The 57,671-nt window shown below is 50.5% G+C and carries 41 protein-coding genes and 1 pseudogene (1 of these 42 cut by a window edge); 12 read left to right on the forward strand and 30 right to left on the reverse strand.

What is annotated here, in order from left to right; all coding sequences use genetic code 11:
* Nucleotides 1–18 precede the first annotated feature (18 nt).
* The 3 genes from KVT38_RS01455 to KVT38_RS01465 form a co-directional block, all read right to left on the reverse strand.
* Nucleotides 19–2,610 carry a GH39 family glycosyl hydrolase gene (locus tag KVT38_RS01455; RefSeq protein WP_217591901.1) on the reverse strand — a complete coding sequence of 864 codons (2,592 nt, stop codon included), beginning with the start codon at nt 2,608–2,610 and terminating at the stop codon, nt 19–21.
* Between the two features lie 358 nt (nt 2,611–2,968).
* A complete protein-coding gene (locus tag KVT38_RS01460) occupies nt 2,969–7,945 on the reverse strand; it encodes an S-layer homology domain-containing protein (protein ID WP_217591902.1) in 4,977 nt (1,658 codons plus the stop codon).
* A gap of 241 nt (nt 7,946–8,186) precedes the next feature.
* The gene (locus KVT38_RS01465; protein WP_217591903.1) at nt 8,187–10,040 is read right to left on the reverse strand and encodes a 3'-5' exonuclease; all 1,854 of its coding nucleotides are present in this window, start codon (nt 10,038–10,040) and stop codon (nt 8,187–8,189) included.
* A 473-nt stretch (nt 10,041–10,513) separates the two neighbouring features.
* Here KVT38_RS01465 and KVT38_RS01470 point away from each other — a divergent pair, with 473 nt between their 5' ends.
* The 3 genes from KVT38_RS01470 to KVT38_RS34605 are packed head-to-tail and all read left to right on the forward strand — an operon-like array spanning nt 10,514 to nt 11,687.
* Nucleotides 10,514–10,939, forward strand: coding sequence for a PH domain-containing protein (locus KVT38_RS01470; RefSeq protein ID WP_217591904.1), 426 nt, complete (start codon nt 10,514–10,516; stop codon nt 10,937–10,939).
* Nucleotides 10,940–10,945: 6 nt separating this feature from the next.
* Nucleotides 10,946–11,320, forward strand: coding sequence for a hypothetical protein (locus KVT38_RS34600; protein WP_254638887.1), 375 nt, complete (start codon nt 10,946–10,948; stop codon nt 11,318–11,320).
* Nucleotides 11,268–11,687: a hypothetical protein gene (locus tag KVT38_RS34605; RefSeq protein ID WP_254638888.1), complete on the forward strand. Its 420-nt coding sequence runs from the start codon at nt 11,268–11,270 to the stop codon at nt 11,685–11,687. Before KVT38_RS34600 ends, KVT38_RS34605 begins: the two co-directional genes overlap by 53 nt.
* A gap of 98 nt (nt 11,688–11,785) precedes the next feature.
* Here the strand turns inward: KVT38_RS34605 and KVT38_RS01480 are convergent, their stop codons facing one another.
* Nucleotides 11,786–20,839 (reverse strand): DUF4073 domain-containing protein, encoded by a 9,054-nt coding sequence (locus KVT38_RS01480; protein WP_217591905.1) that lies wholly within the window; start codon nt 20,837–20,839, stop codon nt 11,786–11,788.
* Nucleotides 20,840–21,008: 169 nt separating this feature from the next.
* On the opposite strand from KVT38_RS01480, the gene KVT38_RS01485 reads away from it, so the two are divergent.
* Nucleotides 21,009–21,992, forward strand: a complete 984-nt coding sequence (locus KVT38_RS01485; RefSeq protein WP_217591906.1) for an aldo/keto reductase — start codon at nt 21,009–21,011, stop codon at nt 21,990–21,992.
* A gap of 305 nt (nt 21,993–22,297) precedes the next feature.
* On the opposite strand, the gene KVT38_RS01490 is transcribed toward KVT38_RS01485, so the two are convergent.
* Nucleotides 22,298–23,311 carry an alpha/beta fold hydrolase gene (locus KVT38_RS01490; protein WP_217591907.1) on the reverse strand — a complete coding sequence of 338 codons (1,014 nt, stop codon included), beginning with the start codon at nt 23,309–23,311 and terminating at the stop codon, nt 22,298–22,300.
* Nucleotides 23,312–23,423: 112 nt separating this feature from the next.
* On the opposite strand from KVT38_RS01490, the gene KVT38_RS01495 reads away from it, so the two are divergent.
* Nucleotides 23,424–24,335: a LysR family transcriptional regulator gene (locus KVT38_RS01495; RefSeq protein ID WP_217591908.1), complete on the forward strand. Its 912-nt coding sequence runs from the start codon at nt 23,424–23,426 to the stop codon at nt 24,333–24,335.
* A gap of 22 nt (nt 24,336–24,357) precedes the next feature.
* Here KVT38_RS01495 and KVT38_RS01500 read toward each other — a convergent pair whose 3' ends face one another.
* Nucleotides 24,358–26,391: a peptidoglycan D,D-transpeptidase FtsI family protein gene (locus KVT38_RS01500; protein WP_254638889.1), complete on the reverse strand. Its 2,034-nt coding sequence runs from the start codon at nt 26,389–26,391 to the stop codon at nt 24,358–24,360.
* A 200-nt stretch (nt 26,392–26,591) separates the two neighbouring features.
* Between KVT38_RS01500 and KVT38_RS01505 the strand changes: the two genes are divergently transcribed.
* Entirely contained in the window at nt 26,592–27,008 is a 417-nt protein-coding gene (locus tag KVT38_RS01505) for a VOC family protein (protein ID WP_217591909.1), read from the forward strand.
* Nucleotides 27,009–27,124: 116 nt separating this feature from the next.
* Here the strand turns inward: KVT38_RS01505 and KVT38_RS01510 are convergent, their stop codons facing one another.
* Together KVT38_RS01510 and KVT38_RS01515 are read right to left on the reverse strand one after the other, a co-directional pair.
* Nucleotides 27,125–27,670, reverse strand: a complete 546-nt coding sequence (locus KVT38_RS01510) for a hypothetical protein (RefSeq protein ID WP_217591910.1) — start codon at nt 27,668–27,670, stop codon at nt 27,125–27,127.
* A gap of 207 nt (nt 27,671–27,877) precedes the next feature.
* Nucleotides 27,878–28,660 carry an SDR family NAD(P)-dependent oxidoreductase gene (locus tag KVT38_RS01515; protein ID WP_217591911.1) on the reverse strand — a complete coding sequence of 261 codons (783 nt, stop codon included), beginning with the start codon at nt 28,658–28,660 and terminating at the stop codon, nt 27,878–27,880.
* Between the two features lie 125 nt (nt 28,661–28,785).
* Between KVT38_RS01515 and KVT38_RS01520 the strand changes: the two genes are divergently transcribed.
* Entirely contained in the window at nt 28,786–29,139 is a 354-nt protein-coding gene (locus KVT38_RS01520; protein ID WP_217591912.1) for a winged helix-turn-helix transcriptional regulator, read from the forward strand.
* A gap of 75 nt (nt 29,140–29,214) precedes the next feature.
* On the opposite strand, the gene KVT38_RS01525 is transcribed toward KVT38_RS01520, so the two are convergent.
* From KVT38_RS01525 to KVT38_RS01555, 7 genes are all read right to left on the reverse strand, one after another.
* Nucleotides 29,215–29,640, reverse strand: coding sequence for an SRPBCC family protein (locus tag KVT38_RS01525; RefSeq protein WP_217591913.1), 426 nt, complete (start codon nt 29,638–29,640; stop codon nt 29,215–29,217).
* 75 nt (nt 29,641–29,715) lie between these two features.
* Nucleotides 29,716–30,741 (reverse strand): sigma-70 family RNA polymerase sigma factor, encoded by a 1,026-nt coding sequence (locus KVT38_RS01530; RefSeq protein WP_306795277.1) that lies wholly within the window; start codon nt 30,739–30,741, stop codon nt 29,716–29,718.
* 270 nt (nt 30,742–31,011) lie between these two features.
* Complete coding sequence (locus KVT38_RS01535; protein ID WP_217591915.1) at nt 31,012–31,968, reverse strand: S8 family serine peptidase; 957 nt, start codon at nt 31,966–31,968, stop codon at nt 31,012–31,014.
* On the reverse strand, nt 31,961–33,697 hold the full coding sequence (locus KVT38_RS01540) for a hypothetical protein (protein ID WP_217591916.1): 1,737 nt from the start codon (nt 33,695–33,697) through the stop codon (nt 31,961–31,963). Before KVT38_RS01540 ends, KVT38_RS01535 begins: the two co-directional genes overlap by 8 nt.
* Before the next feature lie 389 nt (nt 33,698–34,086).
* The gene (locus tag KVT38_RS01545; protein ID WP_217591917.1) at nt 34,087–34,869 is read right to left on the reverse strand and encodes a hypothetical protein; all 783 of its coding nucleotides are present in this window, start codon (nt 34,867–34,869) and stop codon (nt 34,087–34,089) included.
* Nucleotides 34,870–35,941: 1,072 nt separating this feature from the next.
* Nucleotides 35,942–36,295: a hypothetical protein gene (locus KVT38_RS01550; RefSeq protein ID WP_217591918.1), complete on the reverse strand. Its 354-nt coding sequence runs from the start codon at nt 36,293–36,295 to the stop codon at nt 35,942–35,944.
* A gap of 24 nt (nt 36,296–36,319) precedes the next feature.
* Nucleotides 36,320–36,508: an aspartyl-phosphate phosphatase Spo0E family protein gene (locus tag KVT38_RS01555; protein ID WP_217591919.1), complete on the reverse strand. Its 189-nt coding sequence runs from the start codon at nt 36,506–36,508 to the stop codon at nt 36,320–36,322.
* A gap of 92 nt (nt 36,509–36,600) precedes the next feature.
* On the opposite strand from KVT38_RS01555, the gene KVT38_RS01560 reads away from it, so the two are divergent.
* A complete protein-coding gene (locus tag KVT38_RS01560) occupies nt 36,601–36,846 on the forward strand; it encodes a helix-turn-helix transcriptional regulator (protein WP_254638890.1) in 246 nt (81 codons plus the stop codon).
* 30 nt (nt 36,847–36,876) lie between these two features.
* On the opposite strand, the gene KVT38_RS01565 is transcribed toward KVT38_RS01560, so the two are convergent.
* From KVT38_RS01565 to KVT38_RS01580, 4 genes are all read right to left on the reverse strand, one after another.
* Nucleotides 36,877–37,380 carry a hypothetical protein gene (locus KVT38_RS01565; protein ID WP_217591920.1) on the reverse strand — a complete coding sequence of 168 codons (504 nt, stop codon included), beginning with the start codon at nt 37,378–37,380 and terminating at the stop codon, nt 36,877–36,879.
* Nucleotides 37,381–37,452: 72 nt separating this feature from the next.
* Nucleotides 37,453–38,010, reverse strand: a complete 558-nt coding sequence (locus KVT38_RS01570) for a hypothetical protein (protein ID WP_217591921.1) — start codon at nt 38,008–38,010, stop codon at nt 37,453–37,455.
* Between the two features lie 39 nt (nt 38,011–38,049).
* Nucleotides 38,050–38,349 carry a hypothetical protein gene (locus KVT38_RS01575; RefSeq protein WP_217591976.1) on the reverse strand — a complete coding sequence of 100 codons (300 nt, stop codon included), beginning with the start codon at nt 38,347–38,349 and terminating at the stop codon, nt 38,050–38,052.
* Nucleotides 38,350–38,373: 24 nt separating this feature from the next.
* Nucleotides 38,374–38,562: an aspartyl-phosphate phosphatase Spo0E family protein gene (locus KVT38_RS01580; RefSeq protein WP_217591919.1), complete on the reverse strand. Its 189-nt coding sequence runs from the start codon at nt 38,560–38,562 to the stop codon at nt 38,374–38,376.
* A gap of 164 nt (nt 38,563–38,726) precedes the next feature.
* Between KVT38_RS01580 and KVT38_RS01585 the strand changes: the two genes are divergently transcribed.
* On the forward strand, nt 38,727–38,978 hold the full coding sequence (locus KVT38_RS01585; protein ID WP_217591922.1) for a helix-turn-helix domain-containing protein: 252 nt from the start codon (nt 38,727–38,729) through the stop codon (nt 38,976–38,978).
* A gap of 82 nt (nt 38,979–39,060) precedes the next feature.
* Here the strand turns inward: KVT38_RS01585 and KVT38_RS01590 are convergent, their stop codons facing one another.
* The 5 genes from KVT38_RS01590 to KVT38_RS01610 form a co-directional block, all read right to left on the reverse strand.
* Nucleotides 39,061–41,079 carry a hypothetical protein gene (locus tag KVT38_RS01590; RefSeq protein ID WP_217591923.1) on the reverse strand — a complete coding sequence of 673 codons (2,019 nt, stop codon included), beginning with the start codon at nt 41,077–41,079 and terminating at the stop codon, nt 39,061–39,063.
* Between the two features lie 408 nt (nt 41,080–41,487).
* Nucleotides 41,488–42,222 (reverse strand): NERD domain-containing protein, encoded by a 735-nt coding sequence (locus KVT38_RS01595; protein WP_217591924.1) that lies wholly within the window; start codon nt 42,220–42,222, stop codon nt 41,488–41,490.
* 101 nt (nt 42,223–42,323) lie between these two features.
* The gene (locus tag KVT38_RS01600; RefSeq protein ID WP_217591925.1) at nt 42,324–43,037 is read right to left on the reverse strand and encodes an NPCBM/NEW2 domain-containing protein; all 714 of its coding nucleotides are present in this window, start codon (nt 43,035–43,037) and stop codon (nt 42,324–42,326) included.
* 183 nt (nt 43,038–43,220) lie between these two features.
* Complete coding sequence (locus tag KVT38_RS01605; protein WP_217591926.1) at nt 43,221–45,668, reverse strand: DEAD/DEAH box helicase family protein; 2,448 nt, start codon at nt 45,666–45,668, stop codon at nt 43,221–43,223.
* A complete protein-coding gene (locus KVT38_RS01610) occupies nt 45,652–45,978 on the reverse strand; it encodes a nucleoside triphosphate pyrophosphohydrolase (protein ID WP_217591927.1) in 327 nt (108 codons plus the stop codon). Before KVT38_RS01610 ends, KVT38_RS01605 begins: the two co-directional genes overlap by 17 nt.
* Nucleotides 45,979–46,335: 357 nt before the next feature.
* On the opposite strand from KVT38_RS01610, the gene KVT38_RS01615 reads away from it, so the two are divergent.
* Nucleotides 46,336–46,779, forward strand: a complete 444-nt coding sequence (locus KVT38_RS01615) for a very short patch repair endonuclease (RefSeq protein WP_217591928.1) — start codon at nt 46,336–46,338, stop codon at nt 46,777–46,779.
* Between the two features lie 31 nt (nt 46,780–46,810).
* On the opposite strand, the gene KVT38_RS01620 is transcribed toward KVT38_RS01615, so the two are convergent.
* Nucleotides 46,811–47,821: a hypothetical protein gene (locus tag KVT38_RS01620; RefSeq protein ID WP_217591929.1), complete on the reverse strand. Its 1,011-nt coding sequence runs from the start codon at nt 47,819–47,821 to the stop codon at nt 46,811–46,813.
* The gene (locus tag KVT38_RS01625; protein ID WP_368859041.1) at nt 47,787–48,899 is read right to left on the reverse strand and encodes a DNA cytosine methyltransferase; all 1,113 of its coding nucleotides are present in this window, start codon (nt 48,897–48,899) and stop codon (nt 47,787–47,789) included. Before KVT38_RS01625 ends, KVT38_RS01620 begins: the two co-directional genes overlap by 35 nt.
* Nucleotides 48,900–49,799: 900 nt before the next feature.
* Between KVT38_RS01625 and KVT38_RS35850 the strand changes: the two are divergent.
* Nucleotides 49,800–49,920: pseudogene (locus tag KVT38_RS35850) on the forward strand (IS256 family transposase); the annotation flags it as partial.
* A 212-nt stretch (nt 49,921–50,132) separates the two neighbouring features.
* Here the strand turns inward: KVT38_RS35850 and KVT38_RS01635 are convergent.
* The 4 genes from KVT38_RS01635 to KVT38_RS01650 all read right to left on the reverse strand — a co-directional run bounded on the left by KVT38_RS01635 (nt 50,133) and on the right by KVT38_RS01650 (nt 54,072).
* On the reverse strand, nt 50,133–51,830 hold the full coding sequence (locus KVT38_RS01635) for an AAA family ATPase (RefSeq protein ID WP_217591930.1): 1,698 nt from the start codon (nt 51,828–51,830) through the stop codon (nt 50,133–50,135).
* 161 nt (nt 51,831–51,991) lie between these two features.
* Nucleotides 51,992–52,267, reverse strand: coding sequence for an RNA polymerase sigma factor (locus KVT38_RS01640; protein ID WP_254638892.1), 276 nt, complete (start codon nt 52,265–52,267; stop codon nt 51,992–51,994).
* Between the two features lie 120 nt (nt 52,268–52,387).
* Nucleotides 52,388–53,416, reverse strand: a complete 1,029-nt coding sequence (locus KVT38_RS01645) for a hypothetical protein (protein WP_217591931.1) — start codon at nt 53,414–53,416, stop codon at nt 52,388–52,390.
* 32 nt (nt 53,417–53,448) lie between these two features.
* Complete coding sequence (locus KVT38_RS01650) at nt 53,449–54,072, reverse strand: immunity protein Imm33 domain-containing protein (protein ID WP_217591932.1); 624 nt, start codon at nt 54,070–54,072, stop codon at nt 53,449–53,451.
* A 221-nt stretch (nt 54,073–54,293) separates the two neighbouring features.
* On the opposite strand from KVT38_RS01650, the gene KVT38_RS01655 reads away from it, so the two are divergent.
* On the forward strand, nt 54,294–57,671 hold the 5' portion of the coding sequence (locus tag KVT38_RS01655; RefSeq protein WP_217591933.1) for an S-layer homology domain-containing protein. The gene runs 597 nt beyond the window's last position; 3,378 of the gene's 3,975 nt are visible here — the first part of the coding sequence; its start codon is at nt 54,294–54,296; the stop codon falls past the right edge of the window.

Raw genomic sequence — 57,671 nt, forward strand, 5'->3', positions numbered from 1 at the left:
GGGGCCTTTCACCTTAAGCTACTGCGTAATCGTGACCTGGCTCAGCTGCGGATTCCAGCTCAGCGACCCGCCGACTGGGTATTCGACCTTGACGTAGTTCGTGCCGGACGGGATTCGCTCGGGCGGCAGCCGATACGTCCGTTTTGTCCATAGGCCGCCATTGATGGGCGCGTCGGCGTAGTCGGCTCGAACGGGCAGCCAGACCTGGCCGTCCCGCGATGCGTAGAAGCTGAAGTCGCGAATCGTTTCCTGGTCGGTGGCGAACAGGCCGACGGCCTGCACCTCGTTCACGTGGCTGCGGTGGTATGTGACGTATTCGGCCGGACCGGCGCTCGCGGAGGTCCGCATCGCCCGGCTGGCATCGCCAAGCGCTGTGGCATTGGACGTATCGAACGCGAGTCCCGCGCTGTGGGTGGCCGCTTTGCTCCAGTTGTTCAGATGGTCGGTGTCCGCCGTCGGCGTATACCTCACCGATACGCGGCTGAGCTGCGGATTCCAGTTCAACGTGCCGCCCGTCGGAAATTCAATCTTGATATAGTTGGTGCCCGCGGGCAGCGAAGCCCAATTGTAGTCCCGCTTCGTCCACAGATTACCGTTGATCGGCGTGTCGGCCGTCGTATATCCGCTTTGCAGCGTCCACGTTCCCGCGGCCCCGCTAGGCGACGAATACACCTTGAAGTTGCTGATCGGCTCCGATGACGTATCGAACAATCCCGTCAGCGCCACGCCCTTGGCATTGTCGTACCGATAGACGACATACTCCGGCGTCGTCCCCGTTCCCGTCCGCGCCAGCCGCCTCGTATCTCCAAGCGCGGAGACGTTTAAGCTGTCGAAAAACAGGCCCGCGCTATGGCTATCCATTTTCGTATAATCGTTGACTTCGTCCGTCGCCGTGACGATGTTGGAGAGACTCGTGACGTTCGTAATCTCATACATGACGACGCCATGCCGGTTCAGCGCAGGCGACAGCGAGATGGCATTGCCTGCGACGGTGACGGCCGAGGTCGAAGAAGCGGTCAATGCCGCCAGCGTCTGATAGGCGCCGAGCCTGCTGTTCCAGTACGTTCTCGCGGCCGCATTCGTCAGCGTCGCCGAAGCCTCGACCGTCTGCGGCGACCATCCGCCGTAGTCGGCAGACGACAGCGTCGAGCCTTTGTCGCTCCACCACTGCGGCCAATAGTTCGCATGCGTGTCGTCCACGGTCCAGCTCCGCACGTTGACGGTACTGCCCGCGACGGGCGCGATCTGGTTGATGCCCAGCGTGAACGTCTCTCCGCTCGTTGCCGCCGGATTTGGATTATAGTTGTGCAAAAAGATGCGCAGCGTCTTGGTCGCGTCGTTGTAGCCGGCATACCCGTCAATGTAGTTGCCGGCGTTCGTCGCGCTGCCGCCGATGGAGAGACCAGCTCTCCGGTCGCCGGCCAGCTTGTGGGCAAGCGAGATGACGTTGGTCGAAATGGTGGGTACGCTCGCTCCTCCCCATACGCCGTTCGCATTCAGCGCCCATACCGAAAACCAGTCGATGCCGTTGTCGACGGTCTCTTTGATTTTTTTGGCCAAATATGCGCCTTGATACCCCGTTCCCGTCGACCGCGAATACAGATCCTTGCCGCCGTTGTCCGTCAGAAACCAACCTTCGTCCACGCCGACCTGCAGATTCGTCAAGCCTTGCGTTATGGCGCGGTCGCGCAAGCTTGCGATGACGGCCGGCAGCGTGTTCGCGGTGTAATTGCCGGGCGACTGATCGTAATAGGATGCGGTAATAAAATTGATCTGAGTACCGGTGCCTCCGGTCTTGTAGTTGGTACCGGTGGCACAGTGATCGATCAGGTCCCGGGGATCCCACAAGCCCGGCGTCACGGCCATCGCGTGCGCGCCGACGACCAGATTGCCGGCCCCGACCGCATCCTGTAACGCGGCGACCGTGTAGTCGTACAGCTTGAAGTACGCCGTGCGGGAAGCCGCCGCATTCGGCGAGCCGCTCCCGTCCCAGAACCAGTCGGAATTCTCGAACTCCGACAGCACGCCCCAGCGCCACGACTTCATCTCCTGCACGCCAAATTGCGAGACCAGCGAATTCGCCAGCGCCTTGATGTAGTTATAGTAGACCGTATAGTCGGCCGGCGGCCTCGTGTTGACGTTAAAGCCGCCGATATTCGGCGATGTCGAATACTTGAGCGGCACGTTGCCGGTGACGATGTAAGGCTTCAACCCCTTGTTCAGCACGTTCTGGATCGCCGCCTTCAAGTCGTCGAACTTGTAGTCGGTCATCGTCGCCGCATTGGCCGGATCGACGAACAGATCCCGATCGTTGCAGCTTGCGTACCCGGCGTAGCAGCCGCCCGTCGCGGAGAACAGACGCACGTATTGAACGAAAGGATAGTTGTCTGCAAAATAGCCGTTGGGCTGGCCGGACGCGGCGGAAGTCCAGTCGCTTTTGTAAAACCAGCTGTTCAGCGTATTAAAGGTGTCGAGCAGCGTATCGCCTTGCACCGACGGGTCCACCGTGATTTGGTAAGCTGCGTCCACAGTAGCAGGAAGCGAAACGGCGCCGACCGTGACGGAGGCGGCGACCAGGCAGCTGAACAAAGCGTTTATCCGAATTTTCATGACAGCGCTCCTCGTTTAAAAAGATGTTGGTGAAGATCGACTCATGGGGCAGGGTAACGAAGGTTGGACGGCGACTAGCTACATTAAAGGAAATAAGTTCCGCTATCGCTTCGCAAACCCGCTGGTCGGCCCGGCTTAGCGGAAAAGAGTTCCGCTATCGAGACCCTCTCCCCCTTGCCACACCGCATTAAAGGAAATCAGTTCCGCTATCGCTTCGCAAACTCGCTGGCCAGTCCGGCTTAGCGGAAACGAGTTCCGCTAAGCCCACACAGTCCGGGGGCGTTAAATCAGGGCCCGCCTTCCTTATTAATGAAGAAATAAAGATGCCGCGCTTGCGGGCACGGCATCTTCAGCAATCTTATTGCGGCAGGAACAGCAGTCTCTGAACGATCGCTGCGGATTCGGCGCGGGTCGCGGTCGCCTTCGGCTGGAAGCTGCCGTCGCTCATCCCGTCGACGACGCCCGCTTGCCGCATGGCGGCGATCGCTTGTACGGCGAAGGGCGAGATCGACGCCTGATCGGCAAACGAACCGGTCTGCGCAGCGGCGCCATCCGTTGATGCATGCGCCCCCGCCTTCAGCGCCGCCCGGTAGGCGAAGACCGCCATCTCCTCGCGCGTGATCGGCGTGGACGCATCGAACGTGCCGCCGCTGCGGCCCTGCACGATACCCAGCGTCTGTGCGCTGGCCGCCGCCGCGTAATACCAGGCGCCCTCCTTCACGTCGCTCAGCGTGCTCTCGGCGCTGCCGTCGATCAGGCCAAGCCCTTTCATCAGCATCTGCACGAATTCTGCGCGCGTGACCGTTCGATTCGGCTGGAAGCTGCCGTCGCCGGTGCCTTGCACGATCTCCTTCGCTGCCAGCGCGCGGATATAGGTCTCCGCCCAAGACGCCGCCTTTAGATCGGCGAAGCCGACGTCCGCGTAAGCAACGGCGAAGCGGCTGAAATGTCCCGGCCGGAACGTGATTTGCCCTGTCACCGGATCGAATCGGGCATTCGTCACGGCCTGCGGCTCCCCGTTTTCAGACAAGTGCCAGACGACCACCTGCTCGGGCCGAGCCCCTTGCGCCAGGCTGTAGTCCAGCGATACGGCAACCGCACCCGCAGGCTGCCAGGAGGTGACCGCGCTGCCGTTCGCAGTCAGCTCAAAATCATACACCGGACTGTCGCCAAGCTTTTCCTTCGTCCCTTCGGGCAGCGTCGAGGCGTTCACCCGCTTTAAAGTCAGTGTCAGCAGCCCCGAGGCCGACGGTTCGCCGAGCAAGCCCGGTGCCTTGTCGAGCGCCAAGGTTACGACGCCCGGTCCGGATTGAATTTTCAGTGTCTTGACGCCGCCGGAGCCGGACTCGCCCCGCAATGCCCGAATCGGAAGCTCGAGGCGAATCTGCGTAGGCGTGGATTCCCCGTCGACCTTCGCGTCGATGGTCAGCGTACCGGCATCCGCCTTGGCCGATTCGGCTGCTTGGCGAACGTCCGCTTCGGACAGCTTGAACACGGCTGCGCCTTTATCGTCCGCTCGCGTCACCGCCGTCAGCCTGCCGCCGCCGACCGTCACGGAGGTACCGCCTCCGTTAGACGACTGGCCGCCAGCTCCCGGATTTGGTGTCGGGTCGGGACTTGGGCTTGGACTTGGGCTTGGGCTTGGGCTCGGACTCGGGCACGGACTCGGACTCGGACTCGGGCTCGGGCTCGGATCGCCCCCACCCGGCTCCTCCGCCGACGCCGTCGTGCCTGAAGCCGCAGCCGACAGCCCGGATTCGCCGCCGGCACCCAGCGCGGACACCTTGTAGTAATAGGTCGTGCCCGCCGACAGACCGTTATCGGCATAGACCGCCTCCGCGACCGATACGGCGTTGATCCGCTCGAACGGACCGGCCAATTCAGCTGCACGGTATACGTTGTACCCGGTCGCCCCGGCGGATGCCGTCCAGCTCACGTTCAGCTCCGACGTTCCGTTCTGGCCGACCGTCACGCCCGTCGGCACCGGCGGCGCTCCGTATTCGGTCACCTGAATCTCGACCCGGCCGAGCTGCGGATTCCAGAACAAAGTGCCGTCTTCCGGATACGCGATTTTCAAATAAACGGTGCCTTGCGGCAACTCCCCAAGCGTATATTGGCGATTGGTCCACAACACGCTCGTAATCGGCGAATCGAGCACGGCGGCGTCTTCGTACGGCGTCCATGTCTCTCCGTCAGACGACGTAGAAAACGCAAAATCGTAAATTTGCTCCTGATTGGAAGCGAATAATCCGTTGATCACGGCCTTGGACATGCCCGCGAATTGGTAGACGACGAACTGCTCGGGCTCCTCCCGAGTCTGAGAACGCATGAGTCGGCTCGAATCGCCGAGCACGCCGCCGTTGCCTGTATCGAACTCCACGCCGTCGGTATGCGCGAATGCGACGCTCCAGTCGTCGAGCTCGTCTACATGCGTCACCGTTGCCGTACTGGCGGTCGTCGCGCTTACCGCTGCCGAAGGCGCAGATTCTCCCGTGCTGCCCACGGATGCAATTTTGTAATAATAAGTCGTTCCCGCATCAAGCCCGGTATCCTGATACACGGTCGCCGTAACAGGAGCTTCGTTGATCTTGGCATACGGACCGTCTGCGCCGTTAGCCCTGTACACCTGATAGCCGCCGGCGCCCGGCGACGTTGCCCAGCTCAGCCGAACGGCCGTCATACCGTCCGCGCTCGCGGTTACGTTAACCGGCGCCGGCGGCGCCGCTTGCACGGCCACCCGGCTAAGCTGCGGATTCCAGAAGTTGTTCCCGCCCAGCGGGAATTCGACTTTTAAAAAGCCGGTTCCCGCCGGCATGCCTGTCAGCGAATACGTCCGGCTCGTCCAGAGCAGGCTCGCAATCGGCGTGTCGTCATGCTCGAACGCCGTGTGCGCCGTCCAGTCGGCTCCGTCCTTCGACGTATAAAACTTGAAGTCGCGGATCGCTTCGTCGTTCGAGGCGAACAACCCGGTCACTTGAGCGCTCGCCATCTCGTCGAACCGGTAAACGACGTAATCGGCGTTGGCCGGGTCGGCGGTCGACCGCATGACTCTGCTGCCGTCGCCCAGCAGCGAGCCGTTGCCCGTATCGAATTGGAGCCCTTCGCTATGGCTGTCCGCGAGCGACCAATCGTCCAGCTCGTCGACATACGCGAGCCCGTTGTCGCAGGCGCATGCCGAGTAGACAAGCTCCACCTTGGACAGCTGCGGATTATAGAAAAAGGCCTGCTCCGGCGGGTATTCGATTTTCACATAGTTCGTCCCGGCCGGGACCGCGCTGAGCGCATACTCGCGCTTCGTCCATAACCCGTCGTTGATCGCCGAATCGCGGCTGCTCCAGCCGAGCTGCCGGCTCCATGTCGTACCGTCCGGCGACGTGTACAGCTTAAAGTCGCTGATACGCTCGCCGTTCGTGGCGAACAGCCCCGTCACCGTCATGCCGATCATGCCGGGATAATGATAGGTGACCGTCTCTCCGCCTTCCGGCCGGAAGGACGATCTGCTGCGCATCACCCGGCTGCTGTCCCCGAGCAGCGCGGCGTTGCCCGTGTCGAACACGAGACCCGGACTGTGCGTGTCGGTCTTGCTCCAATCGTTCAAATCGTCCGTGACGACGGTCGGCGAGGCTGTGCTGACGGCATTCTCGATCTCGTAGTACACGACCCCATGATGACCGAGCGTCGGATGCAGCGTGAGCGTACCGCCACTGACCGTGGCCGTCGTCGTCGTGGGCGTCAACGCGGCCAGATTTTTATAGACGCCTTCCCTGCTGTACCAGTAATCCTTGTCCGCCTGGCCGACGAGCGCATGCGGCACCTCGACGGAATATTTGGACCAGACATTGTAGGAAGCGTCGTTTAACCCCCGGGCGGCCTGATCCGCCCACCAGGTCGGCCAGAAGTTCGCATGCTCGTCGTCGACGATCCACTGCTTCACGGTGACGGTGCTGCCGGACAGCGGCGCGATGTTGCGAATCGTCACTGCAGGCGTCTCCCCGGAGGTCGCATTCATATCGGCGTTGTAATTGTAAAGCATGAGGCCGACCTTGTTGTCCGCGCCGTCATACCCGCCGATGCCCTCGACCTCGTTGCCCGCGCCTGCCGGAGTCCCGGACACTTGCGCGCCGATTCGCTTGTCGCCGACCATGCGGTAAGCCAGATTGGCAACATGGGCGCTGACGGAATCGACCCCGCCCCAGATGCCTTCCGTGTTCATTCCCCACATCGAAAAGGAATCCGCGTCCCAATCGTGCATCTGCTTGAACAGTCTGGCGTCCGCGGAAGCCTGGAAGCTGTGGCCCACGACGCGCGAATACAAATCCTTGCCGTCCGGCCCCTGCAGGATTCTCCCCTCGTCGATGCCGAACTTCAAATTCGTCAGCCCGTTCTCCTGCGCGCGAAGGCGGAGCATGTTGATCGTATCCGCGAGCGTCTTGGAGGACGGGGCCGGCACGCCCGGCCGTTGGTCGTAAAACGAGCCGCTGATAAAGTCGATCTGCGTCCCGATCGCGCCCGTCTTGGCGTTGACGCCTTTGGCGACGTGGTCGATGAACTCCAGCGGGCTCCAGATGCCCGGGGATACCGCCATCGCGTGCGCGCCGACCGTCAGGTTTTCCGGTCCGATCGCGTCCTGCAGCGCAGCCACCGTATAGTCGTACAGTTTACAATAGGCGCTGCGCGTTCCCGCAGGGTCGACCGCGCCGTCGGTGAACCAGTCGCGATTCTCGAACTCCGTCAGCACGCCCCAATCCCACGTTTTCACCTCATCGATGCCGAACTCTGCGACAAGCGCATCCGCGAGCGCTTTGATGTAGTCGTAATACACGTTGTAGTCGTCCGGAGGGCTGACGTTCACCCCAAATCCGCCGATCGCAGGATGGGCGCTGTACTTCATCGGCACGTTGCCGGTGACGATATACGGACGCAGCCCCTGCCGAACGACGTTGCCCGCCGCCTCGATCAGCGAGTCGAACTTGTAGTCCGTCAGGTTCGACCGGTCCGCGGGATCGACGAACAGATCGCGGTTCGTACTGCAGCCGGCATAGCCTTCGTAGCAGCCGCCTGTCGCCGTCATCAGCTGGACGCGGTCGATGAACGGATATCGCTCCGCGAAAAAGCCGGATGGCTGGCTCTCCGCCTCCTCCGTCCAGTGGTCGTTCAAATCCCACACCGTCAGATCGTAAAACTTGTTCGATATCGCCTGGCCCTGCGCGCCCAGGTCGAACGTGAGCTGCAGCCCTGCCGTCTCCGCGGACGACACGCCCGGCGCCGGTACCAAAGCCGAGCCGAGCGCCATCGCTACAGCGAGTACAGCGCTTACAAATTTTCGTTTCAACATCGCCGTGCTTCCTCTCCCCATGAAGTTTTTCCCCGCATGAATGCCGACAACGGGCGAATTTCCACCCAAGCATAACGAAATCGGGAGAACGGCGATAGAAAACAAAATCAATAAAAACAGCATTCCGTTAACTTCTTGGCAGGCAGGAAGGCAAAAAGGCAGCGTCGAATCAGCATCTGCTGGAGAAAGTGGAAAAGCCCTCCACGAATGGAGGGCGCTAACACGCTATATTCACCCAGATTCAACCCATCTTCTTCGAAGCCTTTCCCTTCCTGCCCCGCTGCTCCAGCACCTCGTCCAGATACGCCGTAAACTTCGATTCGCCGCTGTAAGAGAGAAACAGCCAATCGAGCGCCCGCGTCATTGCGCTGTAGAGCAGCGATACCTCCTTCTCCTCCGACTCCTCGAGCGGGAACGGCATGCTGTCGACGTTGACGACGAACACCGCTCGACATTCAAACGCCTTCGCCCCGGCGATGTCGGAGAGCTTGATCGCGTCGCGTGCACGATCGGACGGCTGCGGTCCATCCGTATTTTCCGCGATTCGGTCATATGGCATGCCGGCTTCGAACAGCGCCCTGCGGATCGCGTCGACATACGAGGTATGATAGTTGTCCTTCACGCGGTATAGTATCGCCATGTCGGTATAAGGGATTTTCTGCTCGTCATGCAAATAAGCGATCCGCTCCACGACCCGCTTCAGCTCATCGCCAAATCGATCGCATCGCGCAATGACCGGCTCCGGCCCCTTGCGGTGCGTGCTGTACGGAGGGATGAGGTCGACGCCGTCGACGGAACCGTTCTGAATCTTGTGCTGCAAGGCGGAGTGCCGTTGGTAAAAATCCCAGGCGAACTGCACGATCTGCGCCGTATTCCGGTAGTTCATCGAGAGAATGCGCGATCTGCCCCGGCGGCCTATGCCCTGCGACCGGTCTCCCGCCTGCGGATGGCGCTGCGTCTCCGGGGTCAACACGAGCCCCAGCAGCTGCAGCCACTCCGCCTCGAAGCTTTTCCCTTCGTCGACGAAAATCGCATCGTACGAGGGCAGGATCGCCTCATGCTGATCCAGCTTGTCGATCAGAACCGGGATATCCGCCTCCCGCCCGTTCAATACCGTCCTCAGCCATTCGTGAAAGCTGAACGCCGCGATGTTCGGCTCGACGACTGCGCCGGCCTTCTGCTCTTCGAGGCGGATCAGATCCAGCAGATCCTCCGGCTCGTTCAGCAACCGCGCGATGGTCTGCCGCAGCGTCTGTGCCCGCGCGCTATCGCGGCAGAGCACGAGAATTTTCCAGTCCGGGTACTGCTTGGCGAGCCTTCTGGCGCGGGCTGCGAGCAAGGCCGTTTTCCCGCCTCCGTCTCCCGCTCGAGCCATATTTTCCTCATACGTATCCGCGGTTTGAATATGCCGAAGCGAGAGAAGCAGCTGATCCTGGTCATCGGCCGGCTGCCTGAACTCAGCGCTGATTCGCGCCTCGGCGAACAAATGCTGCCGAAGCACCCGAATATCCGCCGTCGTCAGACAGTAGCGGCTTCCGCTCCATGCCGTGAACATCCCATGTATTTTATCGATGAGGACATCTGCCGAGAATCCTGTATCCTCGGGATCGATCTCGTCGCGACACAGTACGAACTCCGGCGCGATCGCCTCGTACAAGTCATAGCGAACGAAGTCCTCCTGCTTCAATCTCGTAAATACCGTCCCGCAGCCGCACGCGAACTTAAGCTGGCCTCGAAGCTTCCCTTCCGTCTGAATCAGATCGGGATCCTGCTTCAGCCGATTGGCTACGTGCCTGGCATTGTCTCTAGCCTCGTTGTACGGATTGCGCACCGTCTCCACGCGACCGACAGCCGTATGCAGTTGCCATCCGCGCTCATCCATTTGATAGAGCATGGACGGGGTATAGTCCCTGACTTCCAGCACGACCAGCCCCAGATCCGGGCCGACGATGACGAAGTCAAGCCGCTTCCCCTCAACTTCCGGCTCATAATACACCATATAATCGCTCGGCAAATATTCCTTCAAGGTGCGAAAAAGTAGACGTTCCCCCGCTGCCGCACTCGTCCGAATAACCTCCGGGACCATATAGGCCATCTCAGTCACACCTTTAACGGATTGATTGCATTTGACACTAGTATATATGATTTGCGGTACCTTACAGAAAATTATTCGAATTTAATCGTCTGTTCGTCGAAGTCAAATCGCCGACAAGGTGCGTTGACTACCGTCGCCCGTCCTGTCAGACGCTGCCCGGGAGTAGTTGCTAAAAGGCATCTATTTTCGCCGATTTTCCAAAATGAGACGCAATAAGTGTTAAAAGGCAATTAATTCGTTGGGTAGAGCCATTGTGCGAGTTGTATACGGTGGAATAACTGCCTTTTAACCACTATTCGGCCGAGCAACGGCTTGCAAAGAAAAATAACAGCCTTTTGACAGCTATTATGGATCTCGCGCAATCCGGCAGCCACACGGCAACCACTACATATGAATGATTTACCATCCGAGGAGGGTTTTAGCGAAGCTGTGCCGAAATGTGTATTCATCTTACCTTCAGGGGGTCATCGTTCATGGGTCTTTTCAGCGGATTGTTCAATAACTACTCGGAAGTATCGGTCCAGGAGCTGCAGGAGAAATACGGTGCTTATCTGACGCCGAACGAGACGATTCAGACCGGCTTCAAGCTGATCCGGGACGCCTTTGTGTTCACGGAGGAACGGCTGATTCTGATCGATCATCAAGGCGTAACCGGCAGCAAAACAAGAGTCGTATCGATTCATCTGGACGCGATCTACGAGGTGACGATGGAGACGTCGGGAACCGGATTCGACGACTGCGAAGTAACGATTCACTACATCACTTCCCCTTATCACAAGAGCAACAACATATCAGTCGCATCGTACAAGTTTGAATTCGGCAAAAAATTTAATGCGAAGCCGATCTACACGACCTTGATGTCCATCGCCCTTGCCAATAACAAACGGTTGAACGGGTAAACGACAGTGCAGACCTTAACACGGCTTGGCGTGACCGTTTTCGTCCTGGCAGCGATGCTGGCCGCTTCGGGCTGCGGGTTGAAGAATACGCTGGCTGGGTTGACCGGGGGAAAATGTTTCGGCGAAATCGAGTGGGTCGACTTTCTCATGCTGAACGATGTGACGTACACGGCCAATTCCGAAGGAACAAAGGAAGTCTCGCCAGCCAAGCAAGGAGAGAAGGTCGGCGAGGTCTCGTATATGCTAGACGATCATGCCTGTACAGACCATCAGTCAAAGAACGGCGATGCCGCCTACCTGCCGGTCGGCACGGCGATCTATGCGATCGATGAACGGCTACAAGCCGTCGTATCGGGTCATGGCGGGCGGCAAAGTGTATGAGGCCCATTCCAATCCGAATGCGAAGAAGCTCGGCGACCTGTGGGACATCGACGGGAAAATCGCCAAGGTCAGCCTAGAGAGCGGTATGGACGGCAGCCCGATCGGCGACTTCACGCCGGCAGCGTCGGCCGTCTTCGCCAGGGATCTGCCGCAGCTAAAGCTGGTCGGCTTCGATACGATCTACAAAGACAATAAGCCCGAATACGGCATTTTCCTGCGGGTGCATCTGCAGGACGGCACTTCCTTCCGGATGGTCTTCTATGAAAAGGCGAACGCCTTCACGGCCGGCGCCTATGGCACCGAAGCGATGAAATCGGTCATCGTCGGCGAGCGGACGCGGATTAAGAAGGCGGCCGGGTTGATGTAGCGACGACAAAAAACAGGACCGAGCTGAGGAACGCCTCAGTCTCGGCCCTGTTTCGTTTATATGGCAGCAGCTTTGCCCAATGAAGGGCTACTGCCTTTTTAAACGACCGTCTCAATAAATCTTTGCAGCATAGCCGCAACCTCCGCGCGCGTTGCCGTTTCCTTTGGCGCGAAGGCGTTGTCGCTCCGACCGGTGATAATGCCGAATTGCTGCGTATAAAGTGCAGCTTGGCGTGCCCAGGCATCGATCGCGGATGCGTCGGAGTAGCTTAGCGTCTTGTCTGCAGCCACGCTTGTATCAGCCTTGATGAACTGCGCGAAGCGGTAGAGCATCGCGGCCAGTTCCTGACGCGTCACTTGGCGATCCGGTTCGAACCGCGTGCCGCCCACGCCTTGGATGATGCCGTTGCCTGCTGCCCAGTCCAAGTAAGCGCCGTACCAGCTGTCGTAATCAACATCCGTGAAAACGTGCTTGTCCGTCGCGCTCAGCGGACCGTAGCTTCTCTCGTACAAGCGGCCGATGACGGTCGCCAGCATGGCGCGCGTCATGCCCGTGTCCGGCGAGAAAGTATGTTCATTCAAGCCGACGAAAATCTCGCGCTCCGTGACGAAGTCGATGTAGGACTTGCCCCAATGGCTTGCGATGTCGGTGAACGCTTTGGGGTTCGCCTGGAACTGGACCGTCTTGCCGCTCGGCGCGATGTACTTCATCGTGCCCGAGGCGTTGGTCGCGAAGCCGATGAACACCTTGCTGCCGCCTTCTTCGTAGTATGGCAGGCCGGCCGCTTTAATTTTTGCGAAATCGGCCTTGATCGTATGCGCCTCCGTGACGTTTGAGAATGTGTAGCTACCGACGGCGCCTACGCTCTTCCCGTCAACCGTCACATCCAAGATCGCGTAGCCTTCGTCCGGCTTGATCGTGAAGGTCTGACTGCCGCCCTGCGTCAGTGAGATGTTGCCCGCAGGACTCATGCTGCCGCCAACGCCTGCTGTCGCGGTAAGCGTGAAGCTGGCGATCGGCGCTCTGGTCGGACCACCCGCAGGCGGCGTTTCGACCGTTCCGTATGCAATAGCATACGTGGAAAAATTCTGTGCCCAGATGACGATTTGATTGCCCTCAGCGTCCAGCATATAGCCCTCTGTCGATGGCGTGGCTGCGGCATAAGGCAGCAGCCTCAATTGCTGAGCAGCGCCGTCGTGGTAGCGGTAGATCACGATGTTGTTTTTGCCCGTCAGATCGTAAGGCACGATAATCTTCAGCAGACTTCCCACCGTAGACAGCGTGCTCCGTGTCGTCTGATTGGACGTATCGACGCGCGTCTTGGTCAACGTCATGTCCAGGTACAGATCGAGCGTTTGACCGCCTGCCAGACGTTGCAGCTGCGGAGCGCCTGGAGCAATGGATGCACCCAGCTTCTCCACGCCTAGCGTAATCTTTACCGATCCGCCATCCGCGACCAGTTGCCGATCATCGGCCGTGTAGACGTTTTGCGTATCTGCGAACAGATCGTTGAGCCCGTCCACGACAACGCTTGGCGTGTCGCCTTTGATTTCCACCGCGCTGTTCTTGCTGCCTCTCGGCAGTACGATGAGCCGTGGGCTGAAGTCGTAATCCTGATCCTTCACCGTCACGGCGACCGTAATGATCTGATCGTCCTTGGTGACGACCAGGTTGTAAGTGCCGTTCGACACGCCAGTTACCTTGAAGCGTCCGCTGGCATCCGTCGCCGCGGTCGAACCGATCTGAACGTTGCCCTTCATCACCTTTACGGTCGCTCCGGCGCTGAAGTTCGAATCCGGCGTGTCGTCTACTACCGTGCCGAGCACGCTGTAGGTGCCGTTGATTGTGAAAAAGATCGTTTTCGCCTCGCCGGCCGGTACGCTGCCGCTTGCCTTCACGCGAACCTTGACCGTGTGCTCGCCGCTCAGGATCGGCGGACTCGCCGGGTTGTAGGCGATCCAGTTGCCGTCGTCGATCGCGTACTCCATCTTGTCGTCGATACCGGTAATGACGTTGGTTACGTCATTGGCCGATACCGTCGGTGCCGCAGGCGGGTTGGTCGTGAAGATGATGACCTTCTCCTCACCTGCCGGTGCGTTTCCAGTTGCCTTTACGCGAACCTTAACCGTGTGCTCGCCGCTCAGGACCGGTGGGTTTTCCGAGTCATATGGCACCCAAGATCCGTCGTCGATCTGATACTCCATCGTGCTATTAATGCCCGTAATCACGTTAGCCGCGTCGTCCGCCGACACCGTCGGTGCCGCAGGCGGATTTGGCGTGAACGTGATCGTCTTCTCCTCGCCCGCCGGCACGTTGCCGTTTGCCTTTACGCGAACCTTAACCGTGTGCTCGCCGTTCAGAACCGGCGGGTTTTCCGAGTCATACGGCACCCACGCTCCGCCGTCGATTTGATATTCCATCGTGCTATTGATGCCGGTGATCACATTAGCCGCGTCGTCCGCCGACACCGTCGGCGCCGCAGGCGGATTCGGCGTGAACGTGATCGTCTTTTCCTCGCCTGCCGGTACGTTGCCGTTTGCCTTTACGCGAACCTTAACCGTGTGTTCGCCGCTCAGGACCGGTGGGCTTTCCGAGTCATATGGCAACCACGCTCCGCCGTCGACCTGATACTCCATCGTGCTATTGATGCCGGTGATCACATTAGCCGCGTCGTCCGCCGACACCGTCGGTGCCGCAGGCGGATTCGGCGTGAACGTGATCGTCTTTTCCTCGCCCGCCGGCACGTTGCCGCTTGCCTTCACGCGAACTTTGACCGTGTGCTCGCCGCTCAGGAACGGTGGGTTCTCCGAGTCATATGGCACCCACGCTCCGCCGTCGATTTGATACTCCATCGTGGCATTGATGCCCGTAATCACGTTAGCCGCGTCGTCCGCCGACACCGTCGGTGCCGCAGGCGGATTCGGCGTGAACGTGATCGTCTTTTCCTCGCCCGCCGGCACGTTGCCGCTTGCCTTCACGCGAACTTTGACCGTGTGCTCGCCGCTCAGGAACGGTGGGTTTTCCGAGTCATACGCCACCCAAGCTCCGCCGTCGATCAGGTACTCCATCGTGGCATTGATGCCAGTAATCACGTTGGCCGCGTCGTCCGCCGATACCGTCGGTGCAGCAGGCGGATTCGGTGTAAAGTTCAGCGTCGTCGTATCCCCGGCCGGCTTGTCAGCACCGGAATCCGCCGCCACGCGCACGAGCACCGTAGCCGTGCCCGGGAATACCGGTGGGTTGCCACTATCGTATGCCGTCCATGGCCCGCCGTTTAACGCATACTCCATCGCCGAGGTAGCGCCGACGATCGTATTCGAATCGTTATCCGTCGTTACATTCGGCGCACCAGGCTTCGGCTCGGACGTCACGACCGCTGTCGTATCGCCGAAGCGAACCGTCTTGCCGTCTGTATCGACCTCCGCCACGCCGATCGCATCCTCATCGTTCGCAGAAATCAGCCCATCGCTTGGCAGCTCGTCATAAGACGTCAGCGTATCGCCTACTTTGGGAACGACTACCGTGCCGCTGCCGAAGTTAAAGTACACCAGCTTATGTCCATCCGGCAACGTCTCATTGATTTCGATCTTCGTCTTGCCGTCACGGCTTGCACCGCTCGGGTCGCCGGATATCACCGTCAAGCCCGATGCCGCTATCGGCGTCGTATCGTTAACCGTGATCGTCATCGTCTGGGTCGATCCTACGCTGAAATGGAACGTTAACGTCGTCGTACCGACTGCCTGAGACGCTAAATAACTCTTCTTGATCGTAACCGTCGAGCCGCTGACCATATAATCGGTGCCGGGGTTGAGCGAATTCGTTACATTTTTAATGCTGGACAGTTCATTGCCGTTCAACGTCATGTTCGTTGTAACATCCTCATAGTGCCCCGCCGACGTATTCGCCGTATTCAGATCGAACGTCGCCGTCGTGGGGCTGATCGTGCTGTTCAACGGCGCCGCTTCGTTAACTGTGATCTTGTATAACTTGGTCGATCCGTCCGCGGCGGTAACCATGACATTGATCAACGTGGACCCATCGGACTCCAGCGTGATCGTCCGTGCGCTGCCGCTTGTCGTGGACTCGCCGTGGACCGTCACGGTAGCGCCGCTGTCCGCTACCGTCGGCGTCACGTCAATCGACGCCGTCCCGTACGGTACAGTGACGGTGTAATCCTTCGTGCCCGCAGCGAATGTCAACGTGCCTGGCGACACCGTGAGGTTGCTCAGATCCGCGTTGTCGCTTGGCGCATTGACCGTCACGGCCACCGCATTGCTCTTGGCCGTCGCCGTCTTATTCCCCGTCGCGCTGTTGTTCGTGTTGGTGACGACGACATAATAATAGGTCGTTCCTGCCGAGGTCGTCGGCGCTTCGAACGAATCGCCTGTCTCTCCAGGAATGATCGTACCTCCATCGTTGCTGTTCGTCGTGCTGCTATACCATTGGTAGCTTAACGTTCCTGCATCGCTTTTTGTGGCGGCCACCGTCAAAATCGGTTTTGTGGCCCCCACATTCACCGTAGCCCCGGACGGCTGGGTCCCGATCGAAGGCGTCTCTGCATGGATCGCAGCCGTCTCGTTTACCGTGATCGTATACCGCTTCGTCGCCGTGCCATTGGCAGCCGTGACATCGACGGGAATCACGGTCAAACCATCCTCGTCCAACGTGACGCTGACCGCATTGCCGCTGACCGCGGACTCGTCATCAACCGTCACAGTTGCGCCGCTGTCCGCTACTGTTGGCGTCACGTTGATCGATGTCGTTCCGTACGGAACGTTCACGGTGTAAGTCTCCGTATTCGAATCGAATGTCAACGAGCCCGGATTTACCGTCAGATTGCTGAGGTAAGCATTATCGCTAAGCGGTGCTGCAGTCGTCGTAAAATCTTTGCTGCCGACGAGGCTTTCGTTCCCCGCACTGTCTTTAGCCACAATGTAGGCATAGTAATGGGTGCCTGCCGTCAATCCCGTTATGTTAAACGACTTGGACACTGCAGCGGTAGCCGCGCCATTGTCCGACTTGAATGCCGGTGCTCCCAAGTCGTCTTGGCCGGCAACCACCTGTGCAGCGGTAGGCGGCGTCGCGCTTGTCGTCAACACGTAATACAGCGTTGCATTTTCGTCGCTTGTTCCTTTTAAGGCTGCATCGGTCTGGGTAATCCCTGAGACGTCTATTCCCGATAAGACAGGGAGTGTCGTATCTCCTGCCGGCAGTCTGATGTTAGCCAGCGTAATATCGTCAAAGGCATGCCCTTTGAATCCGCCGTCTTGCGCTGTAACGGTGAAGCTAGTAATTCCTTGGAACTTTGTGGAATCCGCACTCGCGGACACGTCGACAGTAATCGGAATAAAATCCGACCCTGGCGTATTAATGACTGGCGTAGTGAAGATACCGCCTTTGTTGGAAGTGAAAATGAGCTTATCATTGTTCGCGCCTTCGTAATCCACGATGTTCATGGATAACAGATCAAATAATTTGCCGCCCTGAACCGTGAAGGTAATGGAACTCTCGTCGCAGTTGCATTCATCGCCATAATTGGTGGCTAACGATTCGGTGCCGTTGTTCGCGTCTGCCGCTAATTCAAAGTTGCTTTCCAATGATTTTTCGACCGAATTCGCGACAAGCGTCTCGCCGCCCTTCGTCTGTGAGACCGTCTTGGTTCCGAATCCGGTGACGTTGGCTTCATAATCAAATACCGTAGCAGGATCCGCCCCGGCCGCCCGATGGATTGTTACCGCATAGTAGATGGATTTATTGACATCGCTGGTATCGATCTGGATGTACGCAGTCGCCGATCCGCCCTCCGGCAGGTTCAAAGACGCAATTTCGAAACCTCCGTTGTTTGTTCCTGCATAATCCGGATCGTCGTAGAACCAGACTTTTGCGCTGCTGTCGGAGGGCACGATGTCTGCCTTGTCCAGCTTCGTGACGCTGTTCTCCACGTTGATCGACCACGTGATCGGATCCGCAGCTGTGCCTGTCCCACCTCCGGGAGAAGTATCCGTTTGACCGAGTACGCTTGCCAGCGATGGACCGTCGCCGACCGTCCCCGGCTCGGACTCATACGCGCCGATATCGACGTAATCGCCTTGTATACGTATCTTGCCGTCCAGATCTACGGTGCCGATGACCTTCTTGTCGTCGCCCTGATCGATCGCATCCGTAGCCGTGTTCGCCAGATGGAAGTCTCCGCTTGCGGCGTCGACGAATGGCGAACCCGTGTACAGGTTGTTGCTGTCCTGGGTCGGAGCTGCACCACCATCATTGTAGAAGGCATCTTCGAATGTCGTGACCGTCCGGCCCTCTACTTTGTTGTCAATGACCAGATTGTTGTAAAAGTCAACGGAGCTGCCTCCCATCTGGAACACGTATCCAACCGGACCGAACGCCTCCCCGATTCCGGCATTGGATACGGTGTTGTTGTAGAACGTGTTGTTGACAACCTTCAGACGGTAATCCATGAAACCGCCGATCACGCCGCCGTAAGCATTGCTGGTCGTGCTGCTCGTTGTCTTGTTGTTATAGAACACTGAGTTGGCGATCTCGCTGTTCTGGGCATATAGGCCGACAAATACGACGGCTTGATTTGGCGATCCGTCAGTAGTGAATGCATGCAATTCATTGTTCGCAAACAGGACCCGATCCATATGAATCTCATAAGGAGGTTTATCCAGGCCGAGTGACGCGATTGAGGTATTAAATTTTGAAGTCATCTTGTTATGATCGAATTCAACATTGCTGATATTGATTGTTTGGTAGTTGTAGCCGCCAATCATCAGCGCCGAGCCCCAGCCATTGTAATCACCCGCGAGATCGTTCAGATCAAATCCGGTGAACCGAATGTCGGAGAGGCTGAACGTACCCTGACCGGTCGCAAATAGACCGATGTATCCGTTACCGTCCACGGTGATGGCCGGCTTGCCCTCCGAATCCGTAAGTCCTGTCAGCTTAAAGTTCGTCGAATGATCGCCGACCGTCGCGCTTTTCCAATCCGAATTGCCGCCCGGCTCGCGTACCGCTAGATTAGACTGCAGCGTGATCGTCTGCCCCGCCAGCGCCGGATCGAACACGACCTGGCCGTCAGCCACGGCGCCTGCCTGCGCGATCGCCCAACGCAGCGAGCCTTCGCCGTCGTCGTGCGTGTTGACGACGGTGAAGGTGGTGCTGCCTGGGCCGCCGCCCGGCTTCGCCAGCACGACTTTGGCATTGTCGCTGCCTACAACGTAAAATTTGCCGTCCTTAAAATAGACATCATAAAGCATGCTGCCCGCTATGCCAAGCTCCTGTTCGGAGACGGAAGTCCAGTTCTCGGCATCGGTCGAATAGTAGACTTCGGGATGAACGTTGTTGTCGTCGTCATAACCCGTTCCGACGACGACAAAGTAACCCTCACCGTAGACCATGCTGCCCAGCTCGGAATACGCAGGATCGATCTCGTGCTCTGTCCACGTCATCGGGCCCCCGGTCGGCGCGTCTGCCGACGACAGCGCCTTGGGCACTCCCGTGTTCCCGTCCACAGCGGTCAATACATATTTGGAGCCGTCGAATGCAATATCTCCAAAGCTATAATAAGAATTCGTAACATAGTCGTCCAAAGAACTGATATGGGTCCAATTAGCTCCGCTCGAAGCCGTCATCCAAACGCCGCCATAACCAAAGACGAAGAACATGCCGTTGGCATAGCCAAGGTTCATTGCGGAGGCGCCGTCTAATTCCGCCTCCAAAGACCAACTGATTCCATCCAGAGAAGTCAGCACATCGTCGCCGTCAGTCACCGCCACAAATACGCCGTCACCGTACTCCAGTCCGACAACTTTGCCGGAAGCGCCAGCCGGCAGATCGTATGTCGCCCAGTTGACGCCGTCTATGCTTGAGCCAAGCTTGGAGCCGCCGGCGACGAACCGCCCCTCGCCGTATACAACTTTAGAGAAGGCATATTGAGAAGGCAGCGCTAATGATGGAGCTAGCTGGTTAAAGCCTATCTCGGAAGTAAGCAAGCCGCCGTCGGCGCTTTCATTGCCATTTGAAGGCACTGCTTCGCCGACGGCCGCCCATTTGCCGTCTCCGCTTGCAACGCCTTTCAAGTCGATTTCGATTTTCTGCCATTTGTTGCCATCTGAAGTCACAAGCAAGCTATTCAACGCCGCCGTCACCATGACGATGCTCGTCCCGTTGGAGGCGAACGACATGATCGAAATGTTCGATACCTTGGCCGACGGCGTCCAATTCACGCCGTTGTCCGTGGAAATATCCAGCTTTCCTGCTTTGCCGTAACGATATAATGCAGATCCGGATTGGCCCACCCCAATCGTGCCGTCGAATGAAGCCGTTCGCGCGAAGCTGACGCCATCCGAGCTCATATACCCTTCTTGCCAATTATAGTTCGCGTACAACTGGTTATTGTAAATGGAAAATTCAAGGGAACCGTCGCTGAGGATTGCTGTAGCAAATGCAGTCGTCCAACTCGACCCGGTCGTCGAATAGGCATAGCCCGTAAACAAATTGGTGGATGCAATATATTTCCCTTTAAACTTAACAAAGTCTACTAAATAGAAGGCACTTGAACTGCTTGAACCGCTTTTTACAAATCGGGGAATATTGCCCCATTGGCCCCATGTCTCTCCGTCCGCAGAGCGCAAAATGATGCCCTGATCCTGATTGTTATTCCCGTTCCAGGTTGCGCCTGCCACGTAAAACGCCGCATCCTCGGCAACATACCGGACTTTTTGCAGCGTACTTCCGGTGACGGAGTGCTCCGTCCAGGACAATCCGTCGGGAGATTCGATCAGTTTGGCAAGAGCTGTTCCAGACGAACGATCAGTGCCTACCGCCACATATTTCCCGCCGCCGTAAGCGACGCTCCTCCAGTCGGCTTTATCGAGAGACGCCGGCAAGACGATGCGCGTCCAATTCAATCCGTCTTCGGATCGGACTACGCGTCCTTTTGCGCCCACCGCCACGTAAGCGCCGTCGCCGTTGCTATTCTCGCCGTAAACGACGCTTGCCAAGCTGCCATCTATATTTGACGCACTCGCGGACTCTACGATGAGTCCAGGGCTGTCCGCATGCGCGGCGCTCAAATGAAGCTGAGGAAAAATCAGACACAACAATAACAAACCAATCAAGTGTCTGCGCGCAGCCAAAATATTCATGATTGTCCTCCTCGGTATTCCAAGCTGAATAGCTTAAAGACATAAACTATAAAGAATATACTAAATGGTAATTAACAAACGCTTAACAGGCGTGATAGCGCATTCATCGCCCACATCTGCTACAATACGATTGATCCAAATTCACGCATCGACATCGGAGGATGAGCACATGAACTTACGTCCGCTCGGCAAAACGGGCTTGCAGGTTAGCGAGGTCAGCTTCGGTACGTGGGCGATCGGGGGCTCATGGGGGCAGACGAACAACGCCGAGTCGCTCCGCGCCTTGGACAGGGCGATGGACGAAGGCGTCAACTTTTTCGATACGGCCGATGTGTACGGCGACGGCAAGAGCGAGCGGCTGCTCGCCCGCGCCACGAAGGGCAAGGAAGACAAGATCCACATTGCCACGAAGTTCTGCCGTCAGGGCGACATTCACGACCCGCAGACTTATTCGGAGCAGCGGGTGCGCCAGTGGTGCGAGGACAGCCTGAAGCGGCTGGAGCGCGAGACGATCGATCTGTACCAGATCCACTGCGCGCCGTTCGAGATCCTGAAGCAGGGCGCCGTGTTCGAGGTGCTGGACAAGCTGCAGCAAGAAGGCAAGATCCGCGCCTACGGCGTCAGCGTCGAGACCGTGGAGGAAGGCTTGTTCTGTCTGGAAAAATCGGGCGTGCAGGCGCTGCAAATTATATTCAACATTTTCCGGCAGAAGCCGATCGCGGAGCTCCTCCCTCGTGCCGCCGAGCGCGGTGTCGGCCTGCTCGTCCGACTGCCGCTCGCCAGCGGTCTGTTGACCGGCAAGTTTAAGGCGGATGCTTCCTTCGAGCCCGAGGACCATCGCAGCTTCAACCAGAACGGCGAAGCCTTTAACGTCGGCGAGACGTTCGCGGGCCTCCCCTTCGCCAAAGGGGTAGAGCTCGCGTCGCAGCTCGGCTGGATCGCCGAAGGCCGCGGCAACATGACGCGCGCCTCGCTTCGCTGGCTGCTCGATTTCAAAGAGATCACTTGCGTGATTCCGGGGTTCAAGAACGTACGTCAAGTCGAGGACAATCTCGGCGTGCTGGCCACGAAGCCTTTCAGTGCGGAAGAGCACGAGCGGTTGCGGGCGTTTTACCGGGAGCAGGTCAGCGAACATATTCGGGGCGCTTACTAAAGCTAGATCGGAATAGGCGCTCATAAAGCAGCGGATCCCCACACGGAGGATCCGCTGCTTTCATTTTCATGACTAGTCGATGCGATTCCGTCCCTCCAGCTCTTTGACTCGCTCCTCTAACTGAGCGATTCTTTTATTCATTTTGCCGATAGTCGGAACGCCAAAGACAAGGATTATAATAAACAATACCACAGCCACTCGCAACACCTCCCTCTCGGATTGATTGGCCGCGCAGTCGTATCTTTTCATAAATGAAAACAGAGCCTAGACGATATACGTCTTAGCTCTGCGTTCGTTCCGCCTTGTCAATGATGAAGCGCCAACAAGTCCTTGAGGCTGTCATCGATAAATCGGTTGTCCGCCTTGTTGATGCCGCGACCGGCAAAATGGCCCCAGATCGACTCGATAGGTTTAAAGACGGCATGCGGCATACGCTCTGCCTCGTATTTGTTGTCGTCCGCCGGGCAGAAGAGATCCGTGCTCCCCGGCATGACGTATGCAAGCGCCCTGATGCTTCCGAGCGCCTTCTCGAAGCCCCCGTTATAAACGGGGTTTGCGCTAATATCCGCGTGTATGCCTGTCGTTAACATCGCGAGGACATTGTGCGGATCCATTTTCATAAAGCTGTCCTCCCAGACGCCGGTCATAAAGTCCGCCACAGAGTCGAATCCCAGCTCGCGATAAAGACCCTCTCTGTAAAACGCCTGCGACAACCCCCATCCCGCATAAACACGGCCAACGGCACGCATGTCGGCGGCGGTCAACTGGCCCAGCTTACTAGAATCGAAGCCGACTGCTGCCAAGAGCGGCGCTCTCATGCCTTCCAGGACCAAATACGTTTGGGGCCACGTCTTGGCCATGCCGGCGATCGGCGCGATTCGTTCCACCATATCCGGATAGCTCGCTCCCCACTGGAACGCTTGAATCCCTCCCAGGGACCAGCCGACGACGAGCGCGATCTTTTGAATGCCGAACTTCTCGGTTACGAGCCGATGCTGGAATTGAACGTTGTCATAAACGGTAACCTGCGGGAAGTTGGCCTTGTCGAAAGGCGGTGGCGTGTTGCTAGGAGAGGAAGACAGCCCATTGCCCAGCAGATTCGGCACGATAATGAAGTATTTGTGCGGATCCAGCGCCATGCCCTCTCCGATCAACCACTCATTCTGAACGTGCTGGTCGCCGAACGCAGTCGGATAGACGATGACATTATCTTTCTGTTCATTCAAACGGCCGTATGTCTTATAAGCGAGAAAAGCGTCCGGCAGCGTCGTTCCCGATTGCAAAGTGACGTCACCTAAACCAAAAATTTCGTAATCCATCGCAAGATCGCTCCCTTCTTGTCGTTAGTATAGATCCGTGCTACGCTCAATAAAAGTGAATACAATTCAAAGTCATATTCAGTATTATTGAAAGTAAAAGGAGGATCGTGCGATGGAATTGCGCCAACTGAACACGTTCCGAACGGTCGCATCCACTTTAAATTTCAGCCGGGCCGCGGAAGCGCTGAACTACGTCCCTTCCAACGTTACGATGCAAATGAAAGCGTTGGAGGACGAGCTTGGCGTTCGTCTCTTCGATCGCCTGGGCAAGCAGCTCGTGCTCACGACGGAGGGCAAACGCTTTTTAACGCATGTTCATGACGTTCTCGACAAATTGGACGAAGCCCGCAGCGCCGTTCACGACAACGAACAGCTAACCGGCACCTTGACGGTCAGCGCCAACGAGGTCGTCTGCGCCTACCGGCTGCCGGCCGTCTTCAGACGGTTTCGTTCGCAATATCCCGGCGTCCGTCTGATCTTCCGCTCCGTGCCGAATCAAGCGCTCAGGCAAGCGCTCTTCGACGGGGCCGCAGATGTCGTCTTTATACTGGACGAACCCGTTCGCTCAACCGGGCTCGCCGTCGAACCGCTGCTGGAAGAGAACTTCCGCCTTTTCGCCGCATCCGACCACCCGCTCGCGACACGAGCCGAGCTGCAGCCGGACGATTTTCACGGAGAAATCTTCCTGACCAATGAAAAAGGCTGTCCCTATCGAACGATGTTCGACCGGTCCTTCGAGAAAGAGGGCATCGACAGCCTCACTTACCTAGAGTTTCAAAGCGCCGAGGCGATCAAACAATGCGCCATCTCTGGCATCGGCATCGCCTTCCTGCCGCAGATCGTGACGGAAGCCGAAGTCGCACGCGGCGAGCTCGTTGCGCTGCCGTGGCAAATTCCGGACTTGCGCGTGTATACGCAGATGCTGTGGCATAAAGACAAGTGGCTGTCGCCCATTATGACGGGTTTCATAGAAGCGGTAAGGGAAGTTTCGCCGAAGGCCGGCACGACCGCGCCCGGATCATGATCCATATGGGAATCAAGCTATGCTACTGTGTCTGACCAATCGTCCCGATCGGCGGCCTTGGACCTGCATCCGTGAGGCCGACCTCGGCATCGTACGCATCGAAAATCTTGCGCGCGATCGGCGCCGCGCCCCAGCCGCCGTAGCCCCCGTCCGGCACGATAACAGCGACAGCGAGCTTTGGATTATCCTGCGGGGCATAGGAAATAAAGACGGCGTTCTCGACGAACTTGCGCTTGCCGACGCCCTGCTGCTGGGACGTACCGGTCTTGCGATAGAAGTCATAGCGCACGCCGTCGAAGCCTTCAACTTTGACCTGTGCCATGCCGTCTTCGATCGTTTTCCAATACGAATTCGGCAGCTTAATCTCGTTTAGCACCTCGGGCTTCATCTTCGTCACGATGTTGCCGTCCGCATCGGTCGTATGGTCGACGAGCAGCGGCTTCATCCGCTTGCCGTGGCTCGCGAGCGTCGCTGCGTACTGCGCCAGCTGCAACGCCGTATACTTGCCCTGTTGGCCGAACGACGCGTAGATCATCGCGGACTGAGGGCTGTCCCGTGTTGCGCTTACGAAGTAATCCACAATACCGGGCATTTCCAATGGCAGCCCGCTGCCGGTTTTCACCCCGAGTCCGAACTCCTTCATGTGTTTGTCCCAGATGTCGACGCTTTTTTTCTTAAATTGCATATAAAGAGCGTTTCCGACCATCTTCGCCATGTATGCGTTGGACGACTTGGCGATCGCCCTTGTAGGCGTGAGCGAACCGTTGTAGACGCGTCCCGCATTCTGAACCTCCGCCTGATTGTCGCGACCGAACTTGAAGTAACCCGGGTCCGTCCATGTAGTCGAGGGCGTGATGACCTTTTCCATCAACCCGGTCAGGATCGTCAGCGGCTTCTGCGTCGAGCCTAGCGGCACAAGCGAAGTCGGATGCTGCGAGCGTTCCTTGGGGTCCTTATAAGGCGGGAATACTTCCCGGATCGCGCCGTTGCCCATCGCAGGCGTGATCTCATCCAGCTCCTTCTGGCTGATCCCGCCCTGCCAGATGCTCGGATCGTAATCCGGCATGCTCGCCATCGCCACCACCCTGCCCGTCTCCACTTCCATCGCGACCGCATATCCCGTCGTCGGCTGCGCATCTCTGAGCGTCTTGGCCGTCGAAGCGCGAGTCGTCGCGATCTGATCGAGAATGGCTTGCTGGGCGGTGAGCTGTACTTTGCGATTAATCGTCAGATACAGATTCTGCCCTTTGACCGGCTTCGTCAGCTTCATGTCGCCGACGATCCGGCTCTTGACGTCGATTTGATAAGATTTATAACCGTTAAGCCCCCGCAGCTCCTTCTGATACATCAACTCGATGCCGTCGTAGCCGACCTCCTCCGAATCCAGATACTTAAGCGCGGGATCCGATTGATTCGCGTTGATCTCTTTGTAGAAATCCAGATTTTCCTTGGCCCCCTTCATCTTGTTCATATAGCCAACCAATTGTACGGCGACCCGGTCGGGGGTGTATTGGCGAATGCTCTCCTCCACGATCTCCACATCCGGATACTCGTCGCGGTGCTCGCTAAGATAGGCGATCTCTTCTTTTGACAGTCCGGATTTGATCCGCCGTTGCTGGAATGGCAGATGCGTTATGCCATCGAGGTCCATCGCCTCGATCACGTCCTCAGCCGTCAACGGCTTGGAACGCTCATCGCCTCTTTCGTTAAACAGCTTCACGAGTTTTGCAGCCAGCGCCTCCGCGTCTTTCTGCTTAAAACCTGTTTTAAAAGTAAAATACAGCGACTGCGTCGAGATCGAATAGGCGATCTGACGTCCCGCGGAATCGTAAATATTGCCGCGAATGGGCGGGATGGATACGCCCTTCGTGATCAAACGCGTCTGGCGCTCCTGGAGACTTGGACCCTCGACGAGCTGCACATAAGCAAGGCGCACGATTAGCCAGGAGAACAGGAAAAAGGTAACCATGAAAAAGACATTTAACCTGATGCTGAATTGGCGACGGTTTTGAACTTCCTTTTTCATTCGTTCTTCGGTTTTATGGTCAATTTCCAACTTTCGTCCCCTCACTCCGACACTGGATACCCACCCTTATATTGTCATATATTGAGACGAATACCTTTTTAGAGAGGTTCAATGTTTATAAAAGAATTTGCTTTCAAATCGATTAGACCGATGAATTCCCGACTCGGCTATCGTCTATATAATGAAGATACGGATGACAACCAACCAATAGACGAAGAGGTGTATCGAAAATGGCATTAACGTCCACATTCACGAGCTTGAACCTGCCTGTCAAAAATGTAGCGCAATCGAAGGCGTTCTTCACCGGAATCGGATTCGCGCTCAACCCGCAATTCCCCGATAATGAGAATTCGGCAGCTATCGTGATCGGCGACAATCTGCAAGTCATGCTGATCGCCGATTCATTCTTTACTACGCTCACGGAGCGGGACATCGTCGATACGAGCAAGTATGCGCAGTTCACGATCGCCCTCGCCTTCGAGAGCCGGGCAAAGGTCGATGAGATCGTGAAAACCGCGGTCTCCTTGGGCGGGAAATTGCACGCAGAACCTGAGGACCATGGGGTTATGTACCATTGGGGATTTGTGGACTTGGACGGGCATCTGTGGGCGATCAATTGCATGAACGCGGATGCGGCGCAAGGTTAAGAGAACGGAGAGTACGGTTCGTATTTTGATTCAACAGGAAAGACGCCGGGCACTTTCTCCGGCGTCTTCTTCGCAATGGGGATCCGCTGTTTTTGGTTCCTCTATGTTTTCATTTGTTATTTCAGTTGTGTCACAAGAAGATTCAGCTGATAGCTCTCCTTGTTCTTTTCTTGCTCATTTTTAACGATTTGCACGGTAACGTTCAGGGAATCTGATTTACCGTTAAGGAATACGGAGTTTAAGCCGTCTCCGTCGTCCTCCTCGAGATCCGTACGCTCGGGGTTTATCCCATTTTCTTTAAGCGCATTTTCATAAAATGCAGCGAGTTCATTAATCGGCGTATCGCTAGTTAGCGCTACCACATAATTTTTGCCCTCTTCCGCATCGGTCACCATCGAACTCTCAATCTGCGAACCTGGGGAGACAGACAGAGGAAATCCCTCTGGAAGTTCCTCGGCTTCCCCATTCAACAGGACTTCCCCCTCATCCGAACTGATCGATACACCTTTACCTTCTTCTTTAACCTTAACGCCTGAAGATTGTTCAATCAATTTTTCGGCAGCTTTCTCAGAAGCCTTTTCCCCCTGTCCGCAACCTGAAGCAGCCGTTAAAGTCAGTGCAAGTAGTAGGGATAGAGAAGCGGTCCTTGTAAATGAAGGCATGGTTTGTTTTCTCCTTTTTACTTCGTGATCATCATTATTTGGCTAGAACCGTTCGGTCCTCTGACGGCAAGAAATATAACTTTTATGATATTTTGTTGTTCATAAAATGGCGACAGACTATAAGTATCATTTCCTGGACGTTAAATTAAAAATGTCCTCCAATATCTAGAATTGGAGGACAATTTCCTAATTATAAACCCTCTAACATCAAAGTCTAGTTCCTCCAGTGGCATCAATAAATTGCCCCGTGATCCACCGCGCTTCCTCAGATGCGACGAACGCAACTACATCAGCAACCTCTTCTGCGGTACCAACTCTTCCGAATGCGGACATAGAAGCTGCTCCAGCACGAGCTTCCGGGTCGGCGAGCCAAGCCTTGTTCATATCCGTATCCGTAACGCCGGGCCTTATTGCATTTACAGTAATATCTTTTGGTGCAAAAAGTGGAGCCAAAGCCAAAGTCAATGTCTCAATGGCTCCCTTGGAAGCCGAATAAATGGTATTCATTGGTCCGGCAATACGAGTAAAGCCAGTAGAAATGTTAACGATTCGTCCACCATTCCGTATAAACGGGCTGGCTGCTTGCGTAATAAAGTATGGAGCTTTAAGGTTAACATTAATGACATCTTCAAACGCTTCAATTGAAGTTTCTTCAAAAGGAATGGCCGGTGCAATACCTGCGTTATTGATTAAGATGTCCAAGTGCACAGATCCAACTTCAGAACGAACAGCATCTTCAAATGCAGCCCAAAGCTTTTTGACACCGGAAATTCCCGTGGTTAATTCTGCTCCAAGCGCTACAGCCTTTGAGCCCAAAGCCTTAATCTCTTCAACCACTTTTAAAGCAGCATCCCGATTACTGGCATAATGAACCCCTATAAATTCTGCTCCGCCAGCAGCTAATTTTTTGGCGATTTCAGCCCCAATCCCACGACTAGCCCCTGTGACCAAGGCAACTTTACCACTGAATTTTCCTTCACTCGTCGACATCTTATCCCCGCTCCTTTTAAGAGACATTGAATGCATAGTCAATATTATTGGATTATGATAAATATAAATAGTACGATATTTTTGTATCGTTACGATCAAATGATATACCTAAGAGGTGAAGTTCCATGATCGAATTAAAAAGTGCTGACCTAACCTGTCCGTTCACTACAGCTCAGAAAGTATTGTCCGGTAAATGGTCTCTTATGATCATTTTTCATCTAAAGGACGGACCCGTACGCTTTAACGAACTGTTGCGGAAATTTGACGGCTTAACGCACGCGTCGCTGACTAAACAACTCAAGCAGCTGGAAACCTATCAACTGATTCACCGTGAGGTTTATCATCAAATTCCGCCAAAAGTAGAATATTCTTTAACTGATTTGGGGAAAAAGCTTTTTCCGACGATTAATAGGCTAACGGATTGGGGAAGCGAGTATATTGAGCATTGCAAGACAACTGAAGCCAGTTCGCTCGGGTAACACACCCCATAGTGAACGACATGAGCAAAAGTAAAAGACGCCGGGCACCCTACCCCGGCGTCTTCTTCGCGATACTTAATTTTGTTCCGTATAAGCTTTGAAATTATCCATAATCGCCTGCCAGCCTGCTTGCTGGAACTCGACAGGGTTGGTGCTTTCCGCGTCGAACGTTTCGACGACCTTCGTGGCATCGCCTTGATCGACGAACGTAATATCCACTCTTCTTCCGTCGTCCATGGTGTAGCCGATTGCCTCATGCAGATTCACGACGTCGTACACGCCGCCAAAGTCAAAGCCCATGCTGCCATCCTTCGCTTCCATCCGTGTCGTAAACTTGCCGCCGACCCGCAGATCGTTCTCGGATCTCGGCGCATGCCAGTCCTCGGACGCTTGATTCCACTTCGTGATGTGCGCCGGCTCGTTCCAATAGCGCCATACCTTCTCGACAGGGGCTTGAATGACAGTTTGTACGGTTACTTTCGTCGGTTGATTCGTTTCCATTTGAATGGACACCTCTCTCATGATATTGTTCGTTTGGTTAGTCTCAATCATATAGACGAATGCCAAATACGAAATTCATCGGTCGAGTCGCTCAGGAAGTCCAAATCGCGAAAATAATTTAGTATGTATAAAGTTTTGAACATGCAGAATTTGATTATCTCTCGTCTCGATGACATGGATGCCCCAAGGCACTAGGCTTGAGCCATCCTTGTCCGGCATATACTGGGCCAGCGCCGGATAACCGCCATTGACCGTAACGGGCACAAATCGCGAGCCCTCGCAATGCCAGCGCGTGAGCGAATAAAAAGCGGACAAATCGTCCTTGCCGCGAATCCACATCTCGAAGGGCGGCATCGACATGCAGCCTTCCTCGTGGAACAAAGCCACGAGCGCATTGATATCGAATTGCTCGAAGGCTTCCACGTACCGGGACAGCAGTTCCTGCTCCGGCTGAACATCCATGCTGCTGAGCTCGTCGGAGCGAAGCTGCGCCCGGTCCATCGTCTCTCGAGCTCGCTGCAAGGCGCTGTTCACCGCCGCGGGCGACATCGCGAGCGTCTCCGCGATCTGCTTGGACGACCATTCAAATACGTCCTTCAATATGAGCACCGCACGCTGCCGTGGAGGCAAGGTCTGCAGGAGCGCGATGAAGCACAGCTGAAGCGTATCTCTGCGCACGAGCCGGTCCTCCGGATTACCCCCGAAGTCGGGAGACGGCCAGATCCAGGCGGAGTCCGGATGCGTCTCGCGCGGCTCGACGATGGCGGCAGCCGGATCGAACAAGTCAACGGGAAGCGCGCGGCGCTTCGACTGCCTTAGCTTGTCCAGGCACAGGTTGGAGGCGATCCGATAAACCCAGGTTTTAAACGAGGACTCCTGTCTGAACGTGCTCCCGCTCTGCCACACCCGAATACTCGTCTCCTGAACGGCATCGTCCGCATCGTCCATCGAGCCCAGCATCCGGTAACAGAACGACGTTAAGCCCGGCTTCAAGCTTGCAAATAAAGGTTCGTCAAATGCGGTCTCGTTCATCGCGGCCTCCCTTAACGATCTCCCCGAAGGGCTACCTTCAGTATAATTCAAGGAGGCGGAGAGGCTCAATTGAATTAATAAGTCAACATAGTTGAAAAATCTCCAAATACTCGATCGAAATTTTCTCCATTTTATCGGTCGGCTTCAGCATCCCTGACGGTACTGGACGGAAGAAACTGTCCTTTGCTTTTCTTTAATGCGATAACTTTCACTTTTTTGGGATTGTAAAAAGAAATGTTTGAATTTACAATATTGTTTTCTCTATCAATAACTATCTATAAGTAAAAACAAATGGATTGACCTCTACACCGAGATCAATCCATTTGTTTTTACTCATGGTTAACTGGGGAAATAAATTGATCCATTACCCTGAGAATTAAATGTTTCATTAGCGAGTAATATTGTATTTTTTTTAAGTAATTCTATTAAGGAATCAAAATTATAATTTGGATATTTTTCCTTTAAAACAGCTATGGTTCCAGACATTATAGCAGCTGAATAAGATGATCCTGAATCTATTGTATATCCATCTTCCCTATTTAATGATTCAATGTCAACCCCAAGTGTTACAAAATTTGGCTTAGTGATCTGCCCATCTCCTCCTCGACTGGAAGAAATAGCAACTTGATCATCTTCTGGCGCTAAAGTTTGATTATTATTTATATAGCCTACAGTTAAAACTTCTTCTAAATTACCTGGAAACATAATTTTTTCATTAAATAGCCCTCCGTTGCCTGTCGAAGAAACAAAAACAACTCCGTTTTTTTTCATTGAATGAATTTTTTTATAAATCTCGTTGTTTTTATCAACTGTAACATTCATGCCAAAGGACATGTTTACAATCTGAATATTATATTTCTTTTGATTTTGAGACAACCAGTTAAACGCTTTCTCTATAATAGACCAATTAGAATTCCCTTCTTCATCAAGTACTTTAATAACAATTAGCTTACAATTGTAAGCAAGGCCTTTTCTTAAACCATTATTCGCTAATATGCCTGTTATAAAAGTACCGTGTCCATTATCATCATAAATAGTTTCTTTGGTATTTACAAAATCTTTAAAGAAAACAACATTATTTATATTTAAATCTTTATGTGGACTTAGTCCAGAATCCATAACAGCAATCGTGATTCCTTTCCCGCTGAAGTTTTTATATGCTTCATTATTCAAACCTATATATTTTCTAACATCTAAATTTTGAGCGGTTATATAATTGTCTTCGTGATTTTTACATGAAACTAAACAACAAAAAAGCGATACAATAAAAATTATAAAAATTATTGCTTTATTCATCTATCACCAACAGTGAGCCTATTTTTAACATGTAGTAATTATCTTCTAAGTTATATTTTAAATTCGCAGTATTTTTAGCATCATCAGCTAATTTTGATTTTATTAATTTGATATTAAATTCGTCTTCCCATTTGTTAAATTTAATAATTGCTAGGGCTTTAAATGTGGATTCTACGTCTGGTGATTGCGTTTTAATATCCTTTTTAAAGCCACCTTCTAAAAACAAGTTTGTCAAAGTATTCTTTGTTGCTTCTTTTATTGAAGTTTCTACACCTAAAAGTTTAGCAATTTCATAAAGTTCATACGTATACATAGTTAAATAAACGTTTCCGTCACGAATAAAACTATTAAAAACCTTTTTAATTACCAGTTTAAGTTCATTGGGTATTTTTTTGTTATAAAGATCATATATTTCACTTACAGTAAAAGCGACTTCAAGTGCCGCTGGGCCTTCTTCTGGATTATATTCTAAGTTTTTAATATAAGCGCTAATTGGTTTTAATATTTTTTCAGAGTCCGTGTAGTTTAAATCGTCTAACTCCTTTTTTGTCAGGAGAAGAACATATACTTCTTTAATCTTTTTATAATTTTCTATTTTACTATTATCGATAATTAAATCTTTTAAAGCTCTGTCTACCCATTCCTTCATATTTTCTTTGTCAAAGTCAAAACCAACTACATTAGCGATATACAGACCGTAATAGTTATCTAAGTAGTCTGTTTTAATAGTTCCAGTTTGATTAAATCCGCTACGTATTTCATTTTCAAGAAAACTAATCACCGCATTATTCGGAATTATACTTCCAGTGAATTTAAGATTAAGTTCAATATTAGTAAATATAATTTGTGGATCTTCATAACCCAAGATATTATTAGTTTTTTTATAAAGTTCAACAAGTGCATCTTCTGGAATTTCAAGCTTGCGTCCAAAAAAAACATTTACTTCATTAACCGCTTTTATTGAAAACAATAAATCAAGGTCATACGACTTGCTATTTACTCTTGTAAGAAGTTCAGAGTTAACTTTTTCAAGCCATTTATCTCTATTCTTGGTTTTACCAATCAGATTATCGTTTTTGAAGCCCAAATTCAGTAATATTCTGCACAACGCCACACCTTCGTCAAGAGAAGAACCTTCATATCTAGAAAAAAACAATTGGTCATTATTAAATAAAGACATATAATTTGAAACCATTTCACTATAATTGGGAAAATAACGAATTAATTCTTTATTTGTATTAATTGCAAGCAAGGTAATACTAAGTTTTCTATGTATATCGTCATCTTTGTTTACAAAAAAGAGATTTGTGGTGGGATCAAAATACTTTTCCACCTTTTTACGATTCTCATTCAAGTTTGTAGAAATATTCAATCGCTTAAATATATTTAAAGCATATAATAAATCGTAAACTGATGTAATTTTACTATTATCTATGTTTACTACCGAGTTAACTTGTGCTTTATATTCCTCTTCTTTACCTAACAACTTCATTAACTCCAAGTCCCAATAAAGTTGATATAAATTTGATTCTTTATTGAAAATGCCTACAGAGGCAAAAACGTTATCATCTTGATTAAAATGATAAGACTTTGCTGCTATTGAATTATAAAAGTCCTTTCCAAATATTTCATCATTAATAATCTCTTTACTCGCAACAGCGTCAAATGTTTCAACATTCGGAGTATTTTTGCATGCAGAACAAAACAGCAAGAGAATTGATAGTACCAAAAAAATCCTCATAAAATTAACTAACCTTTCTTGAATTAATTAGTTTTAAGATTAAGATATTCTAAATATTTAAACTTATGTTATACACAAATGAACCAAAGTCTTATTTCTCAAAAACAATAAGTTTTTTCACCGCTCAAGAACATTTAAAAATATGAGTCAAGGTTTTACATCTACCATACCAAACCGGGGAATTGATTTGAGATCACCTACACTTAGCCTGTACTTTATATTGAAGCGAATTGGTTACGCCTCATTATATTATGAAGAATTAAGGCCTCTGCGAACCCTCAAATGAGTAAGCAGAGGCTTTATGACATTAAGTTCTAAGTAATAATAATTATGTTATGTGCCACGCGGTATCTGAGCTTATAGTGATTTGTTGGCGCTTAATCTATAGATTCATAGGCTACAGCCGTTACAGCTACACCATTAGAAGCACCTGAAAAATCAGCTATAGCTGTAAAACTGTGCGAATAGGACTTGATATTATTTGTTTTTACCTTATGGCCAGAATAATATCTATTGTGTTGATAATTGTTAGGCACATGTGTCCAAGAATATTCCTGAGTTGCAGTGCTTGCGCTTTTTTGCCAGAGAACGTTCCAACCCCCTTCAGCTAACACTTCTACTTGTGCATTAGACACAGCAGTATATCCAATATCAATTCTATCTTTAATATCATGCAAATCTTCCCAATTATAAGGAGATCTTGTGATGTACCATTGAGTAAGTCCAGACCCACTTGCAACAGTTAATTGTTCATCTTCAAACCAAGGATCGGTATCGGTAATATCTTCTCCAAATGCCGTTTGCAAAGCACCTACTAAAATATCGTTGTAAGTACTTCCAGCAGCACCGGCATGTTTAGTGCCTTGAGCTTTAATTTCATTAATTTTAAGTTCAACACGTTGTTTGTCTTCATCAGAACGAATTTTAGCGGAGGGAACAAAAGCAAAATTTCCATTTCCATCATTGTCTGTGACTACAAAATCCGGATCTTGACTAACCCTGTTTAAAATTTCGATTTGTTTTTTTTGACTTGCGATAAGATGAGAATTCGCTTCAGCAGCAGTAACAGAATTTACATGTGTCTTTTCCCCTGCTGCTGAAACCATTTGTGTTAAAGCAAAAAATGCCACTACTGATAGTAAAGCCGTTTTTTTCTTCATTATATTCTCCTTTTTAACCATATTTTAACTCTACCCAAACATACATCATTTTTACAATTATGTCAATTAAGTAACTTATAAATATCACCATAAAATAAAAAATATAATCGGGATTACAATTACAAGAAGTACAAAAAGAATTGAAAAAATAAAAATCAGCTTCCAGACCCAAGTGATTTTTTTCATATTGTTTTATCAATCTCCTTGGCCATTATTTAATTTCAAAATACAGAAATCCCTACATCTTTACATAAGATACACTATTCAATCCAAAAAAATTGTAGAAACCTGTCAGTTAAAGATACAATTTGATTATCTTAACTACATTAGGAAAGAGGAATAAGCATCACTCAGATCGCACATGAGCTGGGACGAGACCGGAAGACGTTGAGGAAAATGGCTGTAGGCGGATGAGCCGACTTGGTATCTCAATCGCAAGCCAGAGGTGGGAAAATTGCACACCTCCAAAGACTACATATGAAACCTCATGTCGGAAGGCTCTCTGAATGCAATGGTCATACTTGACGAGATCCCCGCGAAGGCTACACCGGCGAGAATCAAACCGGCGTTGGCGCTTGGAGCGACATTTTTCGGTGACACGGTACTCGCGACAGGATAATCGACCGCCTCTCCACCACTCCAGCACCGTCAACTTAAAAGGGAGAGCTATCGTATCAATGGGAAGAAGAAGGCCAGCTTCTTCCGTCCTGACCGTCAGAGAATGCAGAAGTCGACCGATGAAATCGGGGGGGGGGATTTTGATTGGTTATTTTGGGGAATTTTCAACTGATATTGACAAAGGTCTACGCTTTAAGCTGCCGGGCACACATCATGCTTCGTTCAACTTGCCGGGATCGATCATCAGCGCTACCGCGAGCTGCATACCGTCCTTCACGCCTTCCAAGTACAGACGTTCATGTTCAAGCACCCACCTGAACAGGTGCCTGTCCTCCCTAGCCATGTATCGGGTAAACTGTACCGCATAAATGCCGCCGTAAAACGCTTCGAATGCTTTGTGCTCCTCGGCGCGTGTCTGCCGCGGCTCCGGATCTGCAACTTTGCGGGCAGCGACCTAATCGAGCCGCTGTTGTATGGCATTTCGGAACCATGCCAGAACCTCCATACCCCTCTCCCTTTCCGAGCCTCCATTTAGGACATCAGCCATCAGCGCCGCAGCCAACCGCGCGCCATCCTTCACGCCCTCCATATACAGACGCTCATTCTCCAGCGCTCGCCTGTACAGATGCCTGTCTTCCCAAGCCATGTACTTGGTAAACTGTATCGCATCCATTCCGCCGTACAACGACGCGAATGCCTCCTGCTCCTCAGCGCGTGCTTGCTGTAGCTCCAATCCTACATCGCTGTGGGAAATAATCTCGTCAAGCCGCTGCTGCATAGCATTCCGAAACCAGTCCGGCACTTCCATCCGCCTCCCCCTTCCTTGCATCCATTATGGACGCAGCCGCTTATTGCGTTCCGCCTTCTTCTTATGTAATTGAACGATCAGCTCGTCCACCTTCCGACTCTGCGCCTGCACCGCCTCATTCATATACAACGGTATCCCCTGCTCCAACGACCGCCGCCCCAGCTCGTTTAACTTTCGCTTTTCCTCCTCATACTGATGGAGTAAGTGGAGCATGGTTGGCCCTCCTCTAGTATAGAAAGAAGTCATTATAGGAATTATAGTTCGCCAATTATATTTTGTCATCAAAATTTCTGGAATTGTCTACGATGAAAGAAATGCAAACAAGAAGGGATAAGACGGTTATGAAGCTCATCGAGGCCAGAAATCAAAAGGGATTAACCCAAGAACAAGTAAGTCGCGCCATCAACGTATCGCTCAAGCACTATCAGAATATCGAACATGGCCTCAGTGCGCCGACCGTTAATATCGCGCTACATATTTGCGAAATTCTTGACGTAGATCCGCGTGAGATTGAGGAATGGAAGGATCGACGAAAAGCGGAAGACATATAAAAGACGCTGGGTGTACTTCCCCGGCGTCTTCTATCGTTCTTGCACAACAATGGTTTTAACAACCTCATCATGCTCACTATTAAACACTTCGTTTACCCATTCCCTAACCCGCACATGCCACGCCGCGTCCGCGGAACTGTAAACTACGTCTTCAATAGCGTAATACGAAGAACCCACATTTCGTATCGCTTGTTGCACGGCTTCTTGTTCCGTTAGCCTGTGAGAATGGACAGAAGCTTGAGCATTCACGCTTACCTTCTTAGCCAGCAGATGTGACGGAATTTCCAGAGCAACAGGTGCCTGAGTGTCCGGAATGACCGTGACTTTCTGTCCAACTTCCAAGCTCGAAGGGACATTGGAAAACCACATAGGAGGCTGGCCATCCGGTCCGGCGGATAGGAGGATCTCTTGATCTCGAATATCGAGAATGTATCCCGTCACCTGATCAACCTGTTCACCCGATTCTCGTTGGCTGCATGCAGCCCCAATAAGTGCAATCAAAATGATGAGCCCGAGGCTAAAGATGTATCTCATTTGTATCGCAACGCCCGCTTAGACGAAGCTGCTGTCAGCTCCTTAAGTTTCATGATCGCAGGATTAATTTATTCACCGCGACGACCAACTCCAGAAATCAGCCGATGTCCCATTTGCCAACCATTCATCCCTTGTCCTTAAGAGAAATTCTTTCTTAGGTCTCATGTTTGGATCCGAAATTTTAATAAAAGCTGCATTTTCATATTTCAACGTTTCTTCTCGGAAATACCCATTTAGTTTCTCAATGTCGTATTGCTCCAGACGCTCCGAGGCCCCCATTTTCTTGACCTCGACCACATGCAGATTTTTAGAAGAATCTCTTTTATGTACGATGATATCGGGATAAACGGATTTGCGTCCGGATATAACTTCTTCTTTATCTAGCCCTCCCGCAATCCATGAGATCTGCTTCCTGTCCCCAATGTTCCTGTTGTACTCCACATCGACATGCAAGTCTTCAAAAAACAGGGTGCCCAGATGAACGGCTAGCCGATGCGTGATCGATCTTTCATTTGAATTGTTGGAAACGATGGAGGAGTCAAAATGGTACAGCCTATTCAGTGCATTTCTAAGTCGATTTTCAATGATTTTCTTATCCACTTTTACACCTACCCATTTTTCCCAGGACATTTATAACTATTGTAGCACGATAGCGTGGAAGAAGCGGATTTATGAATGATCCTCTTCTGGCTTACTCCCATCAGCCATCAGCGCTGCAACCAACCGAGCGCCATCCTTCAAGCCCTCCATATACAGACGCTCATTCTCCAGCGCTCGCCTGTACAGATGCCTGTCTTCCCAAGCCATGTACTTGGTAAACTGTATCGCATCCATACCGCCGTACAACGACGCGAATGCCTCCTGCTCCTCAGCGCGTGCTTGCCGCAGCTCCATTCCTACATCGCTGTGGGAAATAATCTCGTCAAGCCGCTGCTGCATGGCATTCCGAAACCAGTCCGGCACTTCCATCCGCCTCCCCCTTCCTTGCATCCATTATGGACGCAGCCGCTTATTGCGCTCCGCCTTCTTCTTATGTAATTGAACGATCAGCTCGTCCACCTTCCGACTCTGCGCCTGCACCGCCTCATTCATATACAACGGTATCCCCTGCTCCAACGATCGGCGCCCCAGCTCGTTTAACTTTCGCTTTTCCTCCTCATACTGATGGAGTAAGTGGAGCATGGTTGGCCCTCCCTGCATCATGTTTAATCGCTTTACGCTCTTCTAAGATGCGGGCAACTTCTATACTTTACTGCGAAAATCGGTTTATTTCATTTTAATGCGAATATCGCATTAAAACAACCATAACCTCACTTACAATTTGGCTAAATGTGAGGTGCGATCAGATGAAGCATCGGAAAGAACCGCCAGGCGATAAAAACATAATCGGCACCAAAGTGGTTGCCGTCCGCACAGCTAAAGGGTTAAAGCAAAAGGAGTTTCTGGCTAAGCTCCAGACCTTTGGTCTTGATATAAGTCCAACTAGCCTGTCACGTCTGGAAGGACAGTACCGGCTTGTTCAGGATTATGAGGTTCTCGCGATTGCGAAGGCTTTGGATATTACCGTGGGGGAATTATTGGGAGAAGTGACTTCATAGCGAAACCTCTCTCATCGCGCCTAGCGACGAGAGAGTTTTTTGCAAGTGAAAGTAAGTTGGGATGCCTCGGGCGAGGCTTTTCTCAGTTTTTACTTCCAGCAGTTAAAACAATATTGATAAACCTACTCCAGTATGTCTCAACTAAGGAATCAATTTCAGTATAAGAAATGTCGCTTTGCAAATGTGTTTTATACATACTTTGTATGTCTTCCTTATATCCTGTTCCTTGCCCCCATCTAGTTTTTGCATTTTTCCAAAATAAAATATTCTCAGATTCATCGGTAGCAAATATTTGAATATTTAAAAGTCGATAAATTGATTCGTTTAACTCTCTCATTGAATTATCGAATTCTTTATTCACTTTATCATATAATCTGTTAAAGAATGTTTTCGTTTTAATTGTCATGTTATGAAACTGCCTGATTGTATCGATTTTCGATATTATTTGATCTTTCATCTTTTTAAATTGTTCTTTATAAATTTCCTCAATAGTAACCGATCCTAAATAGTAAATGTCATGTGAACTGAAGATACCGTAGGACCTGTTAATAGCGGCTAATGTTGAAGGGTGAATTGCTCCCAATTTTTTAAGATAAACATTAGAGAATAAAGCCTTGTAATCTCCATTGGCCTCTTTTAGAGCAAAAATCTCATCCTTGATTCTATTCAAATGTTCTTCAGCATAGATATCATTTTCAAAGTTAAATTTGATGCTCTTAAATTCTTGAATTAAATTTTCAAGTTCATTTAGCCAGCCTCGTTCTCTTTTTTCAATTAGCTCTTCGATTGAATTCAAAATCCTTTTCCTGTTTTCAGTGATTTCTCTTCTTTTAGCCAGCTTAGCTGCTTCTATGCCCTCATATTCTTCTATTTCATCTTCAGAGACTTTTATTTTTTTATCTTCAATACCAAACATTGAGTTATAAAACATGATATTTTCAGTAATTACCGGTATTTTCTCAGATAAAAATTTGTTTTCAATTTCTCTTTTCCTTACAATAATCCCCTCTTCTTCATTTTCAACCTTGTCACTGTAGGATAAAACATTAGCTGCTTCATCTTTTTTATGAAGAATCATTAATATCATTTTAGCCGATAGATCCTTCAGTGATTCATCATATAAATATCTCTTGAATAAATTGAACACAGGTTCCGAGGGACTTGGAGGAAACGAATCAGTGATAATGCATAAATTCTCTATACCTTCACGAATATATTGTTCAAGGTCTTTTCTATCGAAACTCGATTGAGAATCCAATCCTCTTGTATCAATTATTGAATGAATACGAGGTAAGGAATCAAAATCAAGAATATTTTTCGATAAGGAAATTGTAACTTTTCTAGGAATTAAGATGTCTGGAAATTTAACAAGATTTATATCTTTAAATGTTGATTTTATCCATTCTGCTTCTGATTCCATTGCTTCAGGAAGATTTTCATAGAAAAAGTTTGTTGTAATTCTATTTTCAATACTCGCCAACCGAACAACTTCATTTTTAAAATCTTCAAACTCTAAGTATTCTTTTGCTATTTGAATTGCTTTGTCAACTTCTTTTACAACAACCAACTCAGTCATGTTTCTGATGGCTCTTTCAACTTCTGAAGCAAGATAAAAAGTTCTAGTATCCTCAAAATGCTCGTCTTCACTCATTCTCTTCTTCCATACAATATTACAGAAGGTTTCAATCTCATTTAATGCATCATTCGAGCTATAAGGTTCAATTGCTATTTGTGTCACTTCTGATAAAGATTGATTTAATATTACGTCACAAATCGTTGTCCCGCCTGCACCTGTTTCTAATAATTCTTCAATTACTTTCTTGTTTTTCCCCTTACTTGATATCTTTGCTTGAACATTCCGTTCAACAAGTAGATCAAATAAATTGCTAATAGCAGTTGTTTTACCAACGCCTTTTTGTCCGATAAATACCAAATTAAACTTCTCAACTGACAAAAAACGCTCCAATTCACTAGCCTTTTCAAGGATCATATTGTATGAATCTTTATCAAATTCATCTACTTCATTCATTGCTAATTCTTCTAAAATTTCTTGTTTTAAAATTGTAAGCTTTGATTTGTCTTTGATGGCATCCTTAGGCATTTTGACCCCTCCATGACTTTCAATAGATACATGCATTTTAAAATAAATAAAATTACATTGCTGTCGAATTAAGTCGTTTTATTAGAATAGAAAGAATAAACTTTTCAGAGCGAAGTACAACGAATACGCCGCCTGGGACTTCATCGCCAAGCTCTCATACGCTTATCCAGCGCCATCAAAAAATCGGAAGAGTCTATGCGATTCGTCTAGGTCCCCAACTGATAGAAGCATTTTGTTTCAATGGAAGAGGGCAGACCGAGCTTGTGGGATGATGGGCGACATGCCTTACAAGTGGAGACGGTGGAAAGAATTTTTTTGAATTCAAATCGAACGCTCCTTTTTCTCCGGAATCTCTATCACACCGAGTAAAAAAAATCTTGCATGTACTTCGTGACCTGCTTTTCATCACTAACCAGTCTTCGTAAATCTACACTTCGGATAGCTGCTACAGCCAATGAATGCACCATTCTTTCCGCGTCTCTCCACAAGCTTCCCGCTGCATCTTGGACAGATGCCCGAACTCACCAACGCCTCTTTCTCCTTCAAGTTCACTTTGATGTCAGCGACGTGTTTTTTTCGTTCTTGTCGGGTATGAACAGTCTTAGTAGACAGTGACTTATGAATATTTAGCCTCTTCTCCTCGGACAACACGATCGTCTTATACTTCTGTATCGTCGACAACAACCTCGTCGTGTAAACGACCTCTGCACTCATAGGCTCAAGCTTAAGATCCGCACGCGTACTGAAAGCGATGATGGATATGAATGGTATCGTCTCATCCTCCAGAAAACCTTCCAGCGCCTTAATATGTCCGTAGTTTTGCCGGATCGGATTGTAGAGCTTCTCCTTGCGTTTGTATATCACTTGCGTCCAATACTCCGACTTCTCGCTCCCCATGATCCATCCCGTGTAGTTCTTGGTCTCAATGACAAACACACCATAATTCGATACGACGAGATGGTCGATCTGCGCTGTCTTCCCGTCGGGTCGCTGGATCATAACATCGTGGAGCACCGTGTACTCTTTGGGATCAAGCTTGCCTAGCTTATAGCGTACAGAGGATTCGCCTATTATGCCTTTAATTTTTGGGGACCTGGATATCACCCCCAGTATGAAGATTATCAATAACAGCAGATAAATCATCCGAACACTCATCTCCACTTTGTGGCCGTAGCGGACCTTAATCTTATATAAAAATGTAGTAAAAAAAGCGCTAATCAGGCGCTTAGAGCTAGAGCACTTAATTACTGAAACAACTTTCCATCAGCTAAAGATGCATAAATTGATGTAAACGAATCTCCCTGCTTCTCTACAATAACGCGAAGTTTTAAAACACCCGTTAAATCCACACTCACAGGAATAGGATTATTCCCACCCTTTACATCTGTCACTGTGAGCAATTCGTTATCATCTCCAATAAATTTGAATGAAACAGTGTCTGGGGAGTTCTTTGTTTTATCGTCGATACCTACAAATGCTGTAAACTTTTTATACTGTCCATTTAGGTTGTAATCAATAGACTCAATAGAACCGTTAAAATAATTAGTATTAAAGTTAATCCCTTTTTGATAAACATTAGAAGCACTTTGAATCTTTTCTCTATTATAGTTTTGATTAAAATCAATATAAGACTCACTTGGTGCATCTAATCTAGCATAATTAATATCACTCAAATATTTAAATGATCCAGGCTTCTTGCCAATCCAAGCGGTAGAATTCTTACTATCGTAATTAAGCTCTTTACCGAGCGCTTTCGTAACGTCTTTTAAAGGAACATACAACTGTCCCTTATATGTAATAGCTGCATCTGTGCTGGGCTTTTGTACGCCATCGATCATATATTTTACTTGCTGGAAAACCACATCAATCTTTATCGAGCTAGCAGCAATCGCAGCAGAGGACGATATAAGGCTCCCTACCACCAATCCAATTGCTATACCTTTCACCTTATCCTGCACAAAAAACACTCCCTTTCCGTTTTCCACCTACTATTCGACAGAATCCCTTATTTTCCCTCTTAGGTCTAAAGAAATACTTTCAAAGAATAAAGATCCTAGACCTATTGAGACAAAAGCCTTGAACCAAGTCTATTTCCTTAGCACCATTTATCAATCTTGTTATCCAATATAAAAAGCCCCTCATTACTGAAGGGGCTCCCGCTTCTGCTCTCGACGTTCAAAATGATAATGCAACCGATACAAGCAAATCTCCTGCGTCCACTGATACAGCGTCATGCGATGCTCAGGAGCAATCTCGAGCCTTAAGCCGAAGACGCCATCTTCGAAACGAGTTGTACTTCCCTTAGCCGATCCCCACTTCGTCATCGGCATATTCTCAATCAACCGATTGATGCCGGCCTCATCATAGTGCCATAGTTTCTGAGATTCCTTGTCCGAAAAGTCGATGCGCCGCCGGTATTCCTTTTCCGTAAGATAGTTGTGAAAGAATGACGCTACCTCCTTAGCATTGACCGGCTCAGCCCACTGCTCCGGACCGCGCTCCAGCATGTAGAGAAGCACAATCATTTTGTAGCTTTTGGTCATAACCGTCTTCTCTACATCGCGGATCCAAGCTTCGTATCGATAGTAGACTTCCTCTTCTTCCTTCGTTAGGCACTCTGCCCACAGTAGAAGGCCGACGTACGAACCGAATTCACCACGATACTCCCAGCTGTTTGAGCTGCCATGCAGATGGAGTTCAAGATAGGACGGAATGCGCCCAAGCTCATTTTTCAGATCTAGAAACGACCGCAGCAGGCGATCGCGATGCGGTAGCTTCTTGTGGCTCAGTTCTTCCAGTAAATTAATGACTTCCATCTCCAAATGAAGCTCGCAGCCCACGGGCACGGAGGGGATGACCGGCTCCTTTGTGGTTCCGTTTGCTTCCCCGTCATTAGAAAACAGCCGCAACTTCACATCCGCATTGCGATAGTTGCCGATTAGATCGACAATGGTACAGTGCGTTTTGCGCTCCGACAACCGCAATCCACGACCGACCTGCTGCGTAAATACCGTCAGCGATTCCGTGGGACGGACGAAAAGCAGCGTGTCCACGCTAGGGATGTCGACGCCCTCATTGAACAAGTCCACCGTGAAGATAACCTCCAGCTCCCCGGTGTCCAGCATCCGAATGGCCTTTACCCTCGAGATTCCGACCGTACCTGAGTGCAGACTGATCGCGGGCACGCCTCGATCCTGGAAGTATCCAGCCAAGAAATCAGCCTGCCGAATGGAGGAGCAAAAGCCGATCGTTCGGGTCTGTTTATGCTCATGCCAGGCCTCGAAGATCCGCTCAGCCAACGCATCCCGAAGCTGCGCAGCCATTAGCTGTTCATCGTCATAATGTGTGCCCAGCCAGCGGATTGAAGAATAATCCGTATCGTCATAGACGCCGAAGTATTGGAACGGAGCCAACCAACCGCGCCGGATCGCCTCGATAAAGTGCAGTTGATAGGCGACATTGCCGTCACAAAGGGCATACACGTCCTTGCCATCCATCCGATCCGGCGTCGCCGTGATGCCGAGCAAGAACTTCGGTTGAAAGTATTGGATGACCAACTGATAGGAGTTTGCCGCCGCATGGTGGAACTCATCCACAACGATTAGATCGAATCGATCCGGCGAGAACGATACACGGTGCTTCTTCATGCCCAAGGTATAGATGGATGCGAAAATACACTGAGCGTCCCCCTCCTTGGACACGCCGTTGTAAATCCCAAAGGACTTGTCCGGCATGATCCGTTGGAATGATCGCTTCGCCTGATGCAAGATTTCCTCCCGATGCGCGATGAACAGCACACGTTCAAACCGCCGCTGCGCGAAGAACCCGGCCAGATAGGTTTTGCCCAGACCGGTGGCCATGACGACCATCGCCTTGTCGTATTCCTCTTCGAGCGTTCGCTCGAGCGCATCCAGCGCATCGAGCTGCGCAAATCTGGGCTGGATCGTCGAGAGTTCAACGGAGGCCGCCGACTCCTCTACAGAAGCAGTCCCACTATCACTCCGGTACTCCTCTTCTTCCATCTCGGTGATCTGGCGGATGAGCTCCGGATTTTTGCGATGATAAGCGCGGTATTCCTCTTCGTAAAGTGAGATCGTGTGCGCGTTCAGAGGCAGCGTGTTGTCGTGATAGAAGTTCTGCATGAACTTCTCCAGCGCCAACTGGAACGTATACGGCTCGGCCTTCGCATTCATCGCCAAGTTCCACTCCATCCCCATCCGCATCGCAGACATGGAGAAGTTAGAGGAGCCCACGACAAGCAAGCCTTCGTTGTTTTCGTAGTCGAACAGATAGGCCTTCGGGTGAAAAGACGTTCCCATGCTACGCCACAGCCTGGCCTCCAGTCGATCGTCGATGTCACGCAGTGCCTGCAGCCCTTCCGGCTGCGTCACGAACAAATAATCGCCGGCGAGCACCTTCACCTCGGCTCCCCGCTCGATTGCCCGCTTCAAATGCGGCGCCAAGAGGCGGACACCCGATTGCATGATAAAGGATGTCATGATGTAAATCCCGGAAGCATGCTGCATGCCAAGAATCAGTTCGTCACCAAGGTTCTCCGTGATCAGCTTGACGTTAAGCGTCGTCGACATCGATTAGATACACCCGTTCTTGGAATCCACCGCGCGCCTCGGCTTTCCGTTCGCGGATCGCCTCAAGTTCCTCCCACGATGCACCATGCACCACCGCCAGCGCTCGGATTACCTCAAGCATATCCGCCAGTTCTTCAAGCGAATCCTTCGGATTTTGGGCCGCGAAGTATTCCGCAGATTCTTCCTTGAGTTTAACGACGAGCTCCTGCTGGTACTCTTCCTCATCTAAAATCCGTGTGCGAAAAGACTTGCCTGAGGACTCTATCACCTGAGGAATTTGATCGCGTACTAGCTTATTGTAGATAGGCATCCGCTGTCATCCTTCACCGTGTAGTTTTGTTTGCTTTATTGTATCACGATAAAAGAAAAGCACGGATATAATCGAAGCTTTATTGAGAGCATTCGGGTGAAGTGTTCGACACCTCACTGTTGAACATGCATAAAAGTCGTCTAAATTATTATTCGCAGTATGAATATCACTCCACGTGAGATGCACATATTTAGACACACTTAAGGAGTATTTACTGAAGGGAAGGAAGGCAGTTGAAAAGGGGATCCTTCACTGGCAAATAGCTGAAAAGTAACTTCGTATCTTGATTAAGCATTTGTTTGGACTTGTGTTATATGAGTTATAATAAAGGAGAATGTCTTAAAGGAGGGGCGTATAATGACCGATTCACTAACTAAAGAGGCCCGCAGCAAGCATATGAAATCTATAAAATCAACTAAAACCATGATGGAAGATAAGGTTTCGCATGCTCTCTGGAATAGTGGCTTACGCTTTAGAAGAAACACAAAAAAACTATTTGGAAAACCTGACATTTCAATTAGTAAATATAAACTGGTTATCTTTATTGATTCATGTTTTTGGCACGGATGCAATTTACATGGACGAATACCCAAATCAAATATTCAATACTGGCAGGATAAGATCAGAAAGAATATCAGACGAGATCATGATGTTTATAAGTACTATAAAGACAAGGGTTGGGTTATCGAGAGAATATGGGAGCACGAGCTGATTGAAGATTTCACAGGAGTAATAAACAGGTTAATCGATACTATTCAGACACAAAAAAAACGATATTATAATTCTGATGATCAGTATTAGAATATCGATAATTCTGGAATGACTTAACTCTTTACCGATTTATGAACAAACATTCAGAAGGTTTCCAACCTTGTGCCAAGTCATCAGCCTTCTCAAGCCATCGTGAAATCCGCTTCTCTGGAAGTACGCTCTCCCCCCAATACTCAACAAAGAGCGCATCGTCCATTGTCAATGCCGCTTCCCTCATAGCACCTTCAATCAACTTTAAAGCTCGCATAATATAAACGCCGCCATTGTCATCATTCTTTGGATTGGCGACACTCCCAGCAGAAAATAAATCTCGTGCTTGGTGGCATAAAACGCCATGATAAGTTAAGAGATATAGTACCAAATCATCATACTTGTCACGCGAACGTCCCGATTTCACTATTTTTGGGCACAGCAAAGCCGCTTCCGCACGAAGCTTTGTTTTCTCAGTTAAAGATAGATTTGTGTACAATCTAGCTTGAATAGGAACAGTGTGCTCATCCGTTTCCTTTTCCTCTATCCACCACAAACGACCATCTGGATGAATTTTCCTAGCATACGCACGTATGTATCGCATTTTTTCGTGCATCGGGAGTCTTCTAAAATCATCATATGGAATTCTCATTTCGTCGAAAAGGGATTTCTTAACTGAACCCTTTCCGCTAGGTAATTCGACTTCAAATCTTGGAACATGAGAAGTACGAACATGAATAACGCTTTGCTCATAATCCCCCCAACGTACTTCTGGGGTGCCACCCATTTTTCCAAATAACAAATAAATATGTTTTACACTTTCGATCCTTTGAGTTTCCAGTACACTGTTAGCCACACTTCTCCAGGTATCATTTGTTGTAAATTTGACTTCAACGCCAAAATCCCCCAGTGCTATATCAGGAAAAGCTTGAGGATGAGGCGAAAGGTCAATTTCGAAAATCTCTGCGACCGTCAAATCGCGAAGAACTTCTCTGACACGATTCTCAAATTGAGGAGAAGATTTGAAGCCCGTTGTCCGGGCCTCAGTGGTAAGCTGTGCACAACATTTATCCAATAACGCTTCGAATTCTGCTTTTATCAAGACTACTACCTCTTATCACCAGTTCTACGGCTTTAGCTATATGCCATGCTAATACGGGCGGTACAGCATTGCCAATTTGCCTTTCAGTTTCACGCAAACCTGATGAAAAACGGAAACTGTCTGGAAACGATTGAATTCGCGCTGCCTCACGCATCGATATGCGACGCGGCAGAGAATAATGAAATTGTATATTCCCATGGCATTCCGCTCTAATAGTATATCCAGGCCGATCAGCAATAAGGCGCCGATTTCCTTGTTCTCCACTTACCTTAGCTTTGCTCCAGATGTGTGAAAAGTCTCCATCTGACTCTAAGGGTTCAAGATCGCTAATGGCATCTTTAGCAGAAATATGATTTACACAAGTTGGTTCTGGAGGTATAAACTCCGGCAAATCTTTCCGTGTCCCCACAATGAAAACACGTTCTCGTGTCTGTGGGACACCGTAATCGGCTGCATGATAAAGTCTATAGCTAACATTGTATCCTAGCGAATTAAAATCATCCAGTATTTTCTGTAATGAATATTTATTTTGCTTTAAAAGCAACCCTCCAACGTTCTCTGCAACAAAGACCTTCGGTTGAATTCTCTTCACAGCTTCGACAATAGCTGTGTATAAACTACTTCGTTTCCCGTTAATGCCTTTCATTTTCCCATTAATAGATATATCTTGACATGGAAAACCTCCTATTATTACATCAGCGTAAGTAGGCATCTCATCAATTTTTTCGTTAATATCTCCAATAACGATGTGTTCTCCAAGGTTTTTCCTGTAGGTCTCACAGGCTGCAGTGTTTATTTCGTTCGCCCAGATGATTTCAAAACTCGTCTTATTATAAGTTTTTCCCAAAAAATCAAAACCACCAACAAACCCTAAATCCATTCCTCCACAACCAGAAAAAAGAGATACAACAGTAATCGCCTTCTTTGCAACACGTTTTTTCACCGGATATTCTTCTTCGCTATCAATAACCCAATTACGTCCAATTTTTTGCGCAGTTTTTAGTGTACCATTTTCGGCCATGCGGCGAAGGGTATCGCCACTTTTACTATGTTTCTTCGCGTATTCTACAAGAGACACTAACAATACAATTCCTCCTTGCATAATAGTCAAAATAATTATACACGATATCGTGTGCAAACCTCAACGATTATGCTACCTTGAGTTTTATTCATTAGATGTTGGTTGAATAGGTTAATCAAAAAAATCATTCAGGAACACTCGTTCTTATCCCGATAATAGCAGAACTGCCACTCCTCAGCAACTACTAATAGCCTCTTCAGTGCTGACCTAGAAATTTAAATGCCTACGAAAATAATTATGTTCAACACACAGCTACCATAGCCAAAAGAATGTCTTAGGACGCCGCAAACAGTGGACTTCCAAAAATCAGCTCTCAAAACAATATGCCATGACTGAATCAAGAGCTCTTATGCTTTTACACTCTTAATAACAATCATTGTCCGTATAAAAACTAAATAAGCTGACCCCAAATCTGAACTGTGACCCGTAAGAAGGACACTTTGAAAAAAGCGACCCTCTTGCGGGTCATTTATGTTTTAATCAGATCAAAGGTAAGGAGCGGAGAAAATCATGGGGAATATGAATCGGACATTGTTTACGGAAGAGAACATGAAAAAGCTGAAAGGCAATCCAAACGTTCATCACGTATCAGAAACCAATATCACGTATACACCTGCGTTTAAGTGGCGGCGGTGCTTGCTTATCAAACAGTTCAAACACCAGCGGAAATCTTTATTAAAGCAGGATTCGACCTTGACCTCATCGGCCATAACAAGTTACGTGTGCAATCTGTCACATGTACGCCGTACGAGTAGGGAGCAAGATACGGAGAAGGTCGGACTCGCTCATGGAAAAAAGCCGCTCAAAGTAGAAGAGGAAGTGACAGAGACCAAGAATAGCAAGATCAGCACAACAGGATCCGAGAGTGACTACAAGGTACAAGACGGCTGCCGGAAGAAGATGCTCTATCTCGTCACGTTGAATGTGACACGCAAATGGACAGGCCGCGTCCAAACTGGGACAAATGCTCCTGCAGCTCTCCGTTTTCTTTCCGGACCGGATAGACCAGCACTTGCCTTGCGGCCAATCTCCCCTCCGGGAGACTCCTATATGTAAGTTTACACAAATTATTGACAGACCCTCACAGCAGCAGCTCAAACATACATAAGATCGCTCTCTACCTGGCCATGAAGACCTAAAGGAGATCGGCGATCTTTTTTTAACACCTAGGATATTGGCTGTTTCGGTTTTCGACAATAGAACGATAACAAATCGCTTTTCTTTAGATGCCTATAGGTCCTTATGAACAGGATCTAGTACGCTATTTAAGTGCTCGTTCTTAATATAATCTGAAGGAACTAATAATTCAATATTCCCTCCAATTAATCGTTGTAACCTTGATCTAACACAATTCATAACTTTCTTTCCATGTCTATACCTAATCACATTACTTGCATACGACTGGTTCGCATCTAATGCAATTCTCCCGGGGTTAATATTATTAGGACCTAAATTTCGAATTTCAATTTTAGTTCTTGAATTAATAAACTTTTCCAATGTCTTATCCTTTACCTCTATCGTTGCCTCGTCTAAAATTGCTAGCGCTTCATCCGCCGTGACTTGCGGGAATATCACATGAATATGTTCAGGAACTAAAAAATGGGATTCTATATCAGTACCGTTAGTAATAAAACATACCATACCAGTTTGTTCTATTTTATTTTTGTAATTTTGTATTTCATCATCGTTAAGGTAATCTCTATCTCTGTGAAGAATGACTTTTGTTAGTGGAGCATGTTTTCTAATAAAAGCATTTAATACCAAAGCAATATCAACTTTTGCGCAACCTTCATACGACCAGATATCAATTTCATCAATACTATAACCTGATGAAACTAGCAGAGCTCGAACACCTTTTATGTCTGAATCTTCTGTAAGAAATACATACTTAATGTTATCTCTCAGAAGTCTTTCCCCTCTATCAAGCGCACCGATATCTGTTAAAACTCGTACAATATCATAATCCTCCTCAATTATAATTTTCCCATGTTGAACCCAATGCATTTTACTAGTTTCCAGTAACTCATCGATTAAATGTCGAGAGTGAGTTGATAATAGTATCTGCACCTCTCTCTCTTCTGTAAGTTTATGTAGAACTGTAGCGAGTTTTCTTTGATTATTCGGATGCAAATGGGAGTCAGGCTCATCTAAAATCAGCATTTTGGGTCTATACAAATTCACATAACTTAAAATTTGAATTGCTTGTAATACTCCTGTTCCTGCTGAGTCTATTGGAAGCTCATATTCGTCATTTTTAATAGTTGCATTTATATGTTCATCCCTATCAGGAACAAACGTAACATTTAAATCAAGATTTGGAAATACCAACTTAATGTCTGATATAAACCTATTCCAATTCTCATGGTTTTGTTTTAACAACCAAAGTATATTTCTAAAAACGTTATTTGCATCCCCACGTGCTGCGGCTTTTCTAACAATACCGGGAGTTTTGTAATCCTCTACCGCTGGAATTCCAGCTAAACCAGGCACAAAGATGCTATATGGTTCATTAATATTCTGCAACCTTTCTCCTAAACTTCTTCCTGAAACTCTAACAGTTAAGTTTTTATTTCTCCCTTTTCCAACAAGAACGCTAGTCTCATCGTCATTTCCATTTTCATAAAATTTTACACTAATCCCCTCACCCCTAGGTTCTCTAAGTATTCCACCTGGGGCAAGTGCATAAACGTCCCGTAGAGGAGTATATACGAGTTGATTCGGAGCAACCGATGTGTTTAAAGCCTCTCCAATCCATCTTGCATTGGGTTCAAGTGTGGTTGTTTGTGCTGCTGATATTGCAAACTGCACTGCTTGAAGAATACTGCTTTTTCCTGCGTTGTTCGAACCAACAAATACATTCATTTTCCCTAACTCAATGTTAATATTGCCCAAATGTTTGAATCGTTCTATTACGATATTCTTGATCATATTTCAATCTTCCTTTGCAGCTTTTTTTAAATGATAAACAATCAAGAAGCAGTGTTTTATTCTCATTTTCTGTAATCACCATTTTACTAGTGCTTTGGATTCACTTCCAGAAAAATTTATTTCGCATCACTAATGGTAAAGTTTACCCTTGTAAATCAGGTTTATAAGTAGTCATAAAATGTTTGTATCCAACCCGTCTTTAACGAGAATAGGCGCGTTATTTTCAGAAGCCAAGTCTTCATGGACGACTCGTTCCGGAAGGATACGACATGACGGAACACCTGCAGGAACACATCCTGGGCAATGTCCTCCGCCATGCTCTGATTTTTGACAATGGAATAGGCGTAGTTCCAGACCTCTTGACCGTATTCGTGCATCAGCGCTTCAAATGTCATTGGATCTAAATTTGCCATCGTTCGAATGGAGCCTTCAATCAATTCTCACCACCTCGATATATAGACAACTCAAACCGAGTTTTGTTTGCACAAAAAAACCAGCGGCATGCTTGGACTGGAAGTGCAGTCCCAGGATGCGCTGGTACACTCATCTATCGAATATTAGGATAGATCAAGTTTTTTGAGTAGCGACTGACGCTTCGTATCCTTGTAGTACTGATTGCGATTTCCATCATAATAGAAAATGTTCTCCTGCTCTGCAGACTTCTGTGTCAACCGAATGCGATAGAGACCCTCAGGCATCAGAAAAGCATCGCATGTAATGTTGTATTTCGTGCCGGCCTCAGATGATTTGAACCCGAATCGCTTGGCAAATAGTCCCCTGACCTGCTGGAGATCCCACGCTAAGTTCTCACCCGTTTCCACATAAAATACGGCCGCGCCATTCTCAGCTTTAGCGTACAGCCTAGCAACAACCGTATCGCTGCTTCTTGGCATCTCAATGACGTATTCGTTCCATCCATTCTTGTTCTTTTCCGAGAACGATAAGACGTAATTCAGATACAGATCGTCGGGGTTGCTAGGCGCTGATGTTGAACCTGGCGAACGCCAGTAGAAATATCCCGTCTTCTTGTCTTTTTTAATCCATCGGGCGTTCGTTGCCGCATCGATCAAGTTGTATTCTTTGCGAAGCTGCTCTAAATTCTGATCCTGACCATCATAGGACAGTCGCGTCAGCTTCCGCTCATGCGCTTTAACGGCGATCTGATGGTGCGGCGTGCGGATCTCAAAGTCCCAATACCCGTTGGCCTTTAACATGGCTTCTGTCGTCCCATTCAGATAATCATTGATGACTTCAGTTAGATTCCAATCATAACGCATATAAAAAACGGGATATTCTTTCGTTGGAAATACAATTTTTGAAAGGCCTCTGTCGATGAAGTATGGCTTTATCGGGTGATCCCAATGGTCTACATCGGAAATGATAACCGCGGAGGCTGCGCTTTTCTTCGGCTCTTGTTGGCCAGTCGATGGCGTTTGAAGCGAATGTTGGACCGGGTTAGCAGCATGACTTGCCGTATTCGGACCGTTAACCTGCGCCGAGCCGGATGGCTCCGATTCACCGCAGGCCGTGGTCGCTTGCAGAATGAGGAACAGAACGATTCCATATGCGGACAACGCGTACTTCATAAGACCCCTCACCTATGATCAAATTAATCGGATTATCCGTTCCAATCCTTGATTTCAATCCAAGGACTGTTCCTATTTTCTCTCTCGAAGGCCGTTCCGAATGCGCCTTTGAGCGGCGTTATCAGGCTAGGATCCTTATCGAGAAGTGCATACAGGTTTACGACGCTAATGTTTGAAGCTTGGCTGCTATACGCATCGCTCTCGGTTCCTTCGAATAACCTCCACCCGCTGTCGTCCTCCCGGTCTGGCGTTTCACGGTAGAGCCACCGCACGCAGCCGCCTTCTTCCAGGCATTTATTGGAGACTAGCGCCATTTGTTCGCCGATATCCAACCACCTAGGATCATCTTTGGGGATTAAAATTCTGGCAATATGCCTGGGCTCGAACTCAACGATATCGCCAATCTGCAAGGATTTAATGTATACGGGCTGATTGATTAGAATCCCGGTGTACGTCTGACTCCATCGCTTCTTCCCGGTCACTTCCACCCACATTCTTTCCGCGCGCGGACCCTCCTCGGCCGACTGCTCGAGCACAAAGTGCAATCTGACCAAGTCGCCTTTCTTTTGCTTTTGCCGCTCTTTAAGACTTGGGATAAAGAAGGTATTCGGGTTTCGCAGACTCGCTCGTTCTACGTCCTCTAAGTGCCATTCCATGCGAACACTCCCCTTTCAGCCTGGGCATTAACAGTACCCGTTCCGCTTTTTGCGTTGGCGTAATGATGTGTCTCTATACATTCAACTAAACGGAAAAATTTCCTTTAAAACGACAAGCGGGCAGTTTGTCCAATATCCGCCTTCAATGATCTGTTCAGTGCCCTTTAAGCGCCATGTGATAGAATAGCGCAGCGATAGCACATAGCGAAGGGAGTATCAGGATGAGGACTAGACGATTGTATGCGAAAATATGGATGCTGCTCGGCATCCTGCTCCTGGTCATCCAAGGCGGCTTACCGGCTGCCGTGCAGGCGGCGACGATCACGTACGGCGCTACGACGGTAGCGGGAACTACCGGTTCGTCCGGATTCTCCGGCGATGAAGGAGCGGCGACGGCTGCCAAGCTGAATACGCCGAACGCCGTAGCAGTGGATGGCAGCGGGAACATATACATAGCCGATACGGAAAATCACCGGATCCGAAAGGTCGGCACGGACGGCAAGATCAGCACGGTCGCGGGAACGGGAACCCAAGGCTACAACGGTGACAACCGCGCGGCCACTGCGGCCAATCTGGACACGCCTACCGCGGTAGCGGTCGACGGCAGCGGCAACCTGTATATTGCGGATTCGTTCAACAATCGCATTCGTAAGGTGGACACTGCCGGGAAGATCAGTACGTTCGCCGGCACCGGATCGGCCGGAAGCGGCACCGACGGCACTGCGGCGACCGCCTTCAGCCTGAGTTATCCGTGCGGTCTGGCGCTGGATGACAGCGACAATCTGTACATTGCGGATACTTCCAACCATCGTGTCCTCAAGGTGAATGCTGCCGGCATCGTCAGCACGGTTGCCGGCACGGGCAGCTACGGCTTCAGCGGCGACGGCGGAGCGGCAACGGCAGCGAAGATGGACAGTCCGGTCGCCCTTGCGGTCGGACCCGGCAACGTTCTGTACATCGTGGACAACGGGATTCAGAACGTTCGCAAAGTGGGTGCGGACGGTAAGATCAGCACCTTTGTCGGAGGCAACGGCGACACCAGCGAGGGCGCGCCGGCGAGTTCTTCGCCCCTATTCCTGCCTTCCGGTATCTCAACGGACAGCAGCGGCAATGTCTACGTCTCTAACACGTTGATGAACCAAGTTCGCAAGGTGGACATCATCAGCGGCAAGATTTATACAATCCAGTCGACGGCGCTCAACAATCCTCACGGATTGGCCGTGGACAACAGCGGCAGCGTATTTGTCGCCGATACGTACAATCATCAGATTCGCAAGCTGACGATTCTGTCGGACGACGCCGGCTTGACGAGTCTTGCAGGATTGAACGACGGTTCGCCAGCAGGTGGCGACGGCACGTCTGCAGGCGCGGCGATCACTTGGTCGGTCAATGTGCCGAACAGCAAGAACGCCGTGGGACGAGCGGACATCGTTGCGGCCGCCGGCGCGACCTCGAAGTTCTACTCGGACAGCGGCTTTGCCTCGGAAGTGACGGGCAGCGCCACGCTTCCATTGGCGGCGGGTGCGGCAACGACCGCGTACGTAAAGGTCACCGCCTCGGACGGCGTGACCGTGAAGTATTATGCGGTGACGGTCAATCGCGGTCCGGCGCTTAGCGGCGATGCGGGTTTAACGACGATCGCAGGCCAGGCGGACAGCTCCCCTGCCGGTGGCGACGGCAGTGCGGCCGGCGCAGCAGTTGTCTGGACGGTTAGCGTGCCGAATAGCAAGGCGGCAGTAGGACTGACGGATATCGCCCCTGCTACCGGCGCGACCTCCAAGCTGTATGCGGACAGCGGCTTTACCATGGAGATAACGGGCAGCGCCACGATTTCGTTGACCGCTGGCGCGGCCACGACCGTATACGTTAAAGTAACGGCGCAGGATGGCGTTACCTCCAAGTATTATGCGGTCACGTTCCATCGCGCAGCGGCGCTTAACACCGATGCCGGATTGACGAGCGTCGCAGGCCTGACGGACAGCGCCCCTGCTGGCGGTGAAGGCGCATCCGCTGACACCGCAGTGACCTGGTCGGTGAACGTACCGAACGGCAAAGCCGATTTGGGATTATCCGACATTGTCACGGCAGCCGACGCCACGTACAAGCTGTATTCGGACAGCAGCTTCGCCACGGAGGTGACGGGCAGCTCCACGATTGCGCTGACGGCAGGCGCCGCGACGACTGTCTACGTCAAAGTGACAGCGCAGGACAGCGTCACCGCGAAGTATTATGCAGTGACGGTCCATCGCGATGCGGCGCTCAGCGACGATGCGGGACTGACGAGCGTCGCAGGACGTACGGACAGCGCCCCTGCCGGCGGCGATGGCGCATCGGCTGGCACCGCAGTCACCTGGTCGGTGAACGTGCCGAACGGCAAAGCCGATGTTGGACGATCGGATATCGTCACGGTAACCGGTGCCACGTACAAGCTGTATTCGGACAGCAGCTTCGGCACGGAGGTGACGGGCAGCTCCATGATTATGCTGACGGCGGGCGCCACGACAACTGTCTACGTCAAAGTGACGGCGCAGGACAGCGTAACCGCGAAGTACTATGCGGTGACGATCCATCGCGATGCGGCACTCAGTGACGATGCGGGACTGACGAGCGTTGCAGGCCAGACGGACAGTTCCCCTGCCGGCGGCGACGGCACATCGGCTGGCACCGCAGTGACCTGGTCGGTTAACGTGCCGAACGGCAAGAGCGCTATAGGAACGGCGGATATTGCCACAGTAACGGGCGCGACGTACAGCCTTTATTCGGACAGCGACTTCGCAACTGCAATCGCGGATAGCTCCACGATTGCGTTAACCGCCGGCACATCGACGACCGTCTATATTAAGGTGACGGCGCAGGATGACGTGACCGTGAAGTACTATGCGGTGACGATCCGTCGCGCAGCCGACGAGCCGACTGTACAGCAGCCCCCTGCATCATCGCAGAACAATGACGTCGTCGTATATGTCAACGGCAAGGCGGAAACCACAGGAACGTCGACCACTGCCGTCGTGAACGGACGGACCGTGACGACCATATCGCTGGACCCTCAGAAGATCGCAGCGAAGCTGGCTGCGGAGGGTAAGGGCGCCATCATTACTGTGGTGACCGGAGGGAGCTCGGACATCTCCATCGCTCGGCTGAACGGCGAGAGCCTTCAAGCCATCAACGAATACGGGGCGACGCTGGAATTGAAGACAGCGCATGCTTCTTATAAAATTCCGGCCAGCCAGCTCGTTCCGGATGCATTAACGGCAGGCCTCGATTCCGCGGCGGCGCTGCAGGATATCGAGCTGCAGATCGAGATCGCGGCGAGCGCTTCAGACAAGCGGCAACTGGCCGAAACTGCGGCCAATGCCGGCGGCTTCGCCGTAGTCGGATCGCCCGTCGATTTTACGGTGAATCGGATTTATAAAGGCCAGTCCGCCGAGATCGCGCCATTTTCCGTCTACGTAGAACGAACGATCGAGCTTCCGGACGGTACCGATCCGCAAAAAGTTACGACCGCCATCGTCGTGGAGCCGGACGGCACGACTCGCCATGTACCGACGCAGGTCGTCGTCATGGACGGCAAGTATTACGCCAAAATCAACAGCTTGACG

Origin of the sequence: Cohnella sp. GbtcB17 (assembly GCF_019091135.1) — a bacterium.
Taxonomy (GTDB): Bacteria; Bacillota; Bacilli; order Paenibacillales; family Paenibacillaceae; genus Cohnella.

Coding starts and splice junctions, on each gene's coding strand:
- KVT38_RS01455 (WP_217591901.1), bottom strand. CDS start 2,610: ATGAAAATTCGGATAAACGCTTTGTTCAGCTGCCTGGTCGCCGCCTCC.
- KVT38_RS01460 (WP_217591902.1), bottom strand. CDS start 7,945: ATGTTGAAACGAAAATTTGTAAGCGCTGTACTCGCTGTAGCGATGGCG.
- KVT38_RS01465 (WP_217591903.1), bottom strand. CDS start 10,040: ATGGCCTATATGGTCCCGGAGGTTATTCGGACGAGTGCGGCAGCGGGG.
- KVT38_RS01470 (WP_217591904.1), top strand. CDS start 10,514: ATGGGTCTTTTCAGCGGATTGTTCAATAACTACTCGGAAGTATCGGTC.
- KVT38_RS34605 (WP_254638888.1), top strand. CDS start 11,268: ATGAACGGCTACAAGCCGTCGTATCGGGTCATGGCGGGCGGCAAAGTG.
- KVT38_RS01480 (WP_217591905.1), bottom strand. CDS start 20,839: ATGAATATTTTGGCTGCGCGCAGACACTTGATTGGTTTGTTATTGTTG.
- KVT38_RS01485 (WP_217591906.1), top strand. CDS start 21,009: ATGAACTTACGTCCGCTCGGCAAAACGGGCTTGCAGGTTAGCGAGGTC.
- KVT38_RS01490 (WP_217591907.1), bottom strand. CDS start 23,311: ATGGATTACGAAATTTTTGGTTTAGGTGACGTCACTTTGCAATCGGGA.
- KVT38_RS01495 (WP_217591908.1), top strand. CDS start 23,424: ATGGAATTGCGCCAACTGAACACGTTCCGAACGGTCGCATCCACTTTA.
- KVT38_RS01505 (WP_217591909.1), top strand. CDS start 26,592: ATGGCATTAACGTCCACATTCACGAGCTTGAACCTGCCTGTCAAAAAT.
- KVT38_RS01510 (WP_217591910.1), bottom strand. CDS start 27,670: ATGCCTTCATTTACAAGGACCGCTTCTCTATCCCTACTACTTGCACTG.
- KVT38_RS01515 (WP_217591911.1), bottom strand. CDS start 28,660: ATGTCGACGAGTGAAGGAAAATTCAGTGGTAAAGTTGCCTTGGTCACA.
- KVT38_RS01520 (WP_217591912.1), top strand. CDS start 28,786: ATGATCGAATTAAAAAGTGCTGACCTAACCTGTCCGTTCACTACAGCT.
- KVT38_RS01525 (WP_217591913.1), bottom strand. CDS start 29,640: ATGGAAACGAATCAACCGACGAAAGTAACCGTACAAACTGTCATTCAA.
- KVT38_RS01535 (WP_217591915.1), bottom strand. CDS start 31,968: ATGAATAAAGCAATAATTTTTATAATTTTTATTGTATCGCTTTTTTGT.
- KVT38_RS01545 (WP_217591917.1), bottom strand. CDS start 34,869: ATGAAGAAAAAAACGGCTTTACTATCAGTAGTGGCATTTTTTGCTTTA.
- KVT38_RS01550 (WP_217591918.1), bottom strand. CDS start 36,295: ATGGAAGTGCCGGACTGGTTTCGGAATGCTATGCAGCAGCGGCTTGAC.
- KVT38_RS01555 (WP_217591919.1), bottom strand. CDS start 36,508: ATGCTCCACTTACTCCATCAGTATGAGGAGGAAAAGCGAAAGTTAAAC.
- KVT38_RS01560 (WP_254638890.1), top strand. CDS start 36,601: ATGAAAGAAATGCAAACAAGAAGGGATAAGACGGTTATGAAGCTCATC.
- KVT38_RS01565 (WP_217591920.1), bottom strand. CDS start 37,380: ATGAGATACATCTTTAGCCTCGGGCTCATCATTTTGATTGCACTTATT.
- KVT38_RS01570 (WP_217591921.1), bottom strand. CDS start 38,010: ATGTCCTGGGAAAAATGGGTAGGTGTAAAAGTGGATAAGAAAATCATT.
- KVT38_RS01575 (WP_217591976.1), bottom strand. CDS start 38,349: ATGGAAGTGCCGGACTGGTTTCGGAATGCCATGCAGCAGCGGCTTGAC.
- KVT38_RS01580 (WP_217591919.1), bottom strand. CDS start 38,562: ATGCTCCACTTACTCCATCAGTATGAGGAGGAAAAGCGAAAGTTAAAC.
- KVT38_RS01585 (WP_217591922.1), top strand. CDS start 38,727: ATGAAGCATCGGAAAGAACCGCCAGGCGATAAAAACATAATCGGCACC.
- KVT38_RS01590 (WP_217591923.1), bottom strand. CDS start 41,079: ATGCCTAAGGATGCCATCAAAGACAAATCAAAGCTTACAATTTTAAAA.
- KVT38_RS01595 (WP_217591924.1), bottom strand. CDS start 42,222: ATGATTTATCTGCTGTTATTGATAATCTTCATACTGGGGGTGATATCC.
- KVT38_RS01605 (WP_217591926.1), bottom strand. CDS start 45,668: ATGTCGACGACGCTTAACGTCAAGCTGATCACGGAGAACCTTGGTGAC.
- KVT38_RS01610 (WP_217591927.1), bottom strand. CDS start 45,978: ATGCCTATCTACAATAAGCTAGTACGCGATCAAATTCCTCAGGTGATA.
- KVT38_RS01615 (WP_217591928.1), top strand. CDS start 46,336: ATGACCGATTCACTAACTAAAGAGGCCCGCAGCAAGCATATGAAATCT.
- KVT38_RS01635 (WP_217591930.1), bottom strand. CDS start 51,830: ATGATCAAGAATATCGTAATAGAACGATTCAAACATTTGGGCAATATT.
- KVT38_RS01645 (WP_217591931.1), bottom strand. CDS start 53,416: ATGAAGTACGCGTTGTCCGCATATGGAATCGTTCTGTTCCTCATTCTG.
- KVT38_RS01650 (WP_217591932.1), bottom strand. CDS start 54,072: ATGGAATGGCACTTAGAGGACGTAGAACGAGCGAGTCTGCGAAACCCG.